65 protein-coding genes and 3 tRNA genes (1 of these 68 cut by a window edge) are annotated in these 54,493 nt (G+C 68.4%); 2 read left to right on the top strand and 66 right to left on the bottom strand.

The annotated features are described in order from the left end of the window. Positions 1 to 496, top strand: the final stretch of a protein-coding gene (locus ACFY2A_RS17875) for a hypothetical protein (protein ID WP_387172831.1). It extends 608 nt beyond the left edge of the window; only the last 496 of its 1,104 coding nucleotides appear in the window; its start codon lies beyond the left edge, outside the window; the stop codon is at positions 494 to 496. Between the two features lie 30 nt (positions 497 to 526). Here the strand turns inward: ACFY2A_RS17875 and truA are convergent, their stop codons facing one another. The 61 genes from truA to ACFY2A_RS17570 all read right to left on the bottom strand — a co-directional run bounded on the left by truA (position 527) and on the right by ACFY2A_RS17570 (position 49,832). Then, entirely contained in the window at positions 527 to 1,357 is an 831-nt protein-coding gene (truA, locus tag ACFY2A_RS17870) for a tRNA pseudouridine(38-40) synthase TruA (protein WP_387172829.1), read from the bottom strand. Between the two features lie 137 nt (positions 1,358 to 1,494). Continuing rightward, positions 1,495 to 2,055 (bottom strand): 50S ribosomal protein L17, encoded by a 561-nt coding sequence (rplQ, locus tag ACFY2A_RS17865; RefSeq protein ID WP_363918444.1) that lies wholly within the window; start codon positions 2,053 to 2,055, stop codon positions 1,495 to 1,497. Positions 2,056 to 2,089: 34 nt separating this feature from the next. Next, the gene (locus ACFY2A_RS17860) at positions 2,090 to 3,112 is read right to left on the bottom strand and encodes a DNA-directed RNA polymerase subunit alpha (protein ID WP_013735931.1); all 1,023 of its coding nucleotides are present in this window, start codon (positions 3,110 to 3,112) and stop codon (positions 2,090 to 2,092) included. A gap of 95 nt (positions 3,113 to 3,207) precedes the next feature. Then, positions 3,208 to 3,834: a 30S ribosomal protein S4 gene (gene rpsD, locus ACFY2A_RS17855; protein WP_363918442.1), complete on the bottom strand. Its 627-nt coding sequence runs from the start codon at positions 3,832 to 3,834 to the stop codon at positions 3,208 to 3,210. A 13-nt stretch (positions 3,835 to 3,847) separates the two neighbouring features. Continuing rightward, positions 3,848 to 4,255 (bottom strand): 30S ribosomal protein S11, encoded by a 408-nt coding sequence (rpsK, locus tag ACFY2A_RS17850; RefSeq protein ID WP_013288613.1) that lies wholly within the window; start codon positions 4,253 to 4,255, stop codon positions 3,848 to 3,850. 133 nt (positions 4,256 to 4,388) lie between these two features. Then, the gene (gene rpsM / locus ACFY2A_RS17845) at positions 4,389 to 4,769 is read right to left on the bottom strand and encodes a 30S ribosomal protein S13 (protein ID WP_093403631.1); all 381 of its coding nucleotides are present in this window, start codon (positions 4,767 to 4,769) and stop codon (positions 4,389 to 4,391) included. 213 nt (positions 4,770 to 4,982) lie between these two features. After that, a complete protein-coding gene (gene rpmJ, locus ACFY2A_RS17840) occupies positions 4,983 to 5,096 on the bottom strand; it encodes a 50S ribosomal protein L36 (RefSeq protein ID WP_012184307.1) in 114 nt (37 codons plus the stop codon). A gap of 91 nt (positions 5,097 to 5,187) precedes the next feature. Continuing rightward, a complete protein-coding gene (infA, locus tag ACFY2A_RS17835) occupies positions 5,188 to 5,409 on the bottom strand; it encodes a translation initiation factor IF-1 (protein ID WP_007073013.1) in 222 nt (73 codons plus the stop codon). Between the two features lie 229 nt (positions 5,410 to 5,638). Next, the gene (locus ACFY2A_RS17830) at positions 5,639 to 6,340 is read right to left on the bottom strand and encodes a DUF1707 domain-containing protein (protein ID WP_387173072.1); all 702 of its coding nucleotides are present in this window, start codon (positions 6,338 to 6,340) and stop codon (positions 5,639 to 5,641) included. Positions 6,341 to 6,445: 105 nt separating this feature from the next. Further along, a complete protein-coding gene (gene map, locus ACFY2A_RS17825) occupies positions 6,446 to 7,297 on the bottom strand; it encodes a type I methionyl aminopeptidase (RefSeq protein ID WP_387172826.1) in 852 nt (283 codons plus the stop codon). 88 nt (positions 7,298 to 7,385) lie between these two features. After that, positions 7,386 to 8,039, bottom strand: a complete 654-nt coding sequence (locus ACFY2A_RS17820) for an adenylate kinase (RefSeq protein ID WP_363918437.1) — start codon at positions 8,037 to 8,039, stop codon at positions 7,386 to 7,388. Continuing rightward, positions 8,040 to 9,362: a preprotein translocase subunit SecY gene (gene secY / locus ACFY2A_RS17815; protein WP_363918435.1), complete on the bottom strand. Its 1,323-nt coding sequence runs from the start codon at positions 9,360 to 9,362 to the stop codon at positions 8,040 to 8,042. It abuts the gene before it with no gap. 233 nt (positions 9,363 to 9,595) lie between these two features. Beyond that, entirely contained in the window at positions 9,596 to 10,039 is a 444-nt protein-coding gene (rplO, locus tag ACFY2A_RS17810) for a 50S ribosomal protein L15 (protein ID WP_387172823.1), read from the bottom strand. Further along, entirely contained in the window at positions 10,039 to 10,221 is a 183-nt protein-coding gene (gene rpmD, locus ACFY2A_RS17805) for a 50S ribosomal protein L30 (RefSeq protein ID WP_018784560.1), read from the bottom strand. Before rpmD ends, rplO begins: the two co-directional genes overlap by 1 nt. Further along, positions 10,221 to 10,835: a 30S ribosomal protein S5 gene (rpsE, locus tag ACFY2A_RS17800; protein WP_203997223.1), complete on the bottom strand. Its 615-nt coding sequence runs from the start codon at positions 10,833 to 10,835 to the stop codon at positions 10,221 to 10,223. Before rpsE ends, rpmD begins: the two co-directional genes overlap by 1 nt. A 34-nt stretch (positions 10,836 to 10,869) precedes the next feature. Further along, positions 10,870 to 11,259 carry a 50S ribosomal protein L18 gene (gene rplR / locus ACFY2A_RS17795; protein ID WP_093403621.1) on the bottom strand — a complete coding sequence of 130 codons (390 nt, stop codon included), beginning with the start codon at positions 11,257 to 11,259 and terminating at the stop codon, positions 10,870 to 10,872. After that, on the bottom strand, positions 11,256 to 11,798 hold the full coding sequence (gene rplF / locus ACFY2A_RS17790) for a 50S ribosomal protein L6 (RefSeq protein WP_363918430.1): 543 nt from the start codon (positions 11,796 to 11,798) through the stop codon (positions 11,256 to 11,258). The genes rplR and rplF overlap by 4 nt, the downstream gene beginning before the upstream one ends. A 16-nt stretch (positions 11,799 to 11,814) precedes the next feature. Next, positions 11,815 to 12,222 carry a 30S ribosomal protein S8 gene (rpsH, locus tag ACFY2A_RS17785; protein ID WP_093403619.1) on the bottom strand — a complete coding sequence of 136 codons (408 nt, stop codon included), beginning with the start codon at positions 12,220 to 12,222 and terminating at the stop codon, positions 11,815 to 11,817. 97 nt (positions 12,223 to 12,319) lie between these two features. Then, positions 12,320 to 12,505: a type Z 30S ribosomal protein S14 gene (locus ACFY2A_RS17780; RefSeq protein ID WP_007073023.1), complete on the bottom strand. Its 186-nt coding sequence runs from the start codon at positions 12,503 to 12,505 to the stop codon at positions 12,320 to 12,322. 1 nt (position 12,506) lies between these two features. After that, the gene (gene rplE, locus ACFY2A_RS17775; RefSeq protein ID WP_093403618.1) at positions 12,507 to 13,076 is read right to left on the bottom strand and encodes a 50S ribosomal protein L5; all 570 of its coding nucleotides are present in this window, start codon (positions 13,074 to 13,076) and stop codon (positions 12,507 to 12,509) included. Then, on the bottom strand, positions 13,076 to 13,396 hold the full coding sequence (rplX, locus tag ACFY2A_RS17770) for a 50S ribosomal protein L24 (RefSeq protein WP_170863408.1): 321 nt from the start codon (positions 13,394 to 13,396) through the stop codon (positions 13,076 to 13,078). The genes rplE and rplX overlap by 1 nt, the downstream gene beginning before the upstream one ends. Further along, positions 13,393 to 13,761 (bottom strand): 50S ribosomal protein L14, encoded by a 369-nt coding sequence (rplN, locus tag ACFY2A_RS17765; protein ID WP_387172819.1) that lies wholly within the window; start codon positions 13,759 to 13,761, stop codon positions 13,393 to 13,395. Before rplN ends, rplX begins: the two co-directional genes overlap by 4 nt. A gap of 95 nt (positions 13,762 to 13,856) precedes the next feature. Beyond that, a complete protein-coding gene (gene rpsQ / locus ACFY2A_RS17760) occupies positions 13,857 to 14,132 on the bottom strand; it encodes a 30S ribosomal protein S17 (protein WP_363918425.1) in 276 nt (91 codons plus the stop codon). Next, positions 14,129 to 14,365 (bottom strand): 50S ribosomal protein L29, encoded by a 237-nt coding sequence (gene rpmC, locus ACFY2A_RS17755; RefSeq protein WP_076466662.1) that lies wholly within the window; start codon positions 14,363 to 14,365, stop codon positions 14,129 to 14,131. The genes rpsQ and rpmC overlap by 4 nt, the downstream gene beginning before the upstream one ends. Beyond that, positions 14,365 to 14,790, bottom strand: a complete 426-nt coding sequence (gene rplP / locus ACFY2A_RS17750; protein WP_007465292.1) for a 50S ribosomal protein L16 — start codon at positions 14,788 to 14,790, stop codon at positions 14,365 to 14,367. Before rplP ends, rpmC begins: the two co-directional genes overlap by 1 nt. 3 nt (positions 14,791 to 14,793) lie before the next feature. Further along, a complete protein-coding gene (rpsC, locus tag ACFY2A_RS17745; protein WP_203997238.1) occupies positions 14,794 to 15,660 on the bottom strand; it encodes a 30S ribosomal protein S3 in 867 nt (288 codons plus the stop codon). Next, positions 15,660 to 16,115: a 50S ribosomal protein L22 gene (rplV, locus tag ACFY2A_RS17740; RefSeq protein WP_164447883.1), complete on the bottom strand. Its 456-nt coding sequence runs from the start codon at positions 16,113 to 16,115 to the stop codon at positions 15,660 to 15,662. The genes rpsC and rplV overlap by 1 nt, the downstream gene beginning before the upstream one ends. Before the next feature lie 40 nt (positions 16,116 to 16,155). Next, a complete protein-coding gene (gene rpsS / locus ACFY2A_RS17735; RefSeq protein WP_013735950.1) occupies positions 16,156 to 16,437 on the bottom strand; it encodes a 30S ribosomal protein S19 in 282 nt (93 codons plus the stop codon). Positions 16,438 to 16,449: 12 nt separating this feature from the next. Continuing rightward, a complete protein-coding gene (gene rplB, locus ACFY2A_RS17730; RefSeq protein ID WP_169595904.1) occupies positions 16,450 to 17,289 on the bottom strand; it encodes a 50S ribosomal protein L2 in 840 nt (279 codons plus the stop codon). 12 nt (positions 17,290 to 17,301) lie between these two features. Further along, complete coding sequence (rplW, locus tag ACFY2A_RS17725; RefSeq protein WP_093403611.1) at positions 17,302 to 17,604, bottom strand: 50S ribosomal protein L23; 303 nt, start codon at positions 17,602 to 17,604, stop codon at positions 17,302 to 17,304. Next, positions 17,601 to 18,251: a 50S ribosomal protein L4 gene (rplD, locus tag ACFY2A_RS17720; protein ID WP_363918422.1), complete on the bottom strand. Its 651-nt coding sequence runs from the start codon at positions 18,249 to 18,251 to the stop codon at positions 17,601 to 17,603. Before rplD ends, rplW begins: the two co-directional genes overlap by 4 nt. Continuing rightward, the gene (rplC, locus tag ACFY2A_RS17715; RefSeq protein WP_093403607.1) at positions 18,248 to 18,913 is read right to left on the bottom strand and encodes a 50S ribosomal protein L3; all 666 of its coding nucleotides are present in this window, start codon (positions 18,911 to 18,913) and stop codon (positions 18,248 to 18,250) included. Before rplC ends, rplD begins: the two co-directional genes overlap by 4 nt. An 11-nt stretch (positions 18,914 to 18,924) precedes the next feature. Next, complete coding sequence (gene rpsJ / locus ACFY2A_RS17710) at positions 18,925 to 19,233, bottom strand: 30S ribosomal protein S10 (protein ID WP_007073037.1); 309 nt, start codon at positions 19,231 to 19,233, stop codon at positions 18,925 to 18,927. A gap of 349 nt (positions 19,234 to 19,582) precedes the next feature. Beyond that, the gene (gene tuf / locus ACFY2A_RS17705; protein ID WP_137776520.1) at positions 19,583 to 20,776 is read right to left on the bottom strand and encodes an elongation factor Tu; all 1,194 of its coding nucleotides are present in this window, start codon (positions 20,774 to 20,776) and stop codon (positions 19,583 to 19,585) included. A 222-nt stretch (positions 20,777 to 20,998) separates the two neighbouring features. Next, a complete protein-coding gene (gene fusA / locus ACFY2A_RS17700) occupies positions 20,999 to 23,095 on the bottom strand; it encodes an elongation factor G (protein ID WP_363918419.1) in 2,097 nt (698 codons plus the stop codon). 74 nt (positions 23,096 to 23,169) lie between these two features. Then, positions 23,170 to 23,640, bottom strand: coding sequence for a 30S ribosomal protein S7 (gene rpsG / locus ACFY2A_RS17695; protein WP_093403604.1), 471 nt, complete (start codon positions 23,638 to 23,640; stop codon positions 23,170 to 23,172). A gap of 1 nt (position 23,641) precedes the next feature. Further along, positions 23,642 to 24,016 (bottom strand): 30S ribosomal protein S12, encoded by a 375-nt coding sequence (gene rpsL, locus ACFY2A_RS17690; RefSeq protein WP_013735958.1) that lies wholly within the window; start codon positions 24,014 to 24,016, stop codon positions 23,642 to 23,644. A 540-nt stretch (positions 24,017 to 24,556) separates the two neighbouring features. Further along, a complete protein-coding gene (locus ACFY2A_RS17685) occupies positions 24,557 to 24,928 on the bottom strand; it encodes a hypothetical protein (RefSeq protein WP_363918417.1) in 372 nt (123 codons plus the stop codon). Positions 24,929 to 25,537: 609 nt separating this feature from the next. Next, positions 25,538 to 25,903, bottom strand: coding sequence for a hypothetical protein (locus tag ACFY2A_RS17680; protein ID WP_363918415.1), 366 nt, complete (start codon positions 25,901 to 25,903; stop codon positions 25,538 to 25,540). Positions 25,904 to 26,063: 160 nt separating this feature from the next. After that, on the bottom strand, positions 26,064 to 29,951 hold the full coding sequence (locus ACFY2A_RS17675) for a DNA-directed RNA polymerase subunit beta' (protein ID WP_387172812.1): 3,888 nt from the start codon (positions 29,949 to 29,951) through the stop codon (positions 26,064 to 26,066). A gap of 130 nt (positions 29,952 to 30,081) precedes the next feature. Beyond that, complete coding sequence (locus ACFY2A_RS17670; protein ID WP_363918411.1) at positions 30,082 to 33,513, bottom strand: DNA-directed RNA polymerase subunit beta; 3,432 nt, start codon at positions 33,511 to 33,513, stop codon at positions 30,082 to 30,084. Positions 33,514 to 34,084: 571 nt separating this feature from the next. Next, on the bottom strand, positions 34,085 to 34,474 hold the full coding sequence (rplL, locus tag ACFY2A_RS17665; RefSeq protein ID WP_363918409.1) for a 50S ribosomal protein L7/L12: 390 nt from the start codon (positions 34,472 to 34,474) through the stop codon (positions 34,085 to 34,087). 56 nt (positions 34,475 to 34,530) lie between these two features. Continuing rightward, positions 34,531 to 35,076, bottom strand: coding sequence for a 50S ribosomal protein L10 (rplJ, locus tag ACFY2A_RS17660; RefSeq protein WP_013735964.1), 546 nt, complete (start codon positions 35,074 to 35,076; stop codon positions 34,531 to 34,533). A 419-nt stretch (positions 35,077 to 35,495) separates the two neighbouring features. Then, positions 35,496 to 36,185 carry a hypothetical protein gene (locus tag ACFY2A_RS17655; protein ID WP_387172809.1) on the bottom strand — a complete coding sequence of 230 codons (690 nt, stop codon included), beginning with the start codon at positions 36,183 to 36,185 and terminating at the stop codon, positions 35,496 to 35,498. Then, positions 36,182 to 36,970, bottom strand: a complete 789-nt coding sequence (locus tag ACFY2A_RS17650; protein WP_387172807.1) for an ATP-binding cassette domain-containing protein — start codon at positions 36,968 to 36,970, stop codon at positions 36,182 to 36,184. The genes ACFY2A_RS17655 and ACFY2A_RS17650 overlap by 4 nt, the downstream gene beginning before the upstream one ends. A gap of 74 nt (positions 36,971 to 37,044) precedes the next feature. Beyond that, complete coding sequence (gene rplA, locus ACFY2A_RS17645; RefSeq protein ID WP_093403592.1) at positions 37,045 to 37,761, bottom strand: 50S ribosomal protein L1; 717 nt, start codon at positions 37,759 to 37,761, stop codon at positions 37,045 to 37,047. A gap of 85 nt (positions 37,762 to 37,846) precedes the next feature. Continuing rightward, the gene (rplK, locus tag ACFY2A_RS17640; protein ID WP_363918403.1) at positions 37,847 to 38,278 is read right to left on the bottom strand and encodes a 50S ribosomal protein L11; all 432 of its coding nucleotides are present in this window, start codon (positions 38,276 to 38,278) and stop codon (positions 37,847 to 37,849) included. Positions 38,279 to 38,478: 200 nt separating this feature from the next. Then, positions 38,479 to 39,201 carry a transcription termination/antitermination protein NusG gene (gene nusG / locus ACFY2A_RS17635; RefSeq protein ID WP_363918401.1) on the bottom strand — a complete coding sequence of 241 codons (723 nt, stop codon included), beginning with the start codon at positions 39,199 to 39,201 and terminating at the stop codon, positions 38,479 to 38,481. A gap of 38 nt (positions 39,202 to 39,239) precedes the next feature. After that, complete coding sequence (gene secE / locus ACFY2A_RS17630) at positions 39,240 to 39,605, bottom strand: preprotein translocase subunit SecE (RefSeq protein WP_363918399.1); 366 nt, start codon at positions 39,603 to 39,605, stop codon at positions 39,240 to 39,242. A gap of 211 nt (positions 39,606 to 39,816) precedes the next feature. Beyond that, positions 39,817 to 39,889: transfer RNA gene (locus tag ACFY2A_RS17625), tRNA-Trp, on the bottom strand. A gap of 134 nt (positions 39,890 to 40,023) precedes the next feature. Then, positions 40,024 to 40,416: a MaoC family dehydratase gene (locus ACFY2A_RS17620; RefSeq protein WP_093403586.1), complete on the bottom strand. Its 393-nt coding sequence runs from the start codon at positions 40,414 to 40,416 to the stop codon at positions 40,024 to 40,026. Between the two features lies 1 nt (position 40,417). Then, entirely contained in the window at positions 40,418 to 40,864 is a 447-nt protein-coding gene (locus tag ACFY2A_RS17615; protein ID WP_093403585.1) for a MaoC family dehydratase N-terminal domain-containing protein, read from the bottom strand. A 124-nt stretch (positions 40,865 to 40,988) separates the two neighbouring features. Continuing rightward, positions 40,989 to 41,156 (bottom strand): 50S ribosomal protein L33, encoded by a 168-nt coding sequence (gene rpmG / locus ACFY2A_RS17610; RefSeq protein WP_093403583.1) that lies wholly within the window; start codon positions 41,154 to 41,156, stop codon positions 40,989 to 40,991. A 133-nt stretch (positions 41,157 to 41,289) separates the two neighbouring features. Beyond that, a tRNA-Met gene (locus ACFY2A_RS17605) sits at positions 41,290 to 41,362 on the bottom strand. A gap of 25 nt (positions 41,363 to 41,387) precedes the next feature. Continuing rightward, a tRNA-Thr gene (locus tag ACFY2A_RS17600) sits at positions 41,388 to 41,460 on the bottom strand. Positions 41,461 to 41,552: 92 nt separating this feature from the next. Continuing rightward, on the bottom strand, positions 41,553 to 44,084 hold the full coding sequence (locus ACFY2A_RS17595) for a putative bifunctional diguanylate cyclase/phosphodiesterase (RefSeq protein ID WP_387172802.1): 2,532 nt from the start codon (positions 44,082 to 44,084) through the stop codon (positions 41,553 to 41,555). Between the two features lie 48 nt (positions 44,085 to 44,132). Further along, positions 44,133 to 44,279 carry a hypothetical protein gene (locus tag ACFY2A_RS17590; RefSeq protein WP_387172800.1) on the bottom strand — a complete coding sequence of 49 codons (147 nt, stop codon included), beginning with the start codon at positions 44,277 to 44,279 and terminating at the stop codon, positions 44,133 to 44,135. A 762-nt stretch (positions 44,280 to 45,041) separates the two neighbouring features. Continuing rightward, on the bottom strand, positions 45,042 to 46,181 hold the full coding sequence (locus ACFY2A_RS17585) for a pentapeptide repeat-containing protein (RefSeq protein WP_387172798.1): 1,140 nt from the start codon (positions 46,179 to 46,181) through the stop codon (positions 45,042 to 45,044). Positions 46,182 to 46,459: 278 nt separating this feature from the next. Continuing rightward, entirely contained in the window at positions 46,460 to 47,791 is a 1,332-nt protein-coding gene (locus ACFY2A_RS17580; RefSeq protein ID WP_387172796.1) for a tyrosine-type recombinase/integrase, read from the bottom strand. Between the two features lie 101 nt (positions 47,792 to 47,892). Further along, complete coding sequence (locus tag ACFY2A_RS17575; protein WP_126711246.1) at positions 47,893 to 48,078, bottom strand: AlpA family transcriptional regulator; 186 nt, start codon at positions 48,076 to 48,078, stop codon at positions 47,893 to 47,895. Next, a complete protein-coding gene (locus tag ACFY2A_RS17570) occupies positions 48,075 to 49,832 on the bottom strand; it encodes a replication initiator (RefSeq protein WP_387172793.1) in 1,758 nt (585 codons plus the stop codon). The genes ACFY2A_RS17575 and ACFY2A_RS17570 overlap by 4 nt, the downstream gene beginning before the upstream one ends. Positions 49,833 to 49,927: 95 nt before the next feature. On the opposite strand from ACFY2A_RS17570, the gene ACFY2A_RS17565 reads away from it, so the two are divergent. Further along, complete coding sequence (locus ACFY2A_RS17565) at positions 49,928 to 50,281, top strand: hypothetical protein (RefSeq protein WP_387172791.1); 354 nt, start codon at positions 49,928 to 49,930, stop codon at positions 50,279 to 50,281. A 23-nt stretch (positions 50,282 to 50,304) separates the two neighbouring features. Here the strand turns inward: ACFY2A_RS17565 and ACFY2A_RS17560 are convergent, their stop codons facing one another. The 5 genes from ACFY2A_RS17560 to ACFY2A_RS17540 all read right to left on the bottom strand — a co-directional run bounded on the left by ACFY2A_RS17560 (position 50,305) and on the right by ACFY2A_RS17540 (position 53,452). Beyond that, entirely contained in the window at positions 50,305 to 50,811 is a 507-nt protein-coding gene (locus tag ACFY2A_RS17560) for a DUF2637 domain-containing protein (protein ID WP_387173070.1), read from the bottom strand. A gap of 29 nt (positions 50,812 to 50,840) precedes the next feature. Further along, complete coding sequence (locus tag ACFY2A_RS17555; protein WP_387172789.1) at positions 50,841 to 51,029, bottom strand: hypothetical protein; 189 nt, start codon at positions 51,027 to 51,029, stop codon at positions 50,841 to 50,843. Positions 51,030 to 51,032: 3 nt separating this feature from the next. Further along, positions 51,033 to 51,287: a hypothetical protein gene (locus ACFY2A_RS17550; protein ID WP_387172787.1), complete on the bottom strand. Its 255-nt coding sequence runs from the start codon at positions 51,285 to 51,287 to the stop codon at positions 51,033 to 51,035. Beyond that, complete coding sequence (locus ACFY2A_RS17545; protein ID WP_387172785.1) at positions 51,284 to 52,873, bottom strand: FtsK/SpoIIIE domain-containing protein; 1,590 nt, start codon at positions 52,871 to 52,873, stop codon at positions 51,284 to 51,286. The genes ACFY2A_RS17550 and ACFY2A_RS17545 overlap by 4 nt, the downstream gene beginning before the upstream one ends. A 183-nt stretch (positions 52,874 to 53,056) precedes the next feature. Further along, positions 53,057 to 53,452 carry a transcriptional regulator gene (locus ACFY2A_RS17540; protein WP_269737608.1) on the bottom strand — a complete coding sequence of 132 codons (396 nt, stop codon included), beginning with the start codon at positions 53,450 to 53,452 and terminating at the stop codon, positions 53,057 to 53,059. Positions 53,453 to 54,493 lie beyond the last annotated feature (1,041 nt).

Here is a 54,493-nt window from a genome sequence, read left to right as displayed (position 1 = left end):
GTCCAGCGCCAGTTGCGCGGTAGCCGCCACCGGGGAGGTCTCAGAACTACTGGTACGGCTCGGCTGCAACCAGGTCGTCCGGGCGACCCTGCGCGCACCGGACGGCGACCACCTGGTCACCACGGGACTGTTCAACCTCACCGACCGGTCCAGCGCCGAGCGGGCCCGGGACCGGATCCGCCAACTGCTCGACGAGCGGCAGGGCCGCTTCCGCGGCATGTCGGCGGGAGACGGCACGGAGGTCATCGCCACCGCACCGGCGCGGGTCGGCTGGCAGGTACGCGGCCACTACATCGCCTACGCAGTGGTCGCCCGCACCGACGGCGCCACCATCCGCTCCGGTGACACCACAGTCCGCGAGATCCTCTTCGACATGCTCGAACAGCATCTCAACCAGGGCGTGCTGGAGCGGCGTGCCGAAGGCGGAACGGCCAGCCAGCCGACCGAGGGCCCCACCGACGACACCGGCAACCAGGACGAATCCACCGAGGACTGACCAACCGGCATCGGCGGAAGGGCCCGCCGTTCAACTGTCGGCGGAAACCCGTAGCCGGCGGGTCGCCTCGGCCCGGCGCGCGTACTCGGCGGGATCGTCCGGGTAGCCGACCGCCACCAGGGTCAGCCCGTGCGCCGGCGCCACGGTCACCTCGCTGGCCCGCTCCCGACGGGCCAGCAGGTCGGCTGGCCACCGCACCGGTCGGCGACCGTCCCCGGCGACCAGCATGGCGCCGACCAGGCTACGGACCATCGCCTGACAGAACGCGTCGGCCTGCACAGTGGCGACCAGGATCCCGTCGGCGTCCCGCCGCCAGTCCAGCCTGGTCACCTCCCGCAGCGTGGTGGCGTTCTCCTTGCGCCGGCAGTACGCGGCGAAGTCGTGCTCCCCCACCAGTCCGGCCGCCGCGGCGGTGAGCCGGTCGAGGTCGAGTACCCGCGGCCAGGCCAGGATCTCGTGCCGGCGCAGCGGGTCGCACCCCCACGGCGCGTCGGTCACCCGATACTCGTAGCGGCGGAAGGTCGCCGAGAAGCGGGCATCGAAGGTGGCCGGCACCTCACGCATCGCCCGCACCCGCAGATCGGTCGGGAGCAGCCGGGCCAGCCGGCGCAGCAGCCGCCCTTCGTGTGCCCGCCAGACGTCGACGGGCAGATCCAGGTGGCAGACCTGCCCGCTGGCATGCACCCCCGCGTCGGTGCGGCCAGCGACGGTCAGTCCGGCCGCGACGCCGGTGCCGAGCACCAGGTCCAGCGTCTCGACCAGCACGCCCGCGACCGTGCGCCGCTGCGGCTGGGCGGCCCAGCCGGAGAAGGCCGTGCCGTCGTACGCGACATCCAGCCGCAGCCGGGTGCGCTCCTCCACGTCGTACCTCCCAAGGCCCTGTGGCGAAGTCCCGGGCCGGCCTGCGGCGGGCCCAGGCAGCGGCTGAGGACTTCGCGAGACCCTCAACGGGTCGGGCCCGGCACCCCGTGGGGTGCCGGGCCCGACGACGGCCTGGATCAGGCCTTGCCTTCCTCGGTGGCCAGGTCGCTGTCCTCGCGGGCAGCGGCGGTGTCACCGGAAGCCGACTGCGGCGGCTCGGCGTCCTGGTCGGTCGGCTGCGACGCGGGGGCCTCCTCGGCCGGCGCCAGCGCCTCGACCTTGTCCTGCTGGGCGGCCTTGCGGCCGGCGGTCTTCTTGTTCGCCTTCGGCTCGGCGACCTGAAGCTCCTCGACCAGTTCGATGATCGCCATCGGCGCGGCGTCACCCTTGCGCGGACCGGTCTTCACGATCCGGGTGTAGCCACCGCTGCGGTTGGCGTACCGCGGCGCGATCTGGTCGAACAGGGCGTAGACCACGTCCTTGTCCTTGACCACGGTCAGCACCCGCCGACGCGACGCGAGGTCGCCCCGCTTGGCCTTGGTGATCAGCTGCTCGGCGAGCGGACGCAGCCGCCGAGCCTTGGTCTCGGTGGTCTGGATCTTGCCGTGCTGGAACAGCGCGGTGGCCAGGTTGGCCAGCATCAGCCGCTCGTGCGCGGGGCTGCCGCCGAGGCGGGGGCCCTTGGTGGGCGTGGGCATGCTTGGTGCTCCTCAGGTGTGGCGGCAGCGCGGACTAGAGCTGCTCGGTCTCGCGGTAGTCGTCGGTGTCGTAGTCGGCCTCGCCGAAGGCGTCCACGACGTGCGCCGGGTCGAAGTTCGGAGCCGAGTCCTTCAGCCCGAGACCCATCCCGGCGAGCTTCATCTTGACCTCGTCGATCGACTTCTGACCGAAGTTGCGGATGTCGAGGAGGTCGGCCTCGGTACGCCCGATGAGCTCACCAACGGAGTTGATGCCCTCGCGCTTGAGGCAGTTGTAGGAGCGGACGGTCAGGTCCAGCTCCTCGATCGGCAGGGCCAGGTCCGCCGCCAGCTGCGCGTCCTGCGGGGACGGGCCGATGTCGATGCCCTCGGCGGTCTCGTCCAGCTCGCGGGCCAGCCCGAACAGCTCCACAAGCGTCGAACCGGCCGAGGCCAGTGCGGTGCGGGGCCCCATGGACGGCTTGGTCTCGACGTCGATGATCAGCCGGTCGAAGTCCGTCCGCTGCTCGACCCGGGTCGCCTCGACGCGGTAGGTCACCTTGAGCACCGGGGAGTAGATCGAGTCGACCGGGATCCGGCCGATCTCCGCACCCGCCTGCTTGTTCTGCGCCGCCGTGACGTAACCACGACCCCGCTCGACGGTCAACTCCATGTCGAGCCGGCCCTTGCCGTTGAGGGTGGCCAGCTTCAGGTCCGGGTTGTGCACCGAGACACCGGCCGGAGGCTGGATGTCGCCGGCGGTCACGTCGCCCGGGCCCTGCTTACGCAGGTACATGCTGACCGGCTCGTCGTGCTCGGAGCTGACGCAGAGCTCCTTGATGTTCATGACGAGCTCGACCACGTCCTCCTTGACCCCGGGGATCGTGGTGAACTCGTGCAGCACACCGTCGATCTTGATCGAGGTGACGGCCGCACCCGGGATGGACGACAGCAGCGTACGCCGCAGCGAGTTGCCCAGGGTGTAGCCGAAGCCCGGCTCCAGCGGCTCGATGGTGAACCGGGACCGGGTCTCGTTGATCGACTCCTCGGAGAGGGTCGGTCGCTGGCTGATGAGCATGTTTTCTCTTCTCTTCCGGGGCGCCCGCCATATGACGCCCACGACACAAACTGTTCCGGTGGCCCGCCCTGCCGGGCGGGCCACCGCAACGAGCCCTACTTGGAGTAGAGCTCGACGATCAGCTGCTCCTGGACCTGGGTGTCGATCACCTGTCGGGCCGGGAGCGAGTGCACCAGGATCTTCATCTGGCTGGGGATCGCCTCCAGCCACGCCGGAACGGTCTTGGAGCCGGCCTCGGCCTGGGCCACGATGAACGGGGTGAGCTCCTTGCTCTTGACCCGAACCTCGATGATGTCGTGCTCCTTGACGCGGTACGACGGGATGTCGACCTTCTTGCCGTTCACCGTGAAGTGACCGTGCTTGACCAGCTGACGAGCCATGTCCCGGGACTTGGCGTAGCCGGACCGGTAGACCACGTTGTCCAGCCGCGACTCGAGGATCTGCAGCAGCACCTCGCCCGTCTTGGCCTTCTTGCTCACGGCTTCCTCGTAGTAGCCGCGGAACTGCTTCTCCAGCACGCCGTAGACGCGGCGGGCCTTCTGCTTCTCACGGAGCTGGAGCAGGTACTCCGTCTCCTTCGTGCGGCCGCGGCCGTGCTGCCCGGGCGGGAACGGCCGGGACTCGAACGGGCACTTCGGACCATCGCACTTGCTGCCCTTGAGGAACAGCTTCATCTTCTCCCGCCGGCAACGGCGGCAGTCGGCACCGGTGTAACGAGCCATCTCTCTCTACCTCTCAGACCCGACGACGCTTCGGCGGACGGCACCCGTTGTGCGGCTGCGGGGTGACGTCGGAAATCTGCCCGACCTCAAGGCCCACGGCCTGCAGCGAACGGATGGCGGTCTCCCGGCCGGAGCCGGGGCCCTTGACGAACACGTCGACCTTGCGCATGCCGTGCTCCATGGCCCGGCGCGCGGCGGCCTCGGCGGCCAGCTGCGCGGCGAACGGAGTCGACTTGCGGGAGCCCTTGAAGCCCACCTGGCCGGACGAGGCCCAGGAGATGACGGCACCAGTCGGATCGGTGATCGAGACGATGGTGTTGTTGAAGGTGCTCTTGATGTGCGCCTGCCCGTGGGCGACGTTCTTACGTTCCTTGCGCCGGACCTTTTTGACAGCGGCTCCGGCACGAGCCTTCGGTGGCATAAGTCTTGTGCGCTCCTGTTTCGGTTCTCGATCGGCTTCCGGTCTTCCGCCCCGCTGATTCCGTGGACACCGGTTCCAGTTGGAGCCCGGCCGGCCTCGGCGGAGAACGACCAGAATTCCGGTTTAAGAACTACTACTTCTTGCCAGGCTTCTTCTTGCCGGCGACGGTCCGCTTCGGGCCCTTGCGGGTCCGCGCGTTGGTCTTGGTCCGCTGGCCACGCACGGGCAGGCCCCGGCGGTGCCGGATGCCGGCGTAGCAGCCGATCTCGACCTTGCGGCGGATGTCAGCGGCGACCTCGCGGCGCAGGTCGCCTTCAACCTTGTAGTTGGCCTCGATGTGGTTGCGGAGCTGGACCAGCTCCTCGTCCGTGAGGTCCCGGACGCGCTTGTCCGGCGAGATGCCGGTGGCGCTGAGCGTCTCCAGGGCGCGGGTGCGGCCCACGCCGAAGATGTAGGTGAGCGCGATCTCCATCCGCTTCTCGCGGGGAAGGTCGACGCCGACTAGACGTGCCATGTGCGGGCGTACTCCTCGTGGTGTGCTGGCGAAGGTGTGGACCCGTCCCACCCCGCTACCGGCCGTCCCTGTCCTTCCGACGCCGATGGCGCCGGCGACCGGGATCGGTCGCTGCCCGAGCGGGCCCCGGCCTTCGACCGGGGGTCAACCACGATTGAGTACGCGCTGCGCACCGCTCGCGGCTGGGACGAGCATGTGTGATGTGTGGGCTGTTCAGCCCTGGCGCTGCTTGTGGCGCGGGTCGGTGCAGATGACCATGACCCGGCCGTGCCGGCGGATCACCCGGCACTTGTTGCAGATCCTCTTGACGCTCGGCTTGACCTTCACGGTTGCCTTACTTCCCATCTGGCCCGGCGTCGCGAGGCGCGACACCGGACGTCGAAGACGGACACGGGACGTTTCCCGGCCGCCGTCAGGCTTACTTGTAGCGGTAGACGATGCGCCCGCGGGTCAGGTCGTACGGCGATAGCTCGACGACGACCCGATCCTCCGGCAGGATGCGGATGTAGTGCTGCCGCATCTTGCCGCTGATGTGAGCCAGCACCTTGTGGCCGTTGGCGAGCTCCACCCGGAACATAGCGTTCGGCAGGGGCTCGATGACCCGACCTTCGATCTCGATGGCTCCGTCTTTTTTCGGCATGTCCTCCGCTGTCCTGACGTCGGTTGCTCCGGACGGCCCACAACGTCTTACACGGGTGCTTGACCAAGATCAGGCTTCCCGCGCCAGCCGCGGCTCCGCGTCCCACCGAAGCGCTGGTGGGCATGGCGGAGTGGACGCTGTGCGCCGATCAGAAAGTGTACGCCCGCCTGCACGTCGTCGCCAAACCGACCGGCCACCTGGGCTCGACCAGGTCCAGGAAACGGGACATTCAGCCCGCATCGCCCCGGTCGGGCCGCCGCGTCGGCTCGCCCACCGGGGCCTCGGTAGCCTCGCCGGGCCCGGTGTCCGTCACGCTACCGGGAGCCGCTTCGATCCCGTCGTCGGCCGCCACCGGTCGGGCCTCGGTGCCTCCGTCAGCCGCCGCTCCGCCGGAGCCGGCGGGCCCGATGGCGGCCGGCTGCTCCTGACTGAGGGCCTTACGCTCGCGCTTGAGCGCCCGCTTCTCGGCGCGCCGCTGCCGGCGGCGCTCCCGCTCGGCCGCCCACCGCGCAGGCTCACCGCTGGCCAGCCCGGTGACGGTACGCACCAGCACCACCGCTCCCCACGGCCCCGCAACCCAGCCTGGCCAGAAGTAGAGCGGTTCACCGGCCGCCAGCGAAGTGACGGCCCAGATCGCCACCACGATCCCGACCACCTTCAGCCAGGGTTCCCAGACCTCGGCCAGCCAGCGCGCGGTGAGTCCGCGTCCGGCCTCGGCCGGCACCGGGACGCCCGGCTGCCGAGACGTCGGCAGCACCGCACCGCCGGACGCCGGCAGGTCACCGACGAGAGCATCGAGCTCGGCGTACGTGCGGGCGGCATAGGCCCGCTGCAACCGGTCGTCGTACTCGTGCAGGTCGAGTCGGCCCTCGTCGAGAGCGACCCGGAGGCGGTCGGCGATGGCCTGCCGGTCGGCGTCCGCTGCCCGCATGGCGTCCCGCTCGTCCATGCCGGCAAGCATGCCACCAGGCTGCCAGTACCGCCGTGTCGGCCGTCTCGGTGACGCAGGCGTCGGCAGTCGCCGCAGATGCCCGCGTTACGCGGTCCGCGTGACGCTCGGCTGGCGAGCGGTGACCAGGTCGCCCAGGCGGGCCCGGCCGCCGTCGTACGCGGTCAGCACCCACACACCGTCGGGCAGCAGGGCCATGCTGTGCTCGACGTGCGCGGCACGCGAGCCGTCGCGGGTGACGACGGTCCATCCGTCGTCGAGTTCCGCCGTACGCGGCGAACCCATGGTGATCATCGGCTCGATGGCAAGCGCCAGCCCCGGCACCAACCGTGGCCCCTTGCCCGGCCGCCCGTGGTTGAGCACGTGCGGGTCCTGATGCATCTCGGTGCCGATGCCGTGGCCGCCGTAGCCGTCGACGATGCCGTAACGCCCCGCCTTGCGGATCGCGCGTTCCACCGCGTGCGAGATGTCGGTCAGTCGGCCCTTGCCGCTGGCGGCGCCGCGAGCGGCCGCAGCGATCCCGGCCCACATCGCGTCCTCGGCGACCTCGGCCATCCGCAGCAGCGCCGGATCGACCTCGCCCACACCGACCGTGATCGCCGCGTCGCCGTGCCACCCGTCGAGCACCGCACCGCAGTCGATCGAGATCAGGTCGCCGTCTGCGAGTACCTGCTTCGGCGACGGGATGGCGTGCACGATCTGCTCGTTGACCGAGGAACAGATCGACGCCGGAAACCCGTGGTAGCCCTTGAACGACGGGACGGCTCCCGCAGCGCGGATCGTCGTCTCGGCGATCTCGTCCAGATCGGCGGTGCTCACCCCGGGGGCCACCGCCTCCCGCATCCGGCGAAGCGCCTCCGCGACCACGAGGCCGGCAGCCCGCATCTTCTCGATCTGCTCAGGAGTCTTCAGCTGGATGTCCAGCTGGGGACGACGCATGGAGGTGCTACCTTTCGTTGCCCAAACAGCGGGGTACGACCCGCGTACCCCGCTGTTCGCACTCTATCCGGCCGACCGCCGGGCGACCTCAGCCCCCGTACGAGCGGAGGGCGTCGATGGCGCGGACCGTGACGTCCTCCACCGGGCCGGTGGCGTCGATGCCGACCAGCTTGCTCTGTGCGCCGTAGTAGTCCACCAACGGCGAGGTCTTCTCGGCGTACTCCCGCAGCCGGGCGGCGATGGTTTCCGGCTTGTCGTCGTCCCGCTGGAACAGCTCCGCGCCACACCGGTCGCAGATGCCCTCCCGGCTGGTCGGGTCGAACTCGACATGCCAGATCTTGCCGCAGCCCCGGCAGGTACGCCGGCCGGAGAGCCGGCGGATCACCTCGTCGTCGTCGACGACCAGTTCGAGCACGATGTCCAGCGCGGTTCCGAGATCCGCGAGGAGCTTGTCCAGTGCGGCGGCCTGCGGGGTGGTGCGCGGGAAACCGTCGAGCAGGAAACCCTCGGCGGCGTCCGGCTCAGCGAGCCGGTCCCGCACCATGTTGATGGTGACCTCGTCCGGGACGAGCTTGCCGGCGTCCATGTATCGCTTGGCCTCGACGCCGAGCGGGGTGCCCTGGGACACGTTGGCCCGGAAGATGTCGCCGGTCGAGATCTTCGGCACGGACAGATGCGCGGCGATGAACTCCGCCTGTGTGCCCTTGCCCGCACCCGGCGGGCCAACCAGAACCAGTCTCATCTACCGCAGGAACCCTTCGTAGTTCCGCTGCATCAGTTGGCTCTCGATCTGCTTGCTCGTCTCCAGAGCCACGCCGACCATGATCAGCACTGCGGTACCGCCGAACGGGAAGTTGAGGTACTGCTGCCGGTCCAGCCAGATGAAGAAGAAGTTCGGCAGGATCGAGATGATCGCGAGGTACAGCGCACCCGGCAGGGTGATGCGACTGAGGATGAAGTCCAGGTAGTCGGCGGTCGGCTTGCCGGGGCGGATGCCCGGCACGAAGCCGCCGTACTTCTTCATGTTGTCTGCGACCTCGGTCGGGTTGAACGTGATCGAGACGTAGAAGTACGTGAAGAAGATGATCAGCAGGAAGTAGACCACGATGTAGATCGGGCTGGTCGGGTCGACCAGGTTGTTCTGGATCCACGCCTGGGTCTTGCCCGGGTCATTCTGGTCGAAGAACTGCAACGCCAGCTGCGGCAGGTAGAGCAGCGACGAACCGAAGATGACCGGGATCACACCCGCCTGGTTGACCTTGAGCGGAATGTAGGTCGAGGTGCCGCCGTACATCCGCCGGCCGATCATGCGCTTGGCGTACTGCACCGGGATGCGGCGCTGCGCCTGCTCGATGAAGGTCACCGCGGTGATGACCACCAGCACCAGCGCGATGACGAGCATGAACTTCCACCAGCCCTGGCTCTCCTTGATCCGCCAGCCCTCGCTGGGCAGGCGGGCCGCGATGGAGGTGAAGATCAGCACCGACATGCCGTTTCCGACACCCCGGTCGGTGATCAGCTCGCCGAGCCACATGACCATGCCGGTGCCGGCGGTCATCGTCATCACCAGGATGGACAGGGTCAGCCAGTCCGGGACGCCGGTGCCGGTCGGGATGATCTCCTCGTTGCACTGGTTGTTGAACAGCTGCCCGGAGCGGGCCAGCGCCACGAACGCCGAGGCCTGCAGGACACCCAGCCCCAGCGTCAGGTAGCGGGTGTACTGGGTGATCTTCGCCTGGCCGGCCTGGCCCTCCTTACGGAGCTGCTCGAGCCGGGGGATGACCACCGTCAGCAGCTGCAGGATGATCGACGCGGTGATGTAGGGCATGATGCCCAGCGCGAAGATCGACAGCTGCAGCAGCGCGCCGCCGGAGAAGAGGTCGAGCAGGTTCAGTACGCCGGTGGACCCTTCGAGGGTCTCCAGGCACTTCTGCACGTTGCCGTACGAGACGCCCGGGCTGGGCACCGTGGCGCCGAGCCGATAGATCGCGATGATGCCGACTGTGAACAGCAGCTTCTTGCGCAGGTCAGGCGTACGGAACGCACTGAGAAAGGCGGACAGCAACTTCTTCCTCCTGCGCGAGGCGGGCCGCCGGTCGTCCCTGGCGGGTCGGGGTGGGTTCCGGGCAAGTGCCCGATATCCATGGCTGGGAAGGGACTCTAACAGCCCGATCCCGGTCCGGGCAGATGTGCCCGGCCACATAAACCGAATCCGATGTTACCGGGCGCACAAGCCCGTTGTAGACCATGGCGCCCGCCAGCTGGGATCAACTGGCGGGCGCCATGGGTAAAACTGCTCTACAGCTCGGTGACCGAGCCGCCGGCGGCCGTGATCTTCTCCTTGGCCGACGCGCTGAACGCGTGCGCCGACACCTGAAGCGCCACCCCACCAAGATCCCCGGTGCCGAGGACCTTCACCGGCTGCCCCTTGCGGACCGCGCCGGCCTCGACCAGTTCGGTCGGGCCGATCTGGCCACCGTTGGGGAACAGCTCGGCCAGGCGGTCCAGGTTGACGACCTGGAAGACCACCTTGAACTTGTTCTTGAAGCCCTTCAGCTTCGGCAGGCGCATGTGGATGGGCATCTGCCCACCCTCGAACGCCGCCGAGATGTTCTTCCGGGCCTTCGAACCCTTGGTACCGCGACCGGCGGTCTTGCCCTTGGAGCCCTCACCGCGACCCACACGGGTCTTCGCGGTCTTGGCACCAGGCGCTGGACGCAGGTGATGGACCTTGATCGTCATTACTCGACCTCCTCGACCTTCACGAGGTGGTTGACCGTGAAGATCATGCCGCGAATCTCGGGCCGGTCCTCCTTGACCACCACGTCATTGATCCGCTTGAGACCGAGCGAACGCAGCGACTCCCGCTGGTTGCGCTTGGTCCCGATCTCGGAACGGACCTGGGTGACCTTGAGCCGTGCCATCAGGAAGCCACCTCCGCCCGCGAGGCGAGCATGGCCGCCGGCGCGACGTCCTCCACCGGCAGGCCCCGCCGCGCGGCAACGGCTTCCGGGGACTCCAGCCCCTTCAGCGCGGCCACGGTGGCGTGCACGATGTTGATCGGGTTCGACGAGCCGAGGCTCTTCGAGAGCACGTCGTGGATGCCCGCGCACTCCAGCACGGCACGGACCGGACCACCGGCGATGACGCCCGTACCGGCGGAGGCCGGCTTGAGCAGCACCACCCCGGCGGCGTCCTCGCCCGTGACCGGGTGCGGGATCGAGGACCCGATCCGCGGCACCTTGAAGAAGTGCTTCTTGGCCTCCTCGACGCCCTTGGCGATCGCCGCAGGCACCTCCTTGGCCTTTCCGTAGCCCACGCCGACGGAGCCGTCGCCGTCGCCCACGATCACCAGGGCGGTGAAGCTGAAGCGACGACCACCCTTCACGACCTTGGCGACGCGGTTGATCGCGACGACCCGCTCGAGGTGCGGGGTCTTCTCGGCGGGCGCGTTTCCGCGGCCGCCCTCACGGCGGTTGTCGCGGCGACCACCCTCGTTGCCACCGGACCCGCCGCCACGGCGCTGTTGACCTGGCATCAGCAGCCTTCCTTCTCTCTCGTGACGGGGATTGTCAGAACTCGAGCCCGGCTTCGCGGGCGGCGTCGGCGAGCGCGGCGACCCGCCCCGCGTACCGGTTGCCGCCGCGGTCGAAGACGACCTTGGAGATGCCAGCGGCCTTGGCCCGCTCGGCCAGCAGGGTGCCGACCTTGCCAGCCAGGGCGCTCTTGTCGCCCTCCGTACCGCGCACCGAGGCGTCCAGGGTCGAGGCCGACGCCAAGGTGTGACCCTTGGTGTCGTCCACGATCTGGGCGACGATGTGCCGCAGCGAACGGGTGACCACCAGGCGGGGACGCGCGGCGGTGCCGCTGACGTTCTTGCGCACTCGGAAGTGCCGCCGCGCCCGCCCGACGGCACGCTTGGCGGCGACGCCGCGGCGGCGCTTGAGCAGCGTGGCGCTCACTTCTTACCTGCCTTTCCGGCCTTGCGTCGGATGATTTCGCCCTGGTACTTCACGCCCTTGCCCTTGTAGGGCTCCGGCGGGCGAATCTTCCGGATGTTGGCGGCGACCTCACCGACGAGCTGCTTGTCGATGCCGGCCACGTGGAACAGCGTCGGCCGCTCCACCGTGAAGGTGATGCCCTCGGGCGCCGGCACGTGCACCGGGTGCGAGAACCCGAGCGCGAACTCCAGGTCCTTGCCCTTGGCAGTGACCCGGTAACCGGTGCCGGCGATCTCCAGGCTCTTACGGTAGCCCTCGGTGACCCCGACGATCATGTTGGCGACCAGGGTACGGCTCAGGCCGTGCAGCTCCTTGGCCTTGCGCTCGTCGTTCGGGCGGTTGACGCTCAGCTGCCCGTCCTCGGCCCGCTCGATGGTGATCGGCTCGGCCAGGGTGTGCGACAGCTCGCCCTTGGGGCCCTTGACCTTTACGGTCCGGCCGTCGATCGTCACGTCGACTCCGGATGGCACCGGGATCGACTTACGTCCAATACGCGACATTTCTACCTGTCTCCCGTTACCAGACGAAGGCGAGGACTTCCCCGCCAACGCTCCGCTTGCGGGCCTGCCGGTCGGTGAGCAGTCCCTGGGACGTCGAAATGATCGCCACGCCCAGCCCACCGAGCACCCGGGGGAGCCCGTCCGACTTGGCGTACACCCGCAGACCGGGCTTGGAGACGCGCTTGATACCGGCCAGGCTCCGCTCCCGGTTCTGGCCGTACTTCAGCTCGACGACCAGTCGCTTGCCGACGGCACCCTCTTCGGGCTCCTCGACTGCCCAGGTGGCGATGTAACCCTCGGACTTGAGGACCTCGGCGATGTTCGCCTTGATCTTCGAGTACGGCATCGTCACCCGGTCGTGGTACGCCTGGTTGGCGTTACGCAGACGCGTGAGCATGTCTGCGATCGGGTCGGTCATCGTCATGAAAACTCGTCAACCTTTCTCGCCGGGGTTCCCGCGACACGTCGCAGGCCTACGGCGAAGAGACAGTCCAGCTGACGCGCCGCAGCGCGCCGGGCTATTACCAGGAAGCCTTGGACACGCCGGGCAGTTCACCGCGGTGGGCCATCTCCCGGATGCACACCCGGCAGAGCCCGAACTTGCGGTAGACCGCCTTGGGACGCCCGCACCGCTGGCAGCGGGTGTACGCGCGAACCGAGAACTTCGGCTTCGCGGCCGCCTTGAGGATCAGCGCCTTCTTGGCCATCTCAGTTCTCCTTGAACGGGAAGCCCAGGAGCTTCAACAGCGCCCGGCCCTCGTCGTCGGTCGTGGCGGTCGTGACCACCGTGATGTCCATGCCCCGCTGGCGATCGATCTTGTCCTGGTCGATCTCGTGGAACACCGACTGCTCGGTCAGACCGAACGTGTAGTTGCCGTGCCCGTCGAGCTTGCGCCCGTCCAGGCCGCGGAAGTCACGGATACGCGGCAGCGCGATGGACAGCAGCCGGTCCAGGAACTCCCACATCCGGTCGCCGCGCAGGGTCACCTTCGCGCCGATCGGCATGCCTTCCCGCAGCTTGAACTGCGCGATGGACTTCGTCGCCCGCCGGACCTGCGGCTTCTGGCCGGTGATGGTGGCCAGGTCGCGGACCGCACCGTCGATGAGCTTGGCGTCCCGGGCGGCCTCGCCCACACCCATGTTCACGACGATCTTGACCAGCCGTGGCACCTGCATCGGGTTGCCGTACTCGTACTGCTCGCGCAGCTGGGCGATGATCTCGTTGCGGTACCGCTCCTTGAGGCGCGGCATCGTCTTGGTTTCGGTAGCCGTGGTCATCACAGGTCCTTACCGGTGCTACGCGCGATGCGAACCTTCTGGCCGTTCTCGTCGATCCGGTAACCGACGCGGGTCGGCTTGCCGTCGGAGTCCACGACCATCACGTTCGAGACGTGGATCGGGGCCTCCTGGGTGACGATGCCACCGGTCTTGGCGCCACGCTGGGTGGTGCTGATGCGAGTGTGCTTCTTGATCCGGTTCACGCCCTCGACCAGGACCTTGTCCTGCCGCGGGTAGGCCGCGATGACCTTACCCTTGGCACCCTTGTCCTTGCCGGCGATGACGACGACCGTGTCGCCCTTCTTGACCTTCACGGTCACAACACCTCCGGCGCGAGAGAGATGATCTTCATGAACCGCTTGTCCCGCAACTCACGGCCGACCGGGCCGAAGATACGGGTACCGCGCGGGTCCCCGCCGTCCTTGATGATGACGGCGGCGTTCTCGTCGAAGCGGATGTACGAACCGTCCGGCCGCCGCTTCTCCTTGGCGGTGCGGACGACGACAGCCCTGACCACGTCGCCCTTCTTCACACCGGCACCCGGGATCGCGTCCTTGACGGTGGCCACGATGACGTCGCCGATGCTCGCGTAGCGCCGACCGGAGCCACCGAGAACCCGGATGCACAGAATCTCCCGGGCACCCGTGTTGTCAGCGACGCGCAGTCGCGACTCCTGCTGAATCACGTCTATCTCCTATGTCTGCCGGTTCTCCGGCCGCCGGGGCGGCCGGAGCCTGGCGGAACCTGCGCCCGACCGTCTGGGCCGAGCTCGAGCCTTCGCTACTTGGCCTTCTCGAGGATCTCCACGAGCCGCCACCGCTTGGTGGCGGAGAGCGGCCGGGTCTCCATGATCAGGACGCGGTCGCCGATGCCGGCGGAGTTCTGCTCGTCGTGGACCTTGAGCTTGCTGGTCCGGCGCATGATCTTGCCGTACAGCGCGTGCTTGACCCGGTCCTCGACCTCGACCACGACGGTCTTTTCCATCTTGTCGCTGACCACGAGGCCCTCACGGACCTTGCGCCGGCCCCGCGTGGCGGTGGTGGTGTTCTCGCTCATCCTGCAGTCACCTCAGTCGGCGCGGCCGAGAGCCCCAGCTCACGCTCACGCATGATCGTGTAGATCCGGGCAATTTCCCGACGGATGACCTGCAGCCGCCGGTTGTTGTCCAGCTGCCCGGTTGCGGCCTGCACGCGGAGGTTGAACAGCTCCGCCTTGGCCTCGCGCAGCTTCGTGACCAGCTCCTCCTCGGAGAGCTCACGCAGCTCGGAGGCCTTAACGCCCGCTGCCATCAGGATTCACCCACTTCGCGCGTAACAATGCGGCACTTCATCGGGAGCTTGTGGATCGCGCGACGCATCGCCTCTCGCGCGATCTGCTCGTTCGGGAAGGACATCTCGAAGAGAACCCGCCCGGGCTTGACGTTCGCGACCCACCACTCGGGCGAGCCCTTACCGGAACCCATCCGGGTTTCCGCCGGCTTCTTGGTGAGGGCCTGGTCCGGGAAGATGGTGATCCAGACCTTGCCGCCACGCTTGATGTGGCGGGTCATCGCGATACGCGCCGACTCGATCTGCCGGTTGGTCACGTACGCCGGTTCCAGAGCCTGGATCCCGAACTCGCCGAACACCACCCGGTTGCCGCCCTTGGACGCGCCGCTGCGGTCCGGGTGGTGCGGCTTGCGGAAGCCCTTCGGGGGCTTGCGCGGCATCAGCATCTGTCAGCCCTCCTGCTGCGTTTCTGCCGGAGCCGAAGCGGCAGCCGCGACAGCAGCGCTGTCCACCGGCTCGCCACTCGGCGTCTCGGCCTGCTGCGCGACGGTCGTCGCGGCAGCCCGGCCGGCCTCGGTGCCACCGGAGGTCGTGCCGGACGAACCCGACCGACCGCGGCGCGGCCGCTCGGGCCGGTCACCGCGCTCCCGGCGCGGGCGCGACGGCGCCTCGGTCGGAGTCTCCCGACCCGGCACCGCGTCACCCTTGTAGATCCAGACCTTCACGCCGATGCGGCCGAAGGTGGTACGGGCCTCGAAGAAGCCGTACTCGATGTTGGCCCGCAGCGTGTGCAGCGGAACCCGACCCTCGCGGTAGAACTCCGTGCGGCTCATCTCGGCGCCGCCGAGGCGACCCGAGACCTGCACCCGGATGCCCTTGCACATCGGGTTCTTCATCGCCGACTGCATCGCCTTACGCATCGCGCGGCGGAAGCTGACCCGGCTGGAGAGCTGCTCGGCAACGCCCTGGGCGACCAGCTGCGCGTCCGACTCGGGGTTCTTCACCTCGATGATGTTCAGCTGCACCTGCTTGCCGGTGAGCTTCTCCAGCTCGCCGCGGATCCGGTCGGCCTCCGCGCCCTTACGGCCGATGACGATGCCCGGCCGTGCGGTGTGGATGTCGACGCGGACCCGGTCGCGGGTGCGCTCGATGTCGACCTTGGAGATGCCGGCGCGCTCCAGCCCCTTGGACATCATCCGGCGGATCTTGACATCCTCACCGATGTAGTCCTTGTAGAGCTTGTCCGCGAACCAGCGGGACTTCCAGTCGGTCGAGATGCCGAGCCGGAACCCGTGCGGGTGAACCTTCTGACCCATTACTCGGCGCCCTCCGTGTTGCTCTGCGTCTCGGCCGGCGCGGTCTGCTTCGCCGGAGCCGCCTTGTTCGCCGACTTCCTCGGCGCGGCCGGCGCGACCGCCTCGACCGCCACGGTGATGTGGCAGGTGCGCTTACGGATCCGGTACGCCCGGCCCTGCGCCCGTGGCTGGAACCGCTTCATCGTCGGGCCCTCGTCCACGAACGCCTCGCTGACGAGCAGCGCGTCGGGGTCCAGCCGCTCGTTGTTCTCCGCGTTGGCGATCGCGCTCGCGAGCACCTTGTACACCTGCTCGCTCGCAGCCTGCGGCGCGAACTGCAGCACCGTGAGCGCCTCCTTCGCGGGCAGGCCGCGGACGAGGTTGACCACCCGGCGCGCCTTCATCGGCGAGATGCGCACGTACCGCGCAACCGCCCGCGCGCCCGGAAGCACCGGAGCGTCGCCCTTTCCTGGCATCGCTGTAACCCCTTGATCCTCTATCCGTATGCCCGCGGCGTCAGCGCCGGCGGCTCTTCCGGTCGTCCTTTTCGTGACCCTTGAACGTGCGGGTCAGCGCGAACTCGCCGAGCTTGTGCCCGACCATCGCCTCGGTCACGAACACCGGGACGTGCTTACGTCCGTCGTGCACGGCGATCGTGTGCCCCAGCATCTCCGGGATGATCGTCGAGCGCCGCGACCAGGTCTTGATGACGTTCTTCGAGCCCTTCTCGTTCTGCGTCTCCACCTTCTTGAGCAGGTGGTCGTCGATGAACGGGCCCTTCTTCAGGCTGCGAGGCATGTCTTATCTCCCTCAGCCGCGCTTACGCGTGGCGTAGCGGCGGCGGACGATCAGCCGGTCACTCGGCTGGCCCTTACGACGGGTGCGGCCCTCGGGCTTACCCTGCGGGTTGACCGGGTGGCGACCACCGGAGGTCTTGCCCTCACCACCACCGTGCGGGTGGTCGACCGGGTTCATGGCGACACCACGGACGGTCGGGCGCTTGCCCTTCCAGCGCATCCGGCCGGCCTTACCCCAGTTGATGTTCGACTGGTCGGCGTTACCGATCTCACCGACGCTGGCGCGGCAGCGCACGTCCACCCGCCGGATCTCACCGGACGGCATCCGCAGGGTCGCGTACGCGCCCTCGCGGCCGAGCAGCTGGATGCCGACGCCGGCCGAGCGGGCCAGCTTGGCACCGCCACCCGGACGCAGCTCCACGTTGTGGATCGTGGTACCGACCGGGATGTTGCGCAACGGCAGGTTGTTGCCCGGCTTGATGTCGGCACTCGGGCCCGACTCGACCGCGTCGCCCTGCTTCAGGTCCTTCGGCGCGATGATGTAACGCTTCTCGCCGTCGGCGTAGTGCAGCAGCGCGATCCGCGCGGTGCGGTTCGGGTCGTACTCGATGTGCGCGACCTTGGCCGGCACGCCGTCCTTGTCGACCCGCTTGAAGTCGATGATCCGGTACTGGCGCTTGTGGCCACCGCCCTGGTGCCGGGCGGTGATCCGGCCGTGCACGTTCCGGCCGCCCTTCTTGGGCAGCGGCGCCAGCAGCGACTTCTCGGGCGTCGACCGGGTGATCTCGGCGAAGTCGGCGACGCTCGAGCCACGCCGGCCCGGCGTCGTCGGCTTGTACTTACGAATAGCCATTGTCTACACCCCTCAGCTGACCGGGCCGCCGAAGGCCTCGATGCGGTCGCCCTCAGCCAGCTTCACCATCGCCCGCTTGGTGTCCTTGCGCTTGCCGAACCCGGTACGGGTCCGCTTGCGCTTGCCCTCGCGGTTGAGCGTGTTGACCGTCAGGACACGGACGTTGAAGATCTGCTCGATAGCGATCTTGATCGCCGTCTTGTTCGCGTCCGGGTGCACCAGGAAGGTGTACCAGTTGCGGTTCAGCTCGCTGTAGCTCTTCTCCGAGACGACCGGCGCGACGATGATGTCGCGCGGATCGGCGATCGTGCTCACTTGCCACCCTCCTCGGTGGTCTCGGCCGGTACGCCCAGGAACTCGTCCAGGGCCTCCTTGGTGAAGACCACATCGTCGGCCACCAGCACGTCGTACGTGTTGAGCTGGCCGGCCTCGATCAGGTGCACCCGCTGCTCGTTGCGCAGCGACACCCAGTTCAGCTCGTCGGTGCTGCTCAGCACGACCAGCACCCGCCGGGCGGTGGTCAGCTTGGCGAGCGCGGCCAGGGCGGCCTTGGTCGACGGCTTCTCGCCCGAGACGAACGCCTCGACGACGTGCACCTGCCCGGCGCGCGCCCGGTCCGACAGGGCGCCACGCAGCGCGGCGGCCTTCATCTTCTTCGGGGTGCGCTGGCTGTAGTCACGCGGCACCGGACCGTGGACCACGCCACCGCCGGCGAACTGCGGCGCGCGGATCGAGCCCTGCCGGGCACGACCGGTGCCCTTCTGCTTGTACGGCTTCTTGCCGCCGCCAGCGACCTCGCCCCGGGTCTTGGTCTTGTGGGTGCCCTGCCGGGCGGCAGCGAGCTGCGCCACGACGACCTGGTGCATCAGCGCGATGTTGGCCTGCGCGTCGAAGATGTCGGCGGGCAGCTCGACCGAGCCGGTCTTGGTGCCCTCAGAGTTGAGGACGTCAACGGTGGTCACTTGCCCACACCGCCCTTCTTCGCCTTGGCCTTGGCCGCGGTACGGACCAGGACCAGCGCGCCCTTGGGGCCGGGAATGGCGCCACGGACGAGCAGGAGATTGTTCTCGGTGTCGACCGCCTGGACGGTCAGGTTCTGCACGGTGTAGCGCACGCCACCCATGCGGCCGGCCATCCGGGTGCCCTTGAAGACGCGACCCGGGGTGGCGCAGGCGCCGATCGAGCCCGGCGAGCGGTGCTTGCGCTCGACACCGTGGCTGGCGCGCAGACCGTGGAAGCCGTGCCGCTTCATCGGGCCGGCGTAGCCCTTGCCCTTGGTCTTGCCGGTCACGTCGATCGAGACACCGGCCGGGAACTCCTCGACCGTGACCTCCTGGCCGAGCGAGTAGTCCGCAGCGTCGCTGGTGCGCAGCTCGACGATGTGCCGGCGCGGCGCCACGTCGGCCTTGGCGTAATGCCCACGCAGCGGCTTCTTGGCCTTGCGCGGGTCGATCGTCCCGTACGCCAGCTGGACCGCGGAGTAACCGTCCTTGTCGGCGTCACGAACCTGGGTGATGACGCAGGGGCCGGCCTGAACCACGGTCACCGGGACAACACGGTTGTTGTCCCAGACCTGGGTCATGCCGAGCTTCGCGCCCAGGATCCCCTTAACTTGCCTGTCCATGTGTCCGGTCCCTACAGCTTGATCTCGATGTCGACGCCAGCCGGCAGGTCGAGGCGCATGAGCGAGTCGACCGTCTTCGGGGTCGGGTCGATGATGTCGATCAGTCGCTTGTGCGTACGCATCTCGAAGTGCTCGCGCGAGTCCTTGTACTTGTGCGGCGAGCGGATGACGCAGAAACGGTTGATCTCCGTGGGCAGCGGCACCGGGCCCGCGACCTGCGCCCCGGTACGCGTCACCGTCTCGACGATCTTCCGAGCCGAGGAGTCGACGACCTCGTGGTCATAGGCCTTGAGCCGGATGCGGATCTTCTGTCCCGCCATGGTGGCTTCTGTTCCTTCTCTCGATGCCGCTGTGTTGCGGGTGTCTGTACCGGCTGGCACAGGCCCTCTTCGCCCACCCCCGCGGTCGGGCGTGTCGCGCCCTGGGGCCAGGCTCCGCCCCGGGCTACCGGAGCGATCCTGACCGCGGTGGGTCCAGGCGCCGATCGCACTGAGGCGACCTGAACGCCGCGCGAGGGTGGTTGACGGACGGGCCGCCAACCACCCCACGCCCGACTGCTCTGCCTACCCGGAGGTTCAGCGAAAGCCGAACACGGGCGGCGAACTGTCGTTACGCAACCTGACTAGTATGCCGCACGACCGGCGGCGGGTCTAATCGGGGTTACCCAGCTCACTTGATGATCTTGGTGACGCGACCAGCGCCAACCGTACGGCCACCCTCCCGGATCGCGAACTTGAGGTTGTCCTCCATCGCGATGGGCTGGATCAGCTTCACGGTCATCGTGGTGTTGTCGCCCGGCATGACCATCTCGGTGCCCTCGGGGAGGGTGACGACACCGGTGACGTCCGTGGTCCGGAAGTAGAACTGCGGACGGTAGTTCTGGAAGAACGGGGTGTGCCGGCCGCCCTCCTCCTTGGAGAGGATGTAGACCGTCGCCTCGAACTCGGTGTGCGGGGTGCTGGTGCCCGGCTTGACGACCACCATGCCGCGCTCGACGTCCTCGCGCTTGATGCCGCGCAGCAGCAGACCGACGTTCTCACCCGCACGGGCCTCGTCGAGCAGCTTGCGGAACATCTCGATGCCGGTGCAGACCGTCTTCTGCGACTTCTCGCGGATACCGACGATCTCCACCTCCTCGTTCGGCTTGAGCACGCCGCGCTCGGCGCGACCGGTGACGACGGTGCCACGACCGGTGATCGTGAACACGTCCTCGATCGGCATCAGGAACGGCTTCTCGGTCTCGCGCTCCGGCTGCGGAATCGCGGTGTCGACCGCGTTCATCAGCTCCATGAGTCGGCCGGTCCACTCCGGGTCGCCCTCGAGGGCCTTGAGCGCCGAGACGCGAACGACCGGCAGGTCGTCGCCCGGGTACTCCTGGGCCGAGAGCAGCTCACGGACCTCGAGCTCGACGAGCTCCAGCAGCTCCTCGTCGTCGACCATGTCGCTCTTGTTCAGCGCCACGACGATGTACGGCACGCCGACCTGGCGGGCCAGCAGCACGTGCTCGCGGGTCTGCGGCATCGGGCCGTCGGTCGCCGCGACCACCAGGATCGCGCCGTCCATCTGGGCGGCACCGGTGATCATGTTCTTGATGTAGTCGGCGTGACCGGGGCAGTCGACGTGCGCGTAGTGCCGCGCCTCGGTCTGGTACTCGACGTGCGCGATCGAGATCGTGATGCCCCGGGCCTTCTCCTCGGGCGCCTTGTCGATCTCGTCGAACGGCGTGTACGGGTTCAGGTCCGGGTACTGGTCGTGCAGGACCTTGGTGATGGCCGCCGTCAGCGTCGTCTTACCGTGGTCGATGTGACCAATGGTGCCGATGTTGACGTGCGGCTTAGTCCGCTCGAACTTCGCCTTCGCCACTGGTGTCCTCCTGTGGACTTCTTGGTTCGTTCGCCCCGGCGCGCCAGGTCGGCGCTTAGGACTCTGTCGACAGCCTTTCCGGCCTGACGGCCGGAGAGCTTTTGTGGGTTCTGCGGCGATGAAGCCTACAGGCCCGGAATTCACACAATCCGACCGAGGTGGTCGCGGTCGGGGAATGCTCCCGCGACCACCGTCGGATCATCCGATCACGTCAGGTGAGCGTCACTCACCCGTCGCCTTGGCGATGATCTCCTTAGCCACGGAGGACGGAACCTCCGCGTAGGAGTCGAACTGCATGCTGTAGCTAGCCCGGCCCTGGGTCTTCGACCGCAGGTCGCCGACGTAGCCGAACATCTCCGACAACGGCACCAGGGCGCGGACGACACGGGCGCCGCTGCGCTCCTCCATCGCCTGGATGATGCCGCGTCGGGAGTTGAGGTCGCCGATGACGTCACCCATGTTCTCCTCGGGAGTGGTGACCTCAACAGCCATCATCGGCTCGAGCAACGCCGGGTCGGCCTTGCGGGCCGCCTCCTTCATCACCATCGAGCCAGCGATCTTGAATGCCATCTCGGACGAGTCGACCTCGTGGTACTGGCCGTCCAGCAGCGTCAGCTTGACGCCCACCAGGGGGAAGCCGGCGAGGATGCCGTACTGCATGGCGTCCTGCGCACCCGCGTCCACCGACGGGATGAACTCCCGGGGGATGCGGCCACCGGTGACGGCGTTGGCGAACTCGTAGGTCGGCGCGTCGTTCCCGAGCGGCAACGGCTCCAGGCTGATGATCACCCGGGCGTACTGGCCGGAACCACCGGTCTGCTTCTTGTGGGTGTACTCGACCTTCTCCACCGTGCGGCGGATGGTCTCGCGGTACGCCACCTGCGGCTTACCGATGTTCGCCTCGACGTTGAACTCGCGGCGCATCCGGTCCACCAGGATGTCCAGGTGCAGCTCGCCCATGCCGGAGATGACCGTCTGGCCGGTCTGGTCGTCCAGCTTGACGCGGAAGGTCGGGTCCTCCTCGGCCAGCCGCTGGATGGCGGTGCTGAGCTTCTCCTGGTCAGCCTTCGTCTTCGGCTCGATGGCCACCTCGATGACCGGCTCCGGGAAGGTCATCGACTCCAGGATGACCGGGTTCGCCGGGTCGCACAGGGTGTCACCGGTGGTGGTCTGCTTCAGACCCTGCACCGCGATGATGTCGCCAGCCTTGGCGGAGCTGCGCTCCTCCCGCTTGTTGGCGTGCATCTGGTAGATCTTGCCGACCCGCTCCTTGCGGTCCTTGGTGGAGTTGACCACCTGGGACCCGGACTCGACCACGCCGGAGTAGACCCGGACGTAGGTCAGCTTGCCGAGGTGCTTGTCGGTCTGGATCTTGAATGCCAGACCCGAGAAAGGCTCCGAAGTGGAGGGCTTACGCTGCATCGGCGTCTCGCCGTCGGTCGCCGTGCCCTCGATCGCCGGGATGTCCAGCGGCGACGGCAGGTAGTCGATGACGGCGTCGAGCATGGGCTGCACGCCCTTGTTCTTGAACGCCGAGCCGCAGAGCACCGGGTTGGCCTTGCTGGCGATGGTGGCCCGACGGATGGCGGCCTTGACCTCCTCGACGGAGATCTCCTCGCCCTCCAGGTACTTCTCCATCACCGAGTCGTCGACGTCGGCCAGGGTCTCCATCAGCTTCTCGCGCCACTCGGCGGCGGAGGCGGCCAGATCGGCCGGGATCTCCTCGATCGCGTAGTCCTCACCCTTCTGGGTCTCCCCGCGCCAGGTGAGGGCGCGCATCTCGACCAGGTCGACGACGCCGATGTGGTCGCCCTCGAGCCCGATCGGGATCTGGAGCACCAGCGGAGTGGCGTTCAGCCGGTCGATCATCATCTGCACGCAGCGGAAGAAGTCGGCACCGGTCCGGTCGAGCTTGTTGACGAAGCACATCCGCGGGACGTTGTACTTGTCCGCCTGGCGCCAGACGTTCTCCGTCTGCGGCTCCACGCCGGCCACACCGTCGTAGACCGCAACGGCACCGTCCAGGACCCGCAGCGACCGCTCCACCTCGACCGTGAAGTCGACGTGGCCGGGCGTGTCGATGATCTGGATCGTGTGGCCCTTCCACTCGCACTTCGTGGCGGCGGAAGTGATGGTGATACCGCGCTCCTGCTCCTGCTCCATCCAGTCCATGACGGCAGCGCCCTCGTGGACCTCACCGATCTTGTACGTGATACCGGTGTAGAACAGGATTCGCTCGGTGGTGGTGGTCTTACCGGCATCGATGTGGGCCATGATGCCGATGTTGCGTACGTTGGCGAGCGCGTCTGCGGCGGCCACTTCAATCCCTACTTATCGTCGTCTCGACACAACTGGTGGCGGTCCCGGCACCGGATGGCGCCGGGACCAGGGTGTTACCAGCGGTAGTGCGCGAAGGCCTTGTTGGACTCGGCCATCTTGTGCGTGTCCTCGCGCCGCTTGACGGCGGCACCGAGGCCGTTGCTCGCGTCCAGCAGCTCGTTCATCAGCCGCTCGATCATGGTCTTCTCACGCCGAGCGCGGGCGTAGGTCACCAGCCAACGCAGGCCCAGCGTGGTGGCTCGGGCCGGCCGGACCTCGACCGGAACCTGGTAGGTCGCGCCACCGACACGGCGGCTGCGCACCTCAAGGGTCGGCTTGACGTTGTCCATGGCGCGCTTGAGGGTGACGACCGGATCGGTACCGGACTTCTCCCGGCAGCCCTCCAGGGCGGCGTACACGACGCGCTCGGCGAGCTGACGCTTGCCGCGCAGCAGGATCTTGTTCACCAGCTGCGTGACCAGCGGCGAGTTGTACACCGGGTCAGCGACCAGCGGTCGCCGCGGAGCAGGTCCCTTACGCGGCATGTCAGCTCTTCTCCTTCTTCGCGCCGTAACGGCTGCGCGCCTGCTTGCGGTTACGGACACCCTGGGTGTCCAGCGAACCGCGAACGATCTTGTAACGCACACCGGGGAGGTCCTTCACCCGGCCACCACGCACGAGCACGATCGAGTGCTCCTGCAGGTTGTGCCCGACACCCGGGATGTAGGCGGTCACCTCGACCTGGCTGCTGAGCTTGACACGAGCGACCTTGCGCAGCGCCGAGTTCGGCTTCTTCGGGGTGGTGGTGTACACCCGGGTGCACACACCCCGCCGCTGCGGGGATCCCTTGAGCGCCGGGGTCTTGGTCTTGGTCGTCTTCGCCTGACGGCCCTTTCGGACCAACTGCTGAATGGTGGGCACCGGGTTTCTCCGCTCCCTTCGGCCGCTTCTCGCGACCGCGCCGTCTGCCGTAGCCGATCTCGTGATCGGCTCTCCTACATTCCGGCCAGGGCCACCTCGCGGAGGTCCCGGCACCCGCGGTCGGGCGTGTCGCCAAACTCACGGTTCCCGTCCGGCGCTTGCGCGCAGACCCGGGGTTTGTCACCGGCACACGGATGGCCGCAGGCCGGATCTTCTGACTCAGACGTGGTGCCGTCCGGATATCGGAAAACCGACTCCAACGCACGCACGAGTTGCCCGGGCGGGCCCGGGCACAAGGGGAAAGAGTACCTACCACAGCCGCGCAGGTCAAAACGGAAGACCTGCCGGACGTCGCATCGCTTGCCGGCTGGTCTCTGTCGCACCGCCCGCCCGTGATGGGCACCTACGGACACGAGTGTACCGGCTCTGCCGGAAACCGGCCCGCGAGCCCCCAGGCTGGCCCCGAACCGGTCAAGCGATCGACTGGGCCCGGTGGCGCAGGCCTCGGGAGGCGCAGGCCAGCCGGTGGCCGGCAAGGCCCTAGGCCAGGGCCAGCAGCACCGCCAGCCCCACGCCCACCAGGCAGAGCAGCAGGCCGGTCCCACCACAGCTGATTCCCGCGATGGCCAGGCCTCGCCCGGTGAAGCGGACCGCGGGCGGCGGCGCCGGACGGCGGATCTGCCGCAGGCCGAGTAGGCCGGTGACCACGGCGCCCACCCCGGTGAGGCCACCCAGCGCGGCGAAGGCGCCCGCCGCCCAGGCTCCGTTCGCCCCTCCCCCGATGGCGCCGACGCAGATGACCAGGATCGAGACCAGGATCGAGGTGATACCGGCCACCAGCGAGCCGACCGCCAGGCCCGAGGCGACCGGGGGCACGTCGAGGTGCACCACCGCGAACGGCGTACCGGGCACCGGCTCGACCCGCTTCGGCGGTCGGGGAGGATCCTGCGGCGGTGGTGGCGGGGGCTGCCCCCAGCCTGAGCCGCCGCCGGTCCAACCCGGCGCAGCCGGCGCCCCCGGCACCGTCCCGTAGGCAGGCGGACCGGCGGCCGGTGATCCGAGAGTCGCAGGAGCGGGCGGTGCCGAGCCAGGCGGCGGACCGTAAGCCGGCGAGCCAGGCGGCGACCCGTAAGCCGGCGAGCCGGGCGGACCGTAACCCGGCGAACCAGGCGGCGGACCGTAACCCGACGAGCCAGGCGGCGGACCGGCGGGCAGCCGCCCGAGAGCTGGCGGTCCGGACGGCGGGTGGACGGGCGTCGCGCCGGTTGCCGGCGGGGAGGTCGGCGGGACGGTCTGCTCCGGTTCGGGCTGTTCGGGCCCGGGCCGGGCCCATCCCGTCTGATCGGCATCGGGGCGCCCGACGGTGGGCTGAGCGGCTTCGCCGCCCTCGGGGCGCACCGGTTCCGTCACGGGATCCTCCTTGTCGGGCAGCGTCCACGCACCGCGCGACGGACACCGGTCAGGCTACCGTCGGCAGTCAGCCCCTCGATGCCGGGCGCGAGGACGTACCGGTCGCGCCGGTCAGTCGACCTCGGGCGCGAAGTCCTGCCCGTAGGGCGACTCGGCGAGCCGGATCACCCCGATCACCAGCGCCACCACCAGGCTGACCGCGACCAGCACCAGGCCCGTCCAGGCCAGCCGCTCGCCACGACGCAGCCAGGCCGCACCGGTCAGGAAACCCGCCGAGGCGTACGCCTCCCGACGCGCCTGCCGGGCCAGGTACAGGGCCACCGTGGCCGGTACCACGCCCCCGATCAGCAGTCCGGTCAGTGCGGCCATCAGGCCGAGGGCGAAGACCGCCCGGGCCTTGGTCGCCCGGACCGGATCCGGGTCGAGCGGGTGACGCGGTGCCGATGCGGCGGACACCGGTCCGGGTGCGATCGTCATGACCACATGATGCCCCCGTCGACGAATGTCCGCGCCGCACCCGCAAGCACGGCGCAGACCCGCGGCACGGAAATGTGTTCCCCGCCGCGCTTGCGGACGACCCTCGACACGAAGAGGCCCCGGCGTGTGCACGCCGGGGCCTCTCACGTCACCGCACGGTCTAGCGGTACGACCCGAAGTCGAAGTCGTCCAGCGGGACCGCCTGGCCACTGGCCGGCCCGAAGCCGTAGTCGGTCTCCGGGTAGCCGGTCATCGAGTAGACCTTGGCCTTCGCCTCCTCGGTCGGCTCGACCCGGACGTTGCGGTACTTGCTGATGCCGGTACCCGCCGGGATGAGCTTACCGATGATCACGTTCTCCTTGAGACCGATCAGCGAGTCGCTGCGGGCGTGGATCGCCGCGTCGGTCAGCACCCGGGTGGTCTCCTGGAAGGAGGCCGCCGAGAGCCAGGAGTCGGTGGCCAGCGAGGCCTTGGTGATACCCATCAGCACCGGGCGACCGGCGGCGGGCTCGCCACCCTCGCCGACGAGCCGGCGGTTCTCCGACTCGAACAACGCCCGGTCGACGAGCACACCCGGCAGGAACTCGGTCGAGCCGGAGTCGATGACCGTCACCCGCTTGAGCATCTGGCGGATGATGATCTCGATGTGCTTGTCGTGGATGAGCACACCCTGGGAGCGGTAGACCTCCTGGACCTCCTGGGTCAGGTGGACCTGGACCGCCCGGGGGCCGAGGATGCGCAGCAGCTCGTGCGGGTCGATGGTGCCCTCGGTGAGCTTCTCGCCGACCTCGACGTGGTCGCCGTCGTGGGCCCGCAGCCGGACCCGCTTCGAGATCTTGTCGTAGACGATCTCGTCGCTGCCGTCGTCCGGGATCACCACGATCTTGCGCGACCGCTCGCCGTCCTCGATCCGGATCCGGCCGGGGGTGTCGGCGATCGGCGCCTTGCCCTTCGGGATCCGGGCCTCGAAGATTTCCTGAACACGCGGCAGACCCTGGGTGATGTCCTCACCCGCGACACCACCCGTGTGGAAGGTACGCATCGTCAGCTGCGTACCCGGCTCACCGATGGACTGGGCGGCGATGATGCCGACCGCCTCACCGACGTCGACGATCTTGCCGGTCGGCAGCGAGCGGCCGTAGCACGCACCGCAGACGCCCAGCTTCGACTCGCAGGTGAGCACGCTGCGTACCCGGACGTTCTCGACCCCGGCGGCGACGATCCGGTCGACCAGGATCGAGTTGATGTCCGCGCCCCGCTCGGCGACAACGGTGCCGTCCGGCCCCTTGATGTCGTCGGCCAGGGTACGGGCGTGCACGCTGGTCTCCGCGTGCTCGTGCACCACTAGCCGGCCGTCGAGCTGCTGACCGACCTGCATCGGGATGGCCCGGTCGGTGCCGCAGTCCTCCTCGCGGATGATGACGTCCTGCGAGACGTCCACCAGACGCCGGGTCAGGTAACCCGAGTCGGCGGTACGCAGAGCGGTGTCCGCGAGACCCTTACGGGCACCGTGCGTGGAGATGAAGTACTCCAGCACGGACAGACCCTCCCGGTAGCTGGCCTTGATCGGCCGCGGGATGATCTCGCCCTTCGGGTTGGCCACCAGACCACGGATCGCCGCGATCTGCCGGAGCTGGAGCAGGTTACCGCGAGCACCCGAGTTGATCATCTTCCACAGCGGGTTCTCCTGCGGCAGCGCGGTGTCCATCTCCTTGGCGACCTCGTTTGTCGCCTTGGTCCAGATCTCGATGAGCTCGCCGCGACGCTCCTCGGCGGTCATCAGACCACGCTGGTACTGCTTGTCGATCCGGTCGGCTTCCTTCTCGTACCGCTCCAGGATCTCCCGCTTGCGCGGCGGAGCGATGACGTCCTCCATGCCGATGGTCACACCGGACCAGGTGGCCCAGTGGAAACCGGCCTCCTTGAGCCCGTCGAGGGTGGCCGCCAGGGCAACCTTCGGGAACCGCTCGGCGAGGTCGTTGACGATCGCGGAGAGCTGGCCCTTGCGGATCTCGTAGTTCACGAACCGGTAGCCCTGCGGCAGGGTCTCGTTGAACAGCACCCGACCGAGGGTGGTCTCCACCGTCAGCGGCTCGCCCGGAACCCAGCCCTCAGGCGCGGTCCACGGCTGCCCACCGGCACCGTTGTCCACCTCGACCACGTCCCGCAGCCGGATCTTCACCGGCGCCTGCAGGTGCAGCTCGCCGTTGTCGTACGCCATCCGCGCCTCGGCGTCCGAGCTGAACGCCCGACCCTCCCCGCGCTCACCGGCGGTGAGGTGGGTCAGGTGGTAGAGCCCGATGACCATGTCCTGGGTGGGCATGGTGACCGGCTTGCCGTCGGCCGGCTTGAGGATGTTGTTCGACGACAGCATCAGGATCCGCGCCTCGGCCTGGGCCTCGGCGGACAGCGGCACGTGCACCGCCATCTGGTCACCGTCGAAGTCGGCGTTGAACGCGGTGCAGACCAGCGGGTGGATCTGGATGGCCTTGCCCTCGACCAGCTGCGGCTCGAAGGCCTGGATGCCGAGTCGGTGCAGGGTCGGTGCCCGGTTGAGCAGCACCGGGTGCTCGCCGATGACCTCTTCCAGCACGTCCCACACGACCGGCCGCTGCCGCTCGACCATCCGCTTGGCGGACTTGATGTTCTGCGCGTGGTTGAGGTCGACCAGCCGCTTCATCACGAACGGCTTGAACAGCTCCAGCGCCATCTGCTTGGGCAGGCCGCACTGGTGCAGCTTGAGCTTCGGGCCGACCACGATGACCGAACGGCCGGAGTAGTCGACGCGCTTGCCCAGCAGGTTCTGGCGGAACCGGCCCTGCTTGCCCTTGAGCATGTCGGACAGCGACTTGAGCGGACGGTTACCCGGGCCGGTGACCGGCCGGCCGCGGCGGCCGTTGTCGAACAGCGCGTCGACGGCCTCCTGCAGCATCCGCTTCTCGTTGTTGACGATGATCTCGGGTGCGCCGAGGTCGATCAGCCGCTTGAGCCGGTTGTTCCGGTTGATGACCCGCCGGTAGAGGTCGTTCAGGTCGCTGGTGGCGAAACGGCCACCGTCGAGCTGCACCATCGGGCGAAGGTCCGGCGGGATGACCGGTACGCAGTCCAGCACCATGCCGAGCGGTGAGTTGCGGGTGTTCTGGAACGCCGCCACGACCTTCAGTCGCTTGAGCGCCCGGATCTTCCGCTGTCCCTTACCCGTACGGATGGTCTCCCGCAGGTTCTCGGCCTCGGCCTCAAGGTCCATGTTCTGGACCAGAGCCTTGATCGCCTCGGCACCCATGCCACCGGTGAAGTACTCACCGAACCGGTCGCGCAGCTCACGGTAGAGCAGCTCGTCGGTGACCAGCTGCTTCGAGTCGAGCTTGCGGAAGGTGTCCAGCACCTCGTCCAGGCGGTCGATCTCGCGCTGGGCCCGGTCGCGGATCTGGCGCATCTCGCGCTCTCCGCCCTCCTTGACCTTGCGCCGGACGTCCGCCTTCGCGCCCTCGGCCTCCAGCTCGGCCAGGTCGGCCTCGAGCTTGGCCGCCCGCTTCTCGATCTCCGAATCGCGGCTGTTCTCCGACTGCCGCTTCTCGGCCAGGATCTCGTTCTCGATGGTCGAGAGGTCACGGTGACGCGCTTCGGCGTCAACGCTCGTCACGACGTACGAGGCGAAGTAAATGATCTTTTCGAGGTCCTTCGGAGCGAGGTCCAGCAGGTAGCCCAGCCGGCTCGGCACGCCCTTGAAGTACCAGATATGGGTCACCGGGGCAGCCAGCTCGATGTGGCCCATCCGCTCACGGCGGACCTTCGAACGGGTCACCTCGACGCCGCAGCGCTCACAGATGATGCCCTTGAACCGGACCCGCTTGTACTTACCGCAGTAGCACTCCCAGTCCCGCTGCGGACCGAAGATCTTCTCGCAGAAGAGCCCGTCCTTCTCCGGCTTGAGGGTGCGGTAGTTGATCGTCTCGGGCTTCTTGACCTCGCCGTGCGACCACTGACGAATGTCGTCCGCAGTCGCGAGGCCAATGCGCAGCTCGTCGAAGAAGTTGACGTCGAGCACGTTATATCCCTCGTGTCGTGTCTTGGTTCTAGCTAGCTCTCCCGGCAGGGGTCTGGGGCGGCGTGACCCGCGAAGGGATCAAGCCTGACCGCCCGGAGCGGGTTGCGCCGCCCCAGACCCACCACCTACCTCACACTTCCTCGACCGAGCTCGGCTCGCGCCGGGACAGGTCGATACCCAGTTCCTCCGCAGCCCGGAACACCTCGTCGTCGGTCTCGCGCATCTCCAGGGCCACGCCGTCGCTGGAGAGCACCTCAACGTTGAGGCACAGCGACTGCAGCTCCTTGAGCAGCACCTTGAACGACTCCGGGATGCCCGGCTCCGGGATGTTCTCGCCCTTGACGATGGCCTCGTAGACCTTCACCCGGCCGAGAACATCGTCGGACTTGATCGTCAGCAGCTCCTGCAGGGCGTACGCGGCACCGTAGGCCTGCATCGCCCAGCACTCCATCTCGCCGAAACGCTGACCACCGAACTGCGCCTTACCACCCAGCGGCTGCTGCGTGATCATCGAGTACGGGCCGGTCGAACGAGCGTGGATCTTGTCGTCGACCAGGTGGTTGAGCTTCAGGATGTAGATGTAGCCGACCGCGATCGGGTCTGGCAGCGGCTCACCGGAACGGCCGTCGAACAGCTGTGCCTTGCCGGAGGAGCCGATCAGCTGCCGACCGTCCCGGTTGGGCAGGGTCGAGGCGAGCAGACCGGAGATCTCCTCCTCGCGGGCACCGTCGAAGACCGGGGTGGCCACGTTGGTGTCCGGTTCGGAGGAGTCGGCGCCGATGCCCTGGAGCTGCCGCTTCCACTCGGCGTCGTCGCCCTCGACCTGCCAGCCCGTCTTGGCCACCCAGCCCAGGTGAGTCTCCAGCACCTGGCCGATGTTCATCCGGCTCGGCACACCCAGTGGGTTGAGCACGATGTCGACCGGGGTGCCGTCCTCCAGGAACGGCATGTCCTCGACCGGCAGGATCTTGGAAATGACGCCCTTGTTGCCGTGGCGGCCGGCGAGCTTGTCACCGTCCTGGATCTTCCGCTTCTGAGCGACGTAGACCCGGACCAGCTCGTTGACGCCCGGCGGCAACTCGTCGCCGTCCTCCCGGGAGAAGGTACGCACGCCGATGACCGTGCCGGTCTCGCCGTGCGGCACCTTCAGGGAGGTGTCCCGAACCTCGCGCGCCTTCTCACCGAAGATCGCGCGAAGCAGCCGCTCCTCCGGGGTCAGCTCGGTCTCGCCCTTGGGCGTGACCTTGCCGACCAGGATGTCGCCAGGGACGACCTCGGCGCCGATCCGGATGATCCCGCGCTCGTCCAGGTCGGCGAGCATCTCCTCGCTGACGTTCGGGATGTCGCGGGTGATCTCCTCCGGGCCGAGCTTGGTGTCCCGGGCGTCGACCTCGTGCTCCTCGATGTGGATCGAGGTGAGCACGTCCTGCTGCACGAGGCGCTGCGACAGGATGATCGCGTCCTCGTAGTTGTGCCCCTCCCAGGTCATGAACGCCACGAGCAGGTTTCGCCCGAGCGCCATCTCACCCTCGTCGGTGCACGGACCGTCGGCGATGACCTGGCCGGCCTCGACCCGGTCCCCCTCGAAGACGACCGGCTTCTGGTTGACGCAGGAGCCGGCGTTGGAGCGGCGGAACTTGTGCAGCAGGTACGTCCGGCGGTGGCCGTCGTCCTGGTGGACGGTGATGTAGTCGGCGCAGAGGTCCTCGACCACGCCACCGACCTCGGCCACGACCACGTCACCGGCGTCGACGGCGGCACGGTACTCCATGCCGGTGCCGACCAGCGGGGACTCGGCCTTGACCAGCGGCACCGCCTGACGCTGCATGTTCGCGCCCATCAGGGCCCGGTTCGCGTCGTCGTGCTCGAGGAACGGAATCATCGCGGTCGCGACCGAGGTCATCTGCCGCGGCGACACGTCCATGTAGTCCACGGCGGCCGGCGTGACGTCCTCGGTCTCGCCACCCTTACGGCGGACCAGGACGCGGTCTTCGGCGAACGTGCCGTCGGCCCGCAGCGGGGCGTTGGCCTGCGCCTTGACGAACCGGTCCTCCTCGTCCGCGGTCAGGTAGTCGATCTGGTCGGTGACCCGACCGTCGATGACCTTCCGGTACGGCGTCTCGATGAAGCCGAACGGGTTGACCCGGGCGAAGGTGGACAGCGCGCCGATCAGACCGATGTTCGGGCCCTCCGGCGTCTCGATCGGGCACATCCGTCCGTAGTGGGACGGGTGCACGTCGCGGACCTCGAAGCCGGCCCGTTCCCGGGACAGACCACCGGGGCCGAGCGCGCTCAGCCGTCGCCGGTGGGTCAGGCCCGCCAGCGGGTTGGTCTGGTCCATGAACTGGGACAGCTGCGAGGTGCCGAAGAACTCCCGGATCGCGGCGACGACCGGACGGATGTTGATCAGGGTCTGCGGCGTGATCGCCTCGACGTCCTGGGTGGTCATCCGCTCGCGGACGACCCGCTCCATCCGGGACAGGCCGACCCGAACCTGGTTCTGGATCAGCTCGCCCACGGTACGCAGCCGCCGGTTGCCGAAGTGGTCGATGTCGTCGGCCTCGTAGCCCTCCTCACCGGCGTGCAGCCGGCAGAGGTACTCCACGGTGGCGACGATGTCGTCCTCGGTCAGCGTGCCGGTGGTGATCGGCACGTCCAACTCGAGCTTCTTGTTGAACTTGTACCGACCGACCTTGGCTACGTCGTACCGCTTCGGGTTGAAGAAGAGGTTGTCGAGCAGGGTCTGGGCGTTCTCGCGGGTCGGCGGCTCGCCAGGGCGCAGCTTGCGGTAGATGTCGAGTAGCGCCTCATCCTGGCCGGCGATGTGGTCCTTCTCGAGCGTGGTCATCATCAGCTCGGACCAGCCGAACTTCTCACGGATCTGCTCGGCCGACCATCCGATGGCCTTGAGCAGCACCGTGACGGCCTGCCGACGCTTACGGTCGATGCGAACGCCGACCGTGTCGCGCTTGTCGATGTCGAACTCCAGCCAGGCACCCCGACTCGGGATGACCTTGACGCTGGAGAGGTCGCGGTCGGAGGTCTTGTCCGGCTGCTTGTCGAAGTAGACGCCCGGCGAGCGGACGAGCTGGCTGACCACCACACGCTCGGTGCCGTTGATGATGAAGGTGCCCTTGGGCGTCATCATCGGGAAGTCACCCATGAACACCGTCTGGCTCTTGATCTCGCCGGTGGTGTTGTTGGTGAACTCCGCGGTCACGAACAGTGGCGCGCAGTAGGTGAGGTCCTTCTCCTTGCACTCCTCGATCGAGGCCTTGACCTCGTCGAAGCGCGGCGCCGAGAAGGAAAGCGACATGGTGCCGGAAAAGTCCTCAATGGGACTGATCTCGTCGAGAATTTCCGCGAGACCCGAGCGTGCGTGCGGGTCGTCCGCCGACCGGCCCTGCCAAGCCTCGTTGCCGACGAGCCAGTCGAAGGACTCGTTCTGAATGGCGAGGAGGTTGGGGACCTCGAGGTGTTCGGTGATCCGACCGAAGGAAACTCGGCGGGGAGCGAATGCGCTCGACGTACGACTGGTCTTCGCAGGGCGGGAAGCTGCCAAGATGCGTCCTTCCGAGGACCGGTGCTGCAGAACGGCTGGTACGCGTGCACTCCAATGACCCCACCAGAAAATATCCACAAACGGACATTTCCGAGCAGGGGTCAAGTCGGAAGGCAGCGCAAACTAGCAGTGTAGCCGAGAGGCTAACCGCTGTCCAGCCCACCCCGCAGGTTGTTGCGGAACGTGCCTCGGGACCCCACGAACGGGTCGCACCGGGCCGCTCGGAACGCAACGTCCCTGCCGGGCCGCCCGGGTCTGCATGGCGAGTGGTGCTGCCGTCGCATTACCCGCGCGGTGGCCGTCGCAAGCGCGGAAGGTCTTGCTGATGTCAGCGTGCCTGGCAGTCCAGTGCCGCGTCAAGAGCCCTTGTCGGCATCGGGCGCTCTTTCCCACGCACGAGCGAGTCCGCCGGCCCGGGTCGGCGCGCCGTGGACCGGGTTCGACGCCCTGCTCACGCCGGTTGCGGGCTGGTCCACGAACACGGCGGGCGGCGATCCACTGTCGGATCGCCGCCCGCCGCGACGTGGCGTGCCCGGTTCGTGCGAGCCGGGACGGCCAGGTGGGGCTCAGGTCACTTGAGGGTGACCTTGGCGCCCTCGCCCTCGAGCTTGGTCTTGGCCTTGTCCGCGGTCTCCTTGTTGACCTTCTCCAGGACCGGCTTCGGGGCGGCCTCGACCAGGTCCTTGGCCTCCTTGAGGCCCAGGCCGGTCAGCTCACGCACGACCTTGATGACCTGGATCTTCTTGCCACCGTCGGCGTCGAGGATGACGTCGAACTCGTCCTTCTCCGGCTCGGCCTCGGCGGCAGCGCCACCGGCGGCCGGACCCGCCATCATCATCGCGGCCGGGGCGGCGGCGGTGACCTCGAAGGTCTCCTCGAACTGCTTCACGAACTCGGAGAGCTCGATCAGCGTCATCTCCTTGAACGCGTCGAGCAGCTCGTCGGTGCTGAGCTTCGCCATGTCTGGCGTCCTTTCCTAATGGTTCAAACTAAAGAACGTGGTGCGTCGACACGGCCTCAGGCCGCCTCGGCGCCTTCCTTCTCGCGCTTGTCCTGCAGGGCGGCCGCCAGGCGGGCGGTCTTCGACAGCGGGGCCTGGAACAGGGCCGCGGCCTTGCTCAGGTTGCCCTTCATCGCGCCGGCCAGCTTGGCCAGCAGTACCTCGCGGGACTCCAGGTCGGCGAGCTTCGTGACCTCGGCCGCGGAAATGGCCTTGCCCTCGAAGACGCCGCCCTTGATGACGAGCTTCGGGTTGGCCTTCGCGAAGTCGCGAAGGCCCTTCGCCGCCTCGACGACGTCGCCCGAAACGAAAGTCAGCGCGGTAGGACCGGTGAACAGCTCGTCGAGGCCGGAGATGCCCGCGTCCGCCGCGGCACGCTTGGCCAGCGTGTTCTTGGCAACCGTGTAGCTGGTCTCCTTGCCGAGCGAGCGCCGCAGCTGGGTGAGCTGGGAGACCGTCAGACCGCGGTACTCGGTCAGCACGGTGGCACCCGCGCTCCGGAAGCTCTCGGTCAGCTCTGCGACGGCCGTGGCCTTGTCGGCCCGGATCGGCTTGTCCGCCATGTCCCTCCTCTCTCGTTGCTCGAGGCTGGTCACCGTCGCAGGCGAACGCCTGTGACGGTGCGGAGGTGTCGCGGCAACAGAAAAGCCCCGGCGCAGGGCGCACGGGGCGAGGACGGCGGAAATCAGATGGTCGGTGGACCACACGATGCTGCCGATGTCGCTTGCCGCCCTACGCGGGTCGCCCGTCTTCGCGGGACCTTCGACCGTGCCGGGGCACGGTGACCAGCGGTCTCTGGGTGGAACTTCGCCCATCAGGCTACGCGACATCTGCGGCGACCGCCAAATCGCCCCCGGACCGCCCGGGCGGCGGCAACGGTCGGCCCGGGCCGACGGCTCGCACCAGCACATACGTCGACGTCTCCGGCCGGCCGCGGCGGTCCCGCCCCCGCCTCGGCTCGACCGAGGACTCGACCACCCCGCTAGGCGCGCCGAGTGCGGGCGCGGGCGTAGCCGGTCAGCACCACCGCCGCCCAGACCAGCGCCCACGCCGTCAGCAGCAGCGCGGTCGACCCGGACAGCGGGCCGACCAGTGCCCTGGCGGTGGGTAGCAGCGGCGGTGCCAGCCACGGCGCGACCGACCCCGAGAAACCGAGCACCAGCGCGCCGACCGCACCGAGGGTGAGCACCGCCACACCGTAGCCGGCACTGCGGGTGATCGCCCGGCTGGCCAGCGCGCCCAGCACCACGGCCGCCGGCAGAGCGAGCAGGTGCGCCCAGAGACCGAGCGCCACACCTGCGGGAATCGACCGGTCACCGGGCAGGCTCGGACCAGTCACCCCGCCGACCAGCCACGGAAAGACCAGGGCGATCATCACCAGACCGAGGCCAGCCACCACCGCGGCGACCAGGCCGGCCGCCTGCTCGCGCGCCGCACCGACCGCGACCAGGGTCAGCCGGCGCTGCACATCCGGTTCCACGTCCAGCAGGATCTTGGTCTGCCAGGCCAGCACGGGGAAGAGCACCACGGCCGATACGCCGTAGGCCTCCGCGGGCTGGGCCCGACCACCGCCGTACACGATGCCGAGGGCGAGCAGGCCGGCCAGGAACGGTGCCAGCGCCCGTCCGGTACGCAGGAAGCCGGCGAGCCGGAACCGCACCAGAGCGGTCACCGGGCCACCTCGGACGACGGTCCCACCCCCGGCCGCGTGGCCTCGGGTGATGCGCTCTGGCCGCGTACCCGCAGGACGTGATGGCCCTCGGCGCGTAAGCGGGCGACGGTGGCCGGCAACTGCCCGACCGGAACCTCCAGCTCGACCACCGCGACCGCCGCCTCGCCCGACGGGGCCCGCTCGACCACCGTCCCGTCGGCCACCAACCACTCCCGCGCGCCGGGCAGCCGGACCGTCTCCCCGCGATGGTCGCTGACCAGCACCGACCCGCCGTCGGTCAACACCTCGTCGACCACCTGCGGGACCAATTCACGCGCCGCGGCGTCCAGGCCCTCCCAGGGCTCGTCGAGGACGAGTAGACCGGGCGGACGCAGCAGGGCCTGGGCCAGGCCGACCTTCTGCGCGGTGCCCTTCGACAACTGGGACAGCCGGGAGGTGCGGAACGGGCCGAGGCCCAGCCGGTCGACCCAGCGTCGCACCGTCCGGTCCGCCGCGGACGGGGACAGGCCGGTGATCCGGGCCATCGCGGCGAGGTAACCGTCGACGGTGAACGGCTGGTCGGCCGGGAAGCGCTCCGGCACCCAGCCCACGACCGACGGCCGGTCGAGCACCCGCCCCCGGGACGGTCGCAGGACCCCGGCGGCGAGCTGGAGCAGTGTCGACTTGCCGGCACCGTTGCGGCCCAGCACCACCACCGCCTCGCCCGCCGCCACGCGTACCGTCACCTGCCGCAGCACCCACGGACCGCGCCGGTGATACCGCAGACCGATGTCCTCCAGCCACATGCCGCGAGCCTGCCACAGCCGACAGACGAACGCGGCCCCGCCACTCGTGGCGGGGCCGCGTCGGTGCGTCGTGCTCAGCTGTCGGCCGAGCCCTCCTGCAGGTTCTTCACCACGTTCGGGTCAACCGGTACGCCCGGTCCCATCGTGGTGGTGAGGGTGACCTTCTTGAGGTACTTGCCCTTCGCGGCCGACGGCTTGGCCCGCAGCACCTCGTCGAGGACGGCCGCGTAGTTGTCGACCAGCTGGGCCTCGGAGAACGAGGCCTTACCGATGATCAGGTGCAGGTTCGAGTGCTTGTCCACCCGGAAGGTGATCTTCCCGCCCTTGATGTCCGACACGGCCTTGGTGACGTCCATGGTCACCGTGCCGGTCTTCGGGTTCGGCATCAGACCGCGCGGGCCCAGGATCCGCGCGATCCGGCCGATCTTGGCCATCTGGTCGGGCGTGGCGATCGCGGCGTCGAAGTCCAGCCAACCGCCCTGGATCCGGGCGACCAGCTCGTCGGTGCCCACCTCGTCGGCACCGGCGGCGACGGCCTCCTCGGCCTTCGCGCCGGCGGCGAAGACGATCACGCGGGCGGTCTTACCGGTGCCGTGCGGCAGGTTGACCGTGCCGCGGACCATCTGGTCCGCCTTGCGGGGGTCGACGCCGAGGCGCATCGCGACCTCGACCGTGGCGTCGAACTTGGTGGCGGTGCTCTCCTTGGCCAGCTTGACGGCCTCGACGGGGGTGTAGAGCTTCGACTTGTCGATGGCCTCGGCGGCCTTGCGGTAGCTCTTGCTGCGCTGCATGTTCTGTCTACTCCTGTGGTCTCTGGCGGGCCGCGGTGCTCGCGCGCCCTCCCACGATCCGTACGGGTCGGCGGTGTGGCCGACGTCAGTCGGTGACGTTCAGGCCCATCGACCGGGCGGTGCCGGCGATGATCTTCTCAGCCTGGTCGATGTCGTTGGCGTTGAGGTCGGCCATCTTCTTCTCGGCGATCTCCCGCAGCTGGGCGCGGGTCACCGAGCCGACCTTCTGCGTGTGCGGAACGCCCGAGCCCTTCTGCACACCGGCAGCCTTGATCAGCAGCCGGGCGGCGGGCGGGGTCTTCAGCACGAAGGTGAAGGACCGGTCCTCGTACACGCTGATCTCGGCGGGCACGATGTCGCCCCGCTGCGACTCGGTCTGCGCGTTGTACGACTTGCAGAACTCCATGATGTTCACGCCGTGCTGACCGAGCGCGGGACCGACCGGCGGCGCCGGAGTGGCCTGGCCCGCCGGCAGCTGAAGCGTGAACGTCTTGACGAGCTTCTTCTTCGGAGGCATGTCTCTTCCTGGGGCTTGGAACTGGGAAAGGTTCACACGACACCGCCGTCGAGGCGCGCACGGTCAGCGCGCATGCGACGGCGGCGACGTTCTAGGGTAGCGCAGACCTGGATCCCGGCAGCCACGGAGGTTGACCCCGGCGGGTGAACCGGACGAACGACGACGACCGGCGGCGGTTGCCCGCCGCCAGCGCCGACGGCTCAGATCTTGGCGACCTGGTTGAAGTTCAGCTCCACCGGCGTCTCCCGGCCGAAGATCGACACCAGCACCTTGAGCTTCTGCTGGTCGGCGTTGATCTCGCTGATCGTCGCCGGCAAGGAGGCGAAGGCGCCGTCGGTGACCGTCACCGAGTCGCCGACCTCGAAGTCGAGGACCTTGACCTCCGGCTTGGCCTTCTTCTGCTCGGTCTCGACGGCGGGTGCCAGCCACTTGAGCACCTCGTCGAGGCTCAGCGGCGCCGGACGATCGGCCCGGTCGGTTGCGCCGACGAAGCCGGTGACCCCGGGAGTGTTCCGTACGCAGGAGTAGGACTCCGCGGTCAGCTCCATCCGGACGAGGATGTAGCCGGGGAAGACCTTGGCCTGCACCTGGGAACGCTTGCCGTTCTTGACCTCGACCTCTTCCCGGGTCGGCACCTCGACCTGGTAGATGTAGTCCTCCATGTCGAGGGACGTGATCCGGGTCTCGAGGTTGGTCTTGACCTTGTTCTCGTAGCCGGCGTACGAGTGCACCACGTACCAGTCGCCCGGCGCGTAGCGCAGCTTCTGCCGCAGCTCCGCGACCGGGTCGAAGTCCTCCTCGGGAGCGGGCTCGGTCATGGCGAACTCCGGCTCGCTGGCGGCCTCGACCGACTCGTCACCAGCCGCCGTCGCCACCGTGGACTGCTCGTCCGGGGTCTCGGCGGTCTCGTCGTACTCAGGCACGCTTGCTCACTTCCGTCACTATCGCACGTGTCAGCCGGTCAGCTGGGGTTGCCGAAGACCCACAACACGCCCTTGGCGAAGCCGTAGTCCAGGACGGCCACGATCGTCAGCATCACCGTGACGAACGCGATCACCACCGCCGTGTAGGTCAGCAGCTCCTTGCGGGTCGGCCAGATGACCTTACGCAGTTCGGCCACGACCTCGCGGATGAAACGCGCGATGCGACCGAACAGGCCCACCTTGCTGGAAGCGGAATCCGCCTTGGCCCGCTCACGGGTAGCGGTGCCGCCTCGGGAAACCGGCTCGTTCGCGTCGGTGGCGTCGTCGTCGGCGCTGTCATTGACGACCTCGTCGTTCAGGCGCTCGTCGTCGGCGTCCTCGCCGCGCCGCTTGTTGTCGGCCACTTCGCCCTCCGTCGCGGGATGTCGGTGTCGCACGCGGTGCGCGTGCGCGGCGCTTGGTCACGCCAGCCGGACCAACCGTCCCGGGACGGGCCGCGGCCGGCGGATCAACCGGAAGGCCCCGATGCCTCGGAACCTCCCCGCCGATGCCACCACCACGGGCCGGACGCCACCAGAAGGCGGCGCGACCCACGGAACGGTCAGGCCTGAGGCGCAGGGGTGACAGGACTTGAACCTGCAGCCTGCGGTTTTGGAGACCGCTGCTCTGCCAATTGAGCTACACCCCTGTGCGGCAACGCTCGCCCCACCCGGTCACACTTTCACATGACCAGGCAGGGGTCACTTGCCCCACGGCGGACCAGTGTACGGGTAGCGACCCGACTTTCCCAACCGGTCTACCCGACGCGCCGCACGGTGCTGGTCAGCCGGCCGTGCGCACGGTGGCCCGCGCCTGCGAGAGCACCTTCTCACCGAGGCAGGTGGCGGTCACGTCCAGCCTGGTCAGACCTGCGTCGGTCACCTCACGGACCACCGCGGTCACCACGATCTCGGTGCCGGTGTCGTCGTCAGGGACCGCCACCGGGCGGGTGAACCGCACACCGAAGTCGACCACCGCGTCGGGCGAGCCGGCCCAGGTGGTGACCGCCCGACCGACGAGCGCCATGGTGAACATGCCGTGGGCGATCACGCCGGGCAGACCCACCTTGGTGGCGAACCGGTCGCTCCAGTGGATCGGGTTGAAGTCGCCCGAGGCACCGGCGTAACGGACCAGGTCCGCCCGGGTTACCCGGAACGTCTGGGTGGGTAGTTCCACGTCACGCCTCCCCGCGTACGACGAGCTTGGACCAGACCGCGACCACCGACTCGCCGGCGGTCGTGCTGACGTCGGTCCGGGTGGTCAGGAACTCGTGACCGCCACGGCTGGTGATCTCCTCGACGGAGTTGACACAGACCAGTTCGTCGCCGGCCACCACCGGCCGGGTGTACGCGAACCGCTGGTCGCCGTGGACCACCCGGCTGTAGTCGATGCCGAGCGCTGGGTCCTCGATCAGCTGGCGGCTGGCGGCCATGGTGATCACCACCGGGAACGTCGGCGGCGCGACCACGTCCGGGTGTCCCAGCGCGCGGGCGGCCTCCGGATCGTGGTGGGCGGGATCGGTGGCACCGATCGCGGTCGCGAACTCGCGGATCTTCTCGCGGCCCACCTGATAGGGGGCGGTCGGCGGATAGGTCCGGCCGACGAAAGACTGGTCCAGGGGCATGCCGCGAACCTACACGCAAAGCACGATCGCCGATCCCAGCGGTCGGCGTCGGCTCAGCCGCGCCGTCCGCTGCGGACCGGCGATCATGATACGTGCGGAGCCGGGCCGATCGGCCCGGACAGGTTCAGCGCGTCTCGCGGTGCAGGGTGTGCCGCCCGTCCCGGGGGCAGAACTTCTTCAGCTCGATGCGGTCCGGGTCGTTACGGCGGTTCTTGCGCGTGATGTAGTTGCGCTCCTTGCACTCCACACACGCCAAAGTGATCTTCGGCCGGACATCGGTCGCCTTCGCCACGGCGGAGTGCCTTCCTCGCTAACGGATACAACTACGGCGGTGAAGCCTACGCGCCACCTGGTCGGACACGCAAAGCGGGCGCCTGTGGCGCCCGTCCCACCGACCACCGGAGATACTCCGGGGCGGACGAGAGTAGCGGTGGCCGGACTTGAACCGGCGACACAGCGATTATGAGCCGCTTGCTCTGCCATCTGAGCTACACCGCCGCGGTGGGCCCAGCCGGACCCTCTGAGCCCCCTTACGGAATCGAACCGTAGACCTTCTCCTTACCATGGAGACGCTCTGCCGACTGAGCTAAGGGGGCCTGCGCGATCACTCTGTGCCCGCGCAGAGGTAAGAGTACACGGCCCGATCGTGCTGGTGAAATCGGATCCCCAGGGACGCCGTACGCCCAGCTCAAGGCACCACGCGCAGTCTCGGAAGCTCGCTGCTGGAGATCGACTCCGGGTCGATCTGGGCACCGAACCACGCCTCCAGGCGCTCGAACGGCAACGGACGGCTGAACAGGAACCCCTGGCCGACCTCGCACCCGATGTCCTGGAGCAGCTCCAGAGTCAGTTCGCTCTCCACGCCCTCGGCCACCACGGTGAGACCGAACTGCTGGGACAGGGTGACCACGGCGTTGACGATCGCCAGATCTCCCGGATCGGTGGCCATGCCCTGCACGAAGGAGTGGTCGACCTTCACCTCGTGCACCGGCAGGCGGCGCAGGTGGGCCAGCGAGGAACTGCCGGTGCCGAAGTCGTCCACAGAGAGCCGTACGCCCAGATCCCGCAGACGGCGCAGGGTCGGGATCGGGCGCTCGGTGCCGTCCAGCACGCCGGCTTCCGGAATCTCCAGGGTCAGCAGCTGCGCCGGAACGCCGTACTCCTCGAGCAGCTCCCGGACCTGCTCCGGGAAGCGCTGGTCGGTGAGCGTACGCGCGGAGACGTTGACCGCGACGGCGAGCGACTGGCCGCCGTGCGCCCAGTCCCGGCTGTGCCGCAACCCCTCCCGGAGCACGAACTCGGTGAGCCGGCCGAGCTGGCCGGTGTGCTCGGCCACCGCGACGAAATCCCTCGGCGCCACTGTGCCGTGGGTCGGATGCTCCCAGCGCGCCAGGCATTCCACCCCGACCAGCCGGCGGTGCCGCAAGGTCACCTTGGGTTGGTAATAGATCTCCAACTCGTCGTTCTCGAGGGCGCTGCGGAGGTCGCCAGCGAGCCCGAGCCGATGCAGCGAACGGGATTCGAGCGCGGGGTTGTACAGCTGCACACTCCCCGGGGCCGATTTCGCCACGGTCGCCGCCACGTCCACCCGTTGCAGCAGGGTGGCCGCGTCGCTGCCGTGGTCCGGGTGCACCACCACGCCGACTGCGGTGTCCACGTCCAAGGTCAGGGCGTCGAAGACCATCTCGTCGCGGATCTGCTCCCGCAACTGGCCCCCGAACTCCAGCGCCGCCTCAACGCTCTCCAGCCGCAGGGTCACCAGAAACTCGTCGCCACCGACTCGACCGACCAATGCGGCCGACGGTGCGCAGCCACGCAGCCGATCGGCCACCTCGACCAGCACTCTGTCACCAGCCGCGTGACCGAGCGCCTCGTTGACCTGCCGCAGCCGGTCGACGTCGAACAACAGCAGCGCAACCACCTCGCCGGGAGCTCGGATCCGCACCGCCTCCGCCAGCGCGCCGAGGATCCGGCGGCGGTTGGGCAGCTTGGTGAGCCCATCGTGGTACGCGTCATGCCGCAGCCGGTCCACCAGGCGCGAGTTCTCCAGCGCCACCGCGGCGTGCGCCGCCACCGTCTCGAAGACTGTGACGTCGGCGGTGCGGAAGAAGTTGGTGTCGCCGAGCCGGTTGGCAACCTCCAGCGTGCCGATGACCGCCTTGCCCGACCGCAACGGCACGGCGATCACTTCCTTGACGGACGTCGGTTCCAGCGCCTCCCGCAGCTCCGGATCGCCGGCCAGACGGTTGCTCACCGCCACCGTCTCCTGACGAGCCAGGGCGGCAGCGCGCAGCGCCGCTGGGCCGGGCGTGGAGTCCAAAAGCCCCGGCTTGCCCTCCTGAGCGGTCAGCAGCACCTCCGGGTGGCGACCCTGAGCCGGCAGCCAGAGGGTGGCGGATTCCGCCTGCATGAGGCTTCGGATGCGGACCAGCAGTACGTCGATGAGGTTGCCTTCAGGCCCGCTCTCGGTGATCGCCTTGGTCAGCTCGTACATCTCCGACAGGGTGCGGTGCTGCCGGAGGAACTGCGCGTAGGAGCGGTACACCAACGCGAACGCCACGGCCAGGCCGGCAAAGATCAAGAGAGACCACGGATTGCTCCGCCAGGCAATGATGATCAACAGTCCGATCGAGAGGTTGATCGTGACCCCGAGCAACATCGGCAGGCTGGCGGCCCGAATCAGCTCACGGCTCGCCTGCCAGCTTTGCACCACGGTGAAGACTCCAGCCAGGGCTGCAAGCTGGACCATGGTGTGGGTGCCGACGGCGGCGAGCAGTGCGGCCCAGGTGGCCGGTTCGGCGGCCGCAGATGTCGGCAGCACCGTGTAGACGACTGCGGCCAGAGAGGTTGCCGCCGCAGCGCCGGCCACATTGAACCAGAGCTTCACCGGCAGCAGCCTGCGACGCACCTGAATCGCGAGCGAGGCCACCGTGTAAGCCAGGACCACCGACAACGGCGGAAGCACGAACAGCGCGACGACAAGCGGAATCTCAGTGGGGAAGACATCGAACGCCTGTCGCCGGATCACGACGCTAATGGTCGGGATGGCGGCAAGTGCCATCGCCACACTTAGTAGCACGGTGGCCGGAAGCTCCCCCAGCGCCGTGTCAACTGTCAACCCGAGCAACAGGCAGACCACCACGGCACAGAGCGCCAACGGTCCGGTGATGAGCCAGGCGTGCTCCGTCTGTCGAGGAGCGGAACGCGGACGAGACGTCATGGCTCCCCTCGTCGGTTGGGAGTAGCCGAGCGAAGGAGCTATCGCCCGTCAGGGCAGCAGCGAGCCCAGCGCCGGCAGGGTCCAGTCGATGCCGGACGTCACGAACTGAGCGTCGGCGGCGGCAACCGCCGCAACGACGAGACCGGCAACCAAGGTGATGGAGCCGAACAGCCGGCCCAAGCGTCGAGCAGACATCTGTGCTCCTAGTGGGGGTCGCAACCGTGATGGAGGCCCCCCGATGGTGCCACAGGCGCTTGGTCGGTGAAAAGCTCAGGCATCCGATGTTGGCGCGGAAGATCGCGCCTGGTGGCAGATTGGCAGCCCACAGGCGGACATTCGAGCAGGTCAGGGTGGTTGAGTCGGCCGCCCGGCTCGAAGAAGACGCCAAGCGCCCATTATTCCCTTACCTGAAGTAGCGGATCTAGCGGACAACGGCCGATGCAACTGTCAACTTAGCGGCCGACAACGCGCTTCGCTGCCGCCCTTCCGACGCGCCCCGCCGTACCGTGCGTCGATGCGGCGGTGTAGGCCGCTCGCAGCCCGTCGGGCCACCCCGCCAATGCAAACACGTTAGGTGGCGCACCGGCAACAGGCCGAGTCCGGGTCGGCACGACCCGCGACGCGTCCACGCGTCGGTCGGCCACCCTGGATCTTGGCCATCGGCAGCGACCGGGGACGCCGAGCACAGATCACGCAGCCCGATCCAGCGCAGTCGGCAGCATCCGACGAGACGCAGAACAGGACCAATCAGACACGGCCCCCGATCAGCATCTCTGCTGGTCAGGGGCCGTTGTCACACCTGGTGGCGGGTAGAGGATTCGAACCTCTGTAGCTTTCGCGACGGATTTACAGGGCGTCCGCGATCTTGCCTAGGTCAGCCGCTCTGAGCTGGTGGTTCTCACAGCAGGATCGACGCTGGCTGACATGCCGCCCACCATCTGCCCACGCCCACAATGCTCAGGCTTCTGGCAGGACCAGACGGTCCGGAGGACGCCCGCTGGGCCAGTCGTCGAACGTGGGCCGGGTTTGGAACTCCGCCCCTCGAAAGGACACCAGCCCGCCCCTGAACACCGAACTGCCGAAAGACACCGGCCGCCCGCTGAACACCGCCCTGGCGAAGTGCACCGCTCCGCCACTGAACTCTGCCCCGTCGAAGGAGACCTCCGCGCCGCTGAACACCGCCCTGGCAAAGTGCACCCGTCCCCCAGTGACCTCCGTCCCATCGAAGGACACCGCACCGCCACTGAACACCGCCCTGACGAACGACACCCGTCCACCGCTGAACAGCGCTCCGACGAAGTCCACCTCCGCGCCAGTAAACATCGCCCTGTCGAAGGACACCCGACCTCCAGCGAACCTCGCCCCGACGAAAGACACATTCCCTTCGATGAACAGCGCACCCGCGAAGGACACCTGCCCACCATCGAACATTGCATCCGAGAAATTCCCGCCGTCGAAGACTGCACCAGTGAAGTCGAAGTCATAGCCACGCCACGAAGTTGCATCGTCTTCGCTATGGCGTAAGTGCCTGCCGACAAGGCGGATGACGGTATGACGCACCTCCCGCTCCTCGCGAGCGGCTCGAACCGTGTTCACGGCCACAATCGGCACCTGGTCGTCGGTCTGCGTCGGCGCTTCCTTCGAAACGTCCGAGGGCGGGGTGTAGGGCATGCGGAGGTAGGCGCAGAGGACGTCGATGCAGGTCTGCCGGCCCTCCCGCCAGTCATCAGCAAGGCCGGCCATGGCATACACGCCCGCCAGACGGACGGCCGCCTTCTCCGACCCGAGCTGCTCGGACGCCTTGGCAAAACGTTCGTTGAACAGCCGGATACCGTTACGGTCAGTCTCGATCTTTGCCCGCTGGTCGGCCGACTCAGCACGTAGGCCTTCAGCATGGGCCAGCGCGTTCTGGTGCTCTGCGACCCGCTGCCGGCGGTAGGCGACCACCAGAGCTGCGACGCCACCAACACCCGCCACAACGGCAAATATAAGTTTCAGCAGTTCGAAAAGCGTCGTTACCTTGACGCTCCCGTCCCGCTGAATGCCCGGCCAGTCCGCGTACCAAAGCGCGCCGAGGAATAGCCCGAGGACGACCACCAAGGCACCCGCCATAGGTAGAGCCATCGCCCACCCAATGAGCCAGAGCCGTAGTGCCGGCACCCTGCCTTGGGTAGACAGGACCGGACTGGACACGACATGGGCACCAGATCGAGCCGGATTGTCTGCTGCGGGCAACTCCATGTCCAACTTGTATCCCAACCCATCCACTTCAACAGTCAGCAAGACAGACGTACGTTCACCGCCAGCAGGTGGGACCCACGCGCTCTTCGGCTGGGTTGCCCCAGAGCTTTCCACCACCGCACTGATCGGCCGCTTCATCCGAGGGCTTCGCTGATCTTGTCGTTCATGGTGTCGTCGCCGCCGTCGATGCAGTTGGCGTAGACGCGGAGCAGGACGGCTACGCCGTGGCCCAGGCGGCGGGCTACCTCGGTGGGTGGGACGCCGGCATTGAGCCAGAGCGAGGCTGCCGCGTGGCGGAGGTCGTACGGGCGGCGGGCCAGGGGCGAGGCGGCCTGCGCTTCGGTGAGGGCCTTGTCTCGGGCGAGCTTCCACCAGCGGTCGTAGACCGATTCGGAGAGCGGGCCGCCATGCAGGCCCCGGAAGAAGCGACCATCCGGACCAACGCCGTGATTCTCGACGTGGGCGCAGAGCAGCTCGACGAGGCGGGGCGGGATCGGAACCGTGCGAGTCTCGGCTCTCCCCCGGTGCTTGAGGCCGCGTCGCTCGTGGGAGCCGTCGTCGTCGGTCCAGTGGGAGCCGGCGCGCGGGGAAGTGCCGGCGAGGACCAGGCGGCCCCAGCGGTATTCGATCTTCTGGTGGTCGCAGGATTTGGAGGGCCTGACCGCCGCCATGTCGTCGAAGTCGGTGCCGCAGTCGGCACACCGGCCGGACAGGTCGCAGTCGTCGCGCCGGAGGTCGGCGGCCTCGGAGGGGCGCATGCCCGCGTAGTAGAGGCAGCCGAAGAAGGCGGTGACCTTGTCGGCGCGTTTGCCGAGAGATTTCACCGCCTCCAGCAGCGCGGCGACCTGGGCCGGGCTTGCCACCACCCGGCGGTCGATGGACTGTGCCACCTCCGGGGCGGTCCACTGGACCCGGTCGACCGGGTTGGAGTCGATCAGCTCCAGCTCGACGGCGTATCCGAGGGCGTTGTAGAAGGTGGCACGCTTGCGCTGGACGGTGGAGGCAGCCGCGGGCTTGCCGTCGAGGCGTACGCAGAGGCTGTCGAGGACGCGGCGGACCATCGCGGGCGAGTCCAGCTCGACGACCGGGAGGGACGCGGTTTCCAGCCAGGCGAGCGCCGCCGCGTGGTCGGACGGGATCTTGTCGGACCAGCGACGCGGGTTGAGGCCGTAGAGGTACAGCGCCTCGCGGAGCAGGGCGTCATCGGGGCGGCCCCGCTTGGCCGGTCGGGTCAGGGTCACCGTGATGGAGGTGAGCGCTTCGACGATCGACCGTCGGGTCTTGGCCGCCGCCCGAGGCCACTTCATCTCGACGTACGCGCGGCTGTGCGCGTACCAGGTGGTGGGGTTCTTGGTTCTGGCCTCGGAGACCGGGCGGCCGGTGGCCGGGTCGAAGGGCTCCCCCGCGTTGGCCGCCTGGACCAGCTCGGCGCGGAATGAGTGCGCCAGCGCCTTGGTGCGGAACATCTCCTCGAACCGTTGGCCGCTGACTGCCCAGCGGACCCGCCAGGGTCAGGCCTTTCGGTCGGCGCGTTTGGTGATCTCCCAGATCTGAACCTCGTAGCTCTTCATGCGGCGTCCTGCTCCAGGTCGCCGAGCCACCGACCGAGCGCAGACCGGCGGACCCGTAGCTGACCGTTCGGGAGCTTGATCACCCGTGGCCCCTTGCCGGTCTGCCGCCAGTAGAACCAGGTCGAACGCGATACGCGCAGTTCGGCGAGCACTTCCGGCACGGTCAACAGTTCCTCGTTCATCGCGACTCCTCCCCCATGTGCTGCGCGTCCTGCCGAGTTGCCGAAAGATCTGGCGACCCCTGGGCGGCACGGTCCTTGGCGGCGAGGAGTTCGGAGCGCCAGCGGGCGCGTTCGCCGATGGCCCGCAGTAGCCGGTGGGCCATGGGGCCGACGTCGGGATCGTCGGGTCGGGCGAGTTCCCAGGCGTGCCGGACGGGTTCGACGGTGGCGCCCTGGTCGTCGACGCTCTCCAGGCCGACGCTCACTCCGAGCAGGGCGCGCACCCAGGCCCGTATGTCGTGCTTGTGGTCGGAGAGGGTTTTGCCGGACCAGTCGCGGGAGATGAGGATGCGCCGGCCGCCGATGCCGAGGGTGTCGCGTTGGTGGACCTTGCCCTTGCACCGGCCGGGCTTGAGTTTCGCGTTCGCCCCCTTCGGTTGGACGCCGTAGAGCAGCCAATTCGCGCACCGGTCGGTGCACGGGGTGATCTGGAGTTCCTGCCAGAGCCGGTCGAGGTGCGCGCGTTGCCGGTCGGTGGTTGCCTTGTGGACGTCGCCGGTGTGCTTGGTGATGTACTTCGTGACGTAGCGGATGGTCCGTTCCGCGTCGTCGGTGCCGGGCATGACGCCGCGTGCGTCGATCTGGGAGCCGAAGCGCACGACGTGCACCGGTTCGGCGTCCGGGTCGTCGTCGATGGCGTCGAGGGCTTCCGCCCAGGTGGTCAGCGGCGCGCGGGTGTCCGGGTCGACCCAGGCGGAAGCCTGCTCGTCCCAGACGGGTAGCCGGTCGAGGGTGTACCGCTGGACGTCCACCGCCGGCCACCAGACCTGGTGGTAGGTGGCCGCCGCCACGGTGCGGAGCACGTCGCGGGGGATGGTGCCTCGGATGGCGAAGTGCGCGTGTGGGGCGAGTCGGCGTTGGGGCTCGACGCAGCCGGCGTACTGGACGTTCCATCCCTCGCAGCGGCGCAGGTTCTGCCAGAACCGATCGAGCAGCCGAGGGAAGTGCACCGCGTCCCAGGCCGCCCGGCGGTAGTCGTACCGGTCCGGGTTGAGCGGGGTGCCGTCCGGGCGGACCGGGCCGTAGGAGTCGAGGGTGAGCGTGAGCCACATCGACGGGCGGTAGGTGGTGCCGTCGGGGGCGGTGTAGATCTTGCCGACGGTGCGGCGCTCGACCTTGCGCCGGGGTAGGTCGGGGGCGTCTTGGCGGCGGCGGGTGGAGCGCTTGCGGCGCCGGCCGTTGTCGTCGTCGGCCTGGTCCTCGTCGCCCGTCGCGTGTGGCGGGGCGACCCGTCCCCGGAGCCCTTCGGCCGTGATGGCCTCTTCGACTTCGCGGATCGCCTCGTCGAGGTCGGCGACCTGGTCCCACTGGCTGGCTCGGGATGCCTCGTCGCGGGAGAACTCCAGATGCCCGCGCAGCAGGATCAGCGCCTTCTGTTCCTCGGTCGCCGGCTCCGGTGGCGGTAGCGGTTCGTCATCGCGGTGCCAGCCTTCCCGGATCTGGGCCTGCCGCAGCCGGCGGTTCTTCTTCGCGCACGGCCCGCACTTGTCTTCACGAGTCGCGCCACAGGGCAGGTCGATGACCTCGGTCAGCCCGGTGTTCAGGTCGGTGCGGCGCATCGCCAGGGGACGGACGCAGACGCCGTACTCGGCCGCTATCTCCTTAAGCACGTCGACCGAGCGCGGCAGTGCCATGCGGGCCGCCCGCGACCCCGGCCAAGGTGGTGCAGCCGGGGTCGGGGCGGGTTCGAGGCCGGGCAAGGTCGGAGCCGTCATCGGCTCACCTCGCACGGGCAGTGAATGCAGTGGTGACGGTTGCGGGTGGATCGGTACTGTCCGGGCTCACGATCGACGGGAGTAGCGGGGTCGAGATGAGCGGCGGCGTGGGTACGACGGTGTTGTGGCGCCCGACCGGGCCGAAGGAACTGGACCTTGTCCGCGCCGCAGGGTGGCGCAAGTGGCCGCCGCGCCTGCCCGATCAGCCGATCTTCTACCCGGTGCTGAACGAGGACTACGCGGTCAAGATCGCCCGGGACTGGAACGTGCCCGCCTCCGGCATCGGGTACGTGACCCGCTTCCACGTCGAGACGGACTTCCTCAGCCGCTACCCCGTCCGCCAGGTCGGCGGCGACACCATCCTTGAGCTGTGGGTGCCCGCCGAGGAACTGGACGACTTCAACACGCACATCGTCGGTGAGATCGAGGTCGTCCACGAGTTCCGGTAGCCGGCGACCGGCGTCGACGACGCTCATCGGATGATCCCGACGACGTGCGGCCGACTCGGCTGGACGACACGAGGAGGCACCACCGCCGGAACGACAGCCACCGGCTCAGTCGGGCGGACCGGTTCGATGTCGACGGCGGGTGGTTCTGACACCTCGTACCGCTCGGTGTGGGGTTGGGTCTGAACTGGTTCGGCGGGCGCGCTGGACAGCACGACCTTGACCAGGGCGAGGAACGCCAACGACGGCACTGCCGCGACGATCCAGCCCCACACCGACGGCTCAGCCTCCGCCACCTGGGCGGCGAGGGACAGCAGGGCGAAGGCGACCAGGAGGACGCCGACGAAGCCGACCGGTCGACCGTTGCGGCGGCGGGCGCGGATCTCCAGGCCAAGGTAAATCGCCATGAGTTCGACGGCTACGGCGTTGGCCCAGCCGATCCAGTGTGGCTGGCCGTGAGCGACGGACAGGTCATGAACGTGGGTGAACGCGGCGGCGCCGGCCATGGTGCCGATGGCGAGCAGGATGAGCAGGCGTACGGCGGATTCGATGCGGTCGCGGGTCACCGGCGGCTCCCGGGGTCGCGGACGGTCAGGGTGATGCGGATGCTCTGGCCGTCGAGGTCACGGCGGCGGTTGACCATGTGCGCCAAGCCGTGCAGGGCAGCGGCGAGCCGGTCCGGGCTGCCGTCCAGTTCGATGTGCAGCGGCTTGATCCGGCCGGTGCCGAGGAAGAAGCGCTTGAGGGACATCGGTTACCTCCGGGCCGGGGCGACGCGGGTACAGATGTGCTCAGGTGGTTCGCCGAGAGAGGCGACGGCTTCGGACAGGCAGCGCCACAGCGCCCACGCCTCGTCAGGGGTGAGGTGCATGCGACGCCGACCGCCGCCGACCGCGAGATAGATCGGGTACGGGTCGGGCCGGTGCGGGTCGACGCGCACGGACACGGCGGTGCTGGTCTGCCCGTCGGGGTGCGGGGCGCGCAGCCGGTAGAAGGTCGGGGTGGTCACCGCGGCTCACCCCCGTCGGTGTCGCGCAGGATGTTGAGCAGCGAATCCGGCAGCAGCGGCCCGCGTGGGCGGGGCACCGGCGGGCGGGTGGGTTCGGGGGCGGTTTCCCGGCCGACCTGAGCGAGGATGTCAGCCGCGTCAGCCGGCGCCGGATAGTCGGCGGCGAGCTGGCGGATGTCGTCGTCGGTGATGTGCGAGAAGCGAACCCGGGCGGGTTCAGGGGTGCCGTCGAGGATCACGTACCCGACGCCCTTGGCCCATCGAGGCATCTGGTCAGCCAGGGCACCCCGGTTGCGCGCACCGTCACCAAGGACGAGGTCGACCTGAGCAGCCTCGGTCAGGCCCAGCGCGATGCGGGTCGGGAACAGATCCCGAAACGGCAGTACCTCCTTACGCGGGTCCTGCAACGCGGCCACCACCAGGACGCCGACGCCGGCCCCCTGGGACAGCAGCAACCCCAGCGACGAGGCGATGCGCTTACGCAGCTCGACGTCCGGGAGGTACGCGGTGAGGGCGGCCATCTCGTCGATGACGACCACGACCAGGGGGTCAGCCTCGGTCGGCGTGTGCACCCGGACCGTGCCGGCAAGCCGAGTCTGCCGCTCCCGCAGCACGGTGACCGCCTCATCGAGGAGGTCGGCCATGGCCTCGAAGGACTTACCGGCGAACCGAGCGAACAGTGGCCGACCCATGGCGAACTCCATGCCACCCTTGGGGTCGATCACCCACAGCCGCACCAACCCCGACGAGACCCCACCCGCCAGGGCGCGGACCAGGGACCACAGCACCGAGCCCTTCCCCGAGCGGGTCGCCCCACCGATCAGGACATGGGTGGCCAGCAGGTGCAGCGACCAGTGCCGCAGGTCCTCCCGCCGAGCCAGAGGCAGCGCGGTGAAGTCCGGCACCGCAGGCACGTCGAACGGCTTGACCACCGTGCGCAGCGCATCGGTACGGATCACCACCAGGTACACCAGCGACGGCCGATCCCGATACCGCAACCGATCCACCCAGCCCAGCACCAACGCCCAATAGCCAGTCCGGGCCGGCGGATCACCGGGACGCTCCGAGTAGACCCGGGCATGGCGGCGACCGAAGGCGTACGCCAAATTGGCCGTGACCTTCTGGAACTCCTCCGGCGTCTGCCCGCGCACCATCCGGACCGTCAGCACGTCCAGCGCCTGATCCGAACGCACCCGCAGCAGCTGCGGCATGACCGGCCGATGGTCGTAGGTGCGGGTCAGCCCGCACAGCGTCATGGCCTCCCGCCACGCCCGCCGGTAGACGAACACCTGACGGAACCAGCCCAGCACCGGCCCCGCGCACCAGGTCCACCACGATGTTTCGTGCTTCCACCGCCACAGCGCCGACACCAGGCCAGCCAGGACCAGCGGCACGATCAGCCCGGCCCGACCGAACTCGGCGTACAGCCACACGCCGGCCACGACCAGGCCCACAATCACCGGATGCCGCACACACCAGACAGCAGCCCGGAACAGCCAGCGCAGCAGCATCCCGAGCGCGATCAGCCACAGCGGCAGCTCCAGCCGCCGAGGACGGATCACCATCAGATCCCCGGCCGTGGTCATCACGACCTCACCACGCGGCCGGCGAATCATCGAACACCCCACACGACCGCTACCAGCCCCCGCGTAGGCGCGGGCATACCCTTGGACACGTCACGACCTCTCTCGACAGAGCAGGGGAAGAGACACCAGGGGGCGGGGCTGCCGTCCGCCAAGACCAGACAGCCCCGCCCCCACCAACAGCGGCTACGCCGCCACCTTCTTGCCGCCGACCACCGGAGCACGCAGCCCGGTCGCCCGCAGCGAATACGCCATCCGACCGTTGTTCGCCACGTACGGCGTCACGGTCATGCCGTCGAACTCCACCGCCTCGAACGGCGCACCCGACGGCGGCACCGGCTGATAGTCAGCCGAGATCTTCACCGTCGTCTCCCGGGACCGCTTGCCCAGCTCAGGGTCAAGATCCATCACCCGGACCTGCCACACCCGCTGACCGGTCACCTTGTCCTTCGCCGGAGACCGCCGACCCGTCTTCTCGTCGTAGTCCTCGACCTCACCCAGCGACTCGGGCACCAACGCGCACCCCGCCGGGAACACGTCCTCGAACCGCACGGCGAACCTCGTACCGCCACGCAGAGCCATCGCTCACCCTCCAACTTGTTGACTTGTCTGCCAAGCTGCGGTCCAAGGTAGACGGCACTTGGCAGACAAGTCAACAAGTGGCGGTCAGGATTTCAGCATGGGTGCCGCGCGCGAAGGCTGAGACGCGCGGCGGAGGCCGCACCGAGCAAGAGGAAGTCCGTGTCGTCCAGCCGCCGTGGCTATGAAGGCTCACTCTCGCCGGTCCACCGTTGGCGCCTGGAGCACTGCCCGTCGACCACCCGCTCGTCGTGCAACCGCTCGGACACCAGCGACGCCATCAGCCTTGCCCACCAACGGAGTACTGAATACTGCAACGACTACTGCGATCGTTGCTGCAATCTTCGCAAGAGTCACTGCGATTTGCGCAACGCTCAACGGATGCACGAATCCGATGCTGCAAGGGTGGCGAAGTGACGAGGAAGCTCAACTGCGATAAACTTGTTTATCGCAGTTGAGGTACGCTAGTCGTCTAGCGCAGCTGATACTCAAGAGTCTGCGACCACGCGCACTGCGTGACCGCAGCGAGAAGGGGGCCCCCGCTGTGCCGGGCAAAGCCATCACGGGAGCCCCCAACCTGGGGGCCGAGTCGCTTGTTAGGCGGCTCGCCTCCAGACCCATCCGAGAAGTGCGCTATCAGCGACCACACGGCGATGCCCAGCCTGACCGTCCAGGCCAGAGCATTAGCGCCATGCTGCCGCAGCCAACCACCTCTCCCACGGCCCGCGCCTCGTGCCTGCCGAGACTTGGACCGCTTTCGGGACTGAGCCATGCTCTACCACCTCACGCGAACTTGGTTAGATCGCCATGTCGATCTTGGCGATTCACGGGTTCATGCGTCGCTTGGGCGGACTGAGTGTGACTCAAGGAATCATAGACACATTGGCTCACGGAATTGCAACCGGACCCGGCGGGACTCGACCCCCAGATCTTTGCATCCTCACCTTTTACCTGACTTGGCTCACGATCATGGATCACGAGCGGTCTCGTCGCGTTGACCTGCGGGTTCTTGGCTCCTCGTGAGCGAATCTGCGCACTAATTCT

It is taken from the genome of Micromonospora sp. NPDC000442, from assembly GCF_042898635.1.
In the GTDB taxonomy this organism is placed as follows: Bacteria; Actinomycetota; Actinomycetes; order Mycobacteriales; family Micromonosporaceae; genus Micromonospora.
The sequence above is the reverse complement of the archived record's forward strand: the minus strand, read 5'-3'. Positions and strand labels throughout refer to the sequence as shown.

What these genes read in the sequence shown, in the direction of transcription:
- rpsD (WP_363918442.1), bottom strand. Translation starts at nt 3,834, where the DNA reads ATGGCTCGTTACACCGGTGCCGACTGCCGCCGTTGCCGGCGGGAGAAG.
- rplB (WP_169595904.1), bottom strand. Translation starts at nt 17,289, where the DNA reads ATGGCTATTCGTAAGTACAAGCCGACGACGCCGGGCCGGCGTGGCTCG.
- ACFY2A_RS17820 (WP_363918437.1), bottom strand. Translation starts at nt 8,039, where the DNA reads ATGAGACTGGTTCTGGTTGGCCCGCCGGGTGCGGGCAAGGGCACACAG.
- rpsJ (WP_007073037.1), bottom strand. Translation starts at nt 19,233, where the DNA reads ATGGCGGGACAGAAGATCCGCATCCGGCTCAAGGCCTATGACCACGAG.
- ACFY2A_RS17780 (WP_007073023.1), bottom strand. Translation starts at nt 12,505, where the DNA reads ATGGCCAAGAAGGCGCTGATCCTCAAGGCGGCCGCGAAGCCGAAGTTC.
- ACFY2A_RS17540 (WP_269737608.1), bottom strand. Translation starts at nt 53,452, where the DNA reads ATGGCTCTGCGTGGCGGTACGAGGTTCGCCGTGCGGTTCGAGGACGTG.
- rpmC (WP_076466662.1), bottom strand. Translation starts at nt 14,365, where the DNA reads ATGGCAGCGGGCGTTAAGGCCTCCGAGCTGCGTGAGCTCTCCGAGGAG.
- rpmD (WP_018784560.1), bottom strand. Translation starts at nt 10,221, where the DNA reads ATGGCACGGCTCAAGGTCACCCAGGTCCGTTCCGAGATCGGGACCAAG.
- ACFY2A_RS17555 (WP_387172789.1), bottom strand. Translation starts at nt 51,029, where the DNA reads ATGTCCCTCAAGCGCTTCTTCCTCGGCACCGGCCGGATCAAGCCGCTG.
- rpsM (WP_093403631.1), bottom strand. Translation starts at nt 4,769, where the DNA reads ATGGCACGTCTAGTCGGCGTCGACCTTCCCCGCGAGAAGCGGATGGAG.
- ACFY2A_RS17615 (WP_093403585.1), bottom strand. Translation starts at nt 40,864, where the DNA reads ATGCCCCTGGACCAGTCTTTCGTCGGCCGGACCTATCCGCCGACCGCC.
- infA (WP_007073013.1), bottom strand. Translation starts at nt 5,409, where the DNA reads ATGCCGAAAAAAGACGGAGCCATCGAGATCGAAGGTCGGGTCATCGAG.
- ACFY2A_RS17680 (WP_363918415.1), bottom strand. Translation starts at nt 25,903, where the DNA reads ATGACGATCGCACCCGGACCGGTGTCCGCCGCATCGGCACCGCGTCAC.
- rpsG (WP_093403604.1), bottom strand. Translation starts at nt 23,640, where the DNA reads ATGCCGCGTAAGGGACCTGCTCCGCGGCGACCGCTGGTCGCTGACCCG.
- rpsQ (WP_363918425.1), bottom strand. Translation starts at nt 14,132, where the DNA reads ATGAGCGAGAACACCACCACCGCCACGCGGGGCCGGCGCAAGGTCCGT.
- rpsC (WP_203997238.1), bottom strand. Translation starts at nt 15,660, where the DNA reads ATGGGTCAGAAGGTTCACCCGCACGGGTTCCGGCTCGGCATCTCGACC.
- ACFY2A_RS17575 (WP_126711246.1), bottom strand. Translation starts at nt 48,078, where the DNA reads ATGAACGAGGAACTGTTGACCGTGCCGGAAGTGCTCGCCGAACTGCGC.
- ACFY2A_RS17565 (WP_387172791.1), top strand. Translation starts at nt 49,928, where the DNA reads ATGAGCGGCGGCGTGGGTACGACGGTGTTGTGGCGCCCGACCGGGCCG.
- rplJ (WP_013735964.1), bottom strand. Translation starts at nt 35,076, where the DNA reads ATGGCGGACAAGCCGATCCGGGCCGACAAGGCCACGGCCGTCGCAGAG.
- map (WP_387172826.1), bottom strand. Translation starts at nt 7,297, where the DNA reads ATGCGTCGTCCCCAGCTGGACATCCAGCTGAAGACTCCTGAGCAGATC.
- rplA (WP_093403592.1), bottom strand. Translation starts at nt 37,761, where the DNA reads ATGCAGCGCAGCAAGAGCTACCGCAAGGCCGCCGAGGCCATCGACAAG.
- rplC (WP_093403607.1), bottom strand. Translation starts at nt 18,913, where the DNA reads ATGGACAGGCAAGTTAAGGGGATCCTGGGCGCGAAGCTCGGCATGACC.
- rplF (WP_363918430.1), bottom strand. Translation starts at nt 11,798, where the DNA reads ATGTCGCGTATTGGACGTAAGTCGATCCCGGTGCCATCCGGAGTCGAC.
- rplQ (WP_363918444.1), bottom strand. Translation starts at nt 2,055, where the DNA reads ATGCCCACGCCCACCAAGGGCCCCCGCCTCGGCGGCAGCCCCGCGCAC.
- rpsH (WP_093403619.1), bottom strand. Translation starts at nt 12,222, where the DNA reads ATGACGATGACCGACCCGATCGCAGACATGCTCACGCGTCTGCGTAAC.
- ACFY2A_RS17860 (WP_013735931.1), bottom strand. Translation starts at nt 3,112, where the DNA reads ATGCTCATCAGCCAGCGACCGACCCTCTCCGAGGAGTCGATCAACGAG.
- ACFY2A_RS17570 (WP_387172793.1), bottom strand. Translation starts at nt 49,832, where the DNA reads ATGACGGCTCCGACCTTGCCCGGCCTCGAACCCGCCCCGACCCCGGCT.
- ACFY2A_RS17650 (WP_387172807.1), bottom strand. Translation starts at nt 36,970, where the DNA reads ATGTGGCTGGAGGACATCGGTCTGCGGTATCACCGGCGCGGTCCGTGG.
- rplO (WP_387172823.1), bottom strand. Translation starts at nt 10,039, where the DNA reads ATGACGATCAAGGTCCATCACCTGCGTCCAGCGCCTGGTGCCAAGACC.
- rpsE (WP_203997223.1), bottom strand. Translation starts at nt 10,835, where the DNA reads ATGCCAGGTCAACAGCGCCGTGGCGGCGGGTCCGGTGGCAACGAGGGT.
- rpsS (WP_013735950.1), bottom strand. Translation starts at nt 16,437, where the DNA reads ATGCCTCGCAGCCTGAAGAAGGGCCCGTTCATCGACGACCACCTGCTC.
- ACFY2A_RS17830 (WP_387173072.1), bottom strand. Translation starts at nt 6,340, where the DNA reads ATGCGGGCAGCGGACGCCGACCGGCAGGCCATCGCCGACCGCCTCCGG.
- rpsK (WP_013288613.1), bottom strand. Translation starts at nt 4,255, where the DNA reads ATGCCACCGAAGGCTCGTGCCGGAGCCGCTGTCAAAAAGGTCCGGCGC.
- rplP (WP_007465292.1), bottom strand. Translation starts at nt 14,790, where the DNA reads ATGCTGATGCCGCGCAAGCCCCCGAAGGGCTTCCGCAAGCCGCACCAC.
- rplK (WP_363918403.1), bottom strand. Translation starts at nt 38,278, where the DNA reads ATGCCTCCGAAGAAGAAGCTCGTCAAGACGTTCACGCTTCAGCTGCCG.
- ACFY2A_RS17595 (WP_387172802.1), bottom strand. Translation starts at nt 44,084, where the DNA reads ATGACGTCTCGTCCGCGTTCCGCTCCTCGACAGACGGAGCACGCCTGG.
- rplL (WP_363918409.1), bottom strand. Translation starts at nt 34,474, where the DNA reads ATGGCGAAGCTCAGCACCGACGAGCTGCTCGACGCGTTCAAGGAGATG.
- rplE (WP_093403618.1), bottom strand. Translation starts at nt 13,076, where the DNA reads ATGACCACGGCTACCGAAACCAAGACGATGCCGCGCCTCAAGGAGCGG.
- ACFY2A_RS17545 (WP_387172785.1), bottom strand. Translation starts at nt 52,873, where the DNA reads ATGACCACGGCCGGGGATCTGATGGTGATCCGTCCTCGGCGGCTGGAG.
- ACFY2A_RS17590 (WP_387172800.1), bottom strand. Translation starts at nt 44,279, where the DNA reads ATGTCTGCTCGACGCTTGGGCCGGCTGTTCGGCTCCATCACCTTGGTT.
- ACFY2A_RS17580 (WP_387172796.1), bottom strand. Translation starts at nt 47,791, where the DNA reads ATGTTCCGCACCAAGGCGCTGGCGCACTCATTCCGCGCCGAGCTGGTC.
- rplV (WP_164447883.1), bottom strand. Translation starts at nt 16,115, where the DNA reads ATGCCAGGAAAGGGCGACGCTCCGGTGCTTCCGGGCGCGCGGGCGGTT.